This window comes from Nonomuraea sp. PA05, assembly GCF_008086045.1.
Taxonomy (GTDB): Bacteria; Actinomycetota; Actinomycetes; order Streptosporangiales; family Streptosporangiaceae; genus Nonomuraea; species Nonomuraea monospora.
This window is the reverse complement of sequence record NZ_VSEY01000076.1, coordinates 1-40,484: the sequence shown is the minus strand read 5'-3', so window position 1 is coordinate 40,484 and position 40,484 is coordinate 1. Positions and strand designations below refer to the sequence as shown.

The following is a 40,484-nucleotide window of genomic DNA, read 5'->3' as shown; positions in this document are numbered from 1 at the left end:
ACCGCGAGGCTGCTCGCAGCGGAACTGCGAAGCGCCGCGCGGAAGTCCCATCGACTCGCGTGAGGGCGCGGCTCATCCCTCCGCGGGCAGATCACCACTGCGGCCACGGTTACTCGGTCCGCATCGCCGCATCTTCAAGGTCAGGTGTGCGGCTTGCGCGGCGTCCGGCACGCGGCCTTCTCGGGCGAGGACCGGGACCCGGAGTGCCCGTGGGCGTGGCCGGCGGGGCCGCCTGGGCGCATCACGCAGAGCTACATCGGGGCTGGTGATGCGAACCCGGGCGGCGGGCCGTTATCGTGGCAGTGGCGCAATTCCAGGTGCGGCGGTGACAGCCCGCCGGTTCCTCCCCGGGAGGAACGATCCGGTGCGATCCCGGAGCCACGCGGTGACACCCCGCCCCTTCTCGGACCCCGATGACGGTCCCTGACGCCACCGGCCGCGACGGACGCGGCCGACGCCGGCATGAAGGGGATGGACGTGTTCACCGGAAGAATTCACGAGATCGGCGAGGTCGAGACCGTCGGCGCGAACGGCCTGGGCATCCGGGCGGCCAAGAGCGCGGGGCGGGTGGCGCCCGGCGGCTCGGTGAACGTGGCCGGGGTCTGCGTGACCGCCGAGCGGGTCGAGGACGATCTCATCAGCGTCTCGATCAGCGACGAGACGCGCCGCAGGACGACGTTCGACGAGATGACGGCTCCCGGGCGGCGGGTGAACGTGGAGACGCCCCTGGCCGTGGGCGATCCGCTCGACGGGCATCTGGTGCAGGGGCACGTGGACGGGGTCGGCAAGGTCGTGCGGGTGGATGACGGGCCGGGGGTGGGGCGGCGGTTGTGGATCCGGCCGCCGGAGCGGTTCATGGCCAGGATCGCCGCCAAGGGGTCGGTCGCGGTCGACGGCGTGAGCCTGACCGTCGCCGAGATCGTCAAGGACCGGTTCTCGGTGGCGCTGATCCCGTCCACGCTGGCCGGGACGACCCTGGCCGAGCTGGCCGTGGGGGAGCGGGTCAACATCGAGTCCGACGTCGTGGGACGGCTGGCGGCGGCCGGTGCGGCGGCCGCGGGCGCGAACGTCGCCCGCGCGGTCGCGGCGCTCGGCTGGGCCGGGCACCTGTCGGGCCGTGCCGGGGTGGAGAAGGTGGTGCAGCAGCTCGCCGCCGGCGGCGCGGTCATGGTGTGGGATCCCGAGCGCGAGATCGAAGGGGACGTGATCTTCGCCGGCGCGAACCTGCGTCCGGCCGCGTTCACCTTCCTGCTCACCGAGGTGTTCGGCTACCCGTGCGTGCCGTGCGCGCCGGACGTCCTGGAGCGGCTGGAGATCGGGGCGCTGGCCGGCGCCGGCGATCGGCAGGGCACGGCCTTCCACACACCCGTGGACCTCGCTTCGAACACCGGCACCGGGGTGAGCGCCGCCGAACGGGCCGCCACCGTCCGGCAGCTCGCCGACCCCGGGGCGCGCCCTGCCGACTTCGCCTCGCCCGGCCACGTCATCCCGATCGCCGCCCGGCCGGGCCTGCTGCGGGAGAGGGCCGGGCACACCGAGTCGACCGTCGCGCTGTGCGTGGCCGCCGGGCTGGCGCCGGTGGGGGTGTGCTGCGAGGTGATGAAGCGGGACGGCACCATGGCCGGCGCGGCCGACCTGGAGGCGTCGGCGCTGCGGTGGGGGCTGCCGCTGGTCGACATCGACGATCTGCGCACGTGGTTGTGAGCGCCTAGAAATCTACAATGTAAAGGCGCTCTTCCGGGACGGAGCAATGGAAGCTCCGTCCCGGAAACAACCCCGACGACGGGGGAAGGCGTCGGGTGGCCGGAGCGGGGTGCTTACACTTGTCGAACGTGACTTCCAAGCCGCGTATCCCCAATGTCCTGGCCGGCCGCTACGCCTCGGCGGAGCTGGCGCGCCTGTGGTCGCCCGAGTACAAGATCATCGCCGAGCGGCGGTTGTGGCTGGCGGTGCTGCGGGCGCAGGCCGAGCTGGGGATCGCGGTGCCCGAAGGGGCGATCGCCGACTACGAGAAGGTGGTCGAGCAGGTCGATCTGGAGTCCATCGCGGCGCGTGAGCGCGTCACCAGGCACGACGTGAAGGCGCGCATCGAGGAGTTCAACGCGCTGGCCGGGCACGAGCAGGTGCACAAGGGCATGACCTCGCGCGACCTGACCGAGAACGTCGAGCAGCTCCAGGTGCGCGACAGCCTGCTGCTGGTACGCGACCGCGTGGTGGCGCTGCTGGCCCGGCTGGCGACGCTGGCCGAGGAGCACGAGGCCACGGTGATGGCGGGCCGCTCGCACAACGTGGCGGCGCAGGCCACGACGCTGGGCAAGCGATTCGCCACGGCGGCCGATGAGCTGCTGGTGGGTTACCGCAGGCTGGAGGAGCTGATCGGACGGTACCCGCTGCGGGGCGTCAAGGGCCCCGTTGGCACCGCGCAGGACATGCTCGACCTGCTGGGCGGCGACCGCGGCAAGCTGGCCGAGCTGGAGGGGCGGGTGGCGGCGCACCTGGGGTTCGAGCACCGCTTCACCAGCGTGGGCCAGGTGTATCCGCGTTCGCTGGACTTCGAGGTCGTCACGGCGCTGGTGCAACTGGCGGCGGCGCCGTCGTCGCTGGCCAAGACGATCCGGCTGATGGCCGGGCACGAGCTGGTGACGGAGGGGTTCAAGGAGGGGCAGGTCGGCTCCTCGGCGATGCCGCACAAGATGAACACCCGTTCCTGCGAGCGGGTGAACGGCCTGGCCGTGGTGCTGCGCGGTTACGCCTCGATGGTGGGCGAGCTGGCGGGCGACCAGTGGAACGAGGGCGACGTGTCCTGCTCGGTGGTGCGGCGGGTGGCGCTGCCGGACGCGTTCTTCGCCTTCGACGGGCTGGTGGAGACGATGCTGACGGTGCTGGAGGAGTTCGGCGCGTTCCCGGCGGTGATCGCCGCCGAGCTGGGCCGTTACCTGCCGTTCCTGGCGACGACCAAGATGCTGATGGCGGCGGTGCGGGCCGGGGTGGGCCGTGAGCAGGCGCACGAGCTGATCAAGGAGCACGCGGTGGCGGCGGCGCTGGCGATGCGTTCGCGCGGCGCGGCGAACGAGCTGCTGGACCTGCTGGCCGCCGACGAGCGGTTCCCGCTGGACCGGCCGCGGCTGGAGGCGTTGCTGGCGGACCGGGTGTCGTTCACCGGGGCGGCGGCCGACCAGGTGGAGTCGGTCTCGCAGCGGGTGGGCGAGGTCGTGGCGGCGCACCCGGAGGCGGCCGCGTACCGCCCTGGCGCGATCTTGTGATCAGGCGGCTGCGATCCCTGGAGGAGGTGCGGGCCGCATGCGGGGACGACGATCTGGTGATGTGGGCCGCGCAGGGCCTGTCGGGAGGCAGCCGGGCGTGGGCGCTGGGCGGGGCGGTCGTGGCCGGCAGCCCCGCCGTGTCGCGGCACGACCGGCTGGCCGTGTGGGGTGAGGCGTCGAGCGCGGCGTCGAGCGCGGTGGCGCTGGTGCGGCACGCGCTGCGCGAGCTGGGGGCCTCGTATCGGCCGCTGGGCGAGGTGGAGCTGATGCGGCGGGTGGCGGGCAAGGTGGACGGCGTCCGGGAGGCCGCGGAGTTCTCCTGGATGAGCCTGTCCACGCTGCCGGATGAGGATGATGGGGCCGTGGGGTGGCTGGACGGCGAGGCGGCGGCTGGTGAGGTCGCCGGGCTGCTGGCGGCTGACGCGCCCCACTCCTACGCGGTGCCCGGCGCGGCCGGGGTGAGCCGGTGGGCCGGCGTGCGGGTGGACGGGGTGCTGGCGGCGGTGGCGGCCGAGGCGTGGTCGGCGCCGACGGTGGGGCTGGTGGCGGGTGTCGCCACGCGGTCGTCGTTACGCGGCCGGGGCCTGGCCGGGCTGGTGTGCCGGTGGGTGTCGCGGGAGCTGGTGGCCGGGCGCGGGCGGGCGGCGCTGATGGTGGACGACGGCAACGGGGCCGCGATCCGGGTGTATGAGCGGATCGGGTATCGGCGCAGGCGGGTGCTGGCCGCGTACGTCACCTGAGGCCTGCCTTGCTCCCGGCGCTCAGGTGATGGAGATGCCCGGCCGAGGCCAGCGCCTGGTGGACGGGGTGGCCAGGCGAAGGCGGCGATCAGCTCGCCGTCGGCGGGTCCGCCGGCGGGGCCTGGCGTGGCCGCCCGGGGTGAGCGCCCGGTAATTGGGATGAGGTTCCGGCGGCGCTCGTGCAGAGTTGACGAGGTGATGTCCAACTTTGTACCTGGTATCGAGCTGTCGCGCGCCTTCTACGGTGAGGTGGTGGCGCCGCTGGTGTCGGGTGTTTCGCATAGTGCCGCGTTGATCGGGCCGGGGTCGGAGGTGCTGGAGTTCGACACGGCGCGTTCGACGGATCATGACTGGGGGCCGCGGGTGCTGCTGTTCGTGGCCGCGGAGCGGGTGGCCGAGGTGGAGGCGAAGGTGGCGGCGGGGCTGCCGGAGCGGTTCGGCGGGTTTCCGACGGTGTTCCCCTATCACGAGCGGGTGCGCCCCGGGGTGACGGTGGCGGATCTGGGGGAGTGGCTGGTCGGGCGGCTCGGCTTCGACCCGCGCGAGGGGGTGTCGTTGCTGGACTGGCTGTCGGCGCCGTGGCAGCGGCTGGCGGAGGTGACCGGCGGGGAGGTGTTCTTCGACGGTCTGGGGGAGCGGGGGCTGGAGGCGGCCAGGGCGGCGTTGCGCTGGTATCCGCAGGACGTGTGGCGCTACGTGCTGGCGTGTCAGTGGCAGCGGATCTGCCAGGAGGAGCCGTTCGTCGGCCGGTGCGGTGAGGTGGGTGACGAGCTGGGCTCGGCCGTGCTGGGGGCGCGGCTGGCGCGGGAGGTGATGCGGCTGGCGCTGCTGCTGCGGCGGCGCTATCCGCCGTACGGCAAATGGCTGGGCAGCGCGCTGGCGCGGCTGCCGGGGTCGGCGGAGCTGGGGGAGTCGCTGGGCGCGGCGGTGGCGGCGCGGTCGTGGCGGGAACGGCAGGAGGGCCTGTCGGCGGCGTACGGGCGGGTGGCGGCGCTGCAGAACCGGGTGGCGCTGGCGGAGCGGCTGGATGAGGGGGTGCGGGGGTTCTTCGACCGGCCGTTCCAGGTGATCGGGGCGGGGCGGTTCGTGGAGGCGCTGATGGCGTCGGTGTCGGATCCGGTGGTGAGGGGGCTGCCGGTGACGGGGTGTGTGGATCAGCTCTCGGACTCGGTGGATCTGCTGGTGGCGCCGGGCCGGGCGCGGGCGGTGACGGCTGCGGCGCTGGGTCTCACCGCTTGATGATCTACATTGTAAAGGCCCTGGGTGTGTGCAACACCCGGGGCCTTTCTCTTTCAAACCTCTCAGGCGAGGAGAGAGGCGGCGAGGTCTTCCACGCGGATGCGCCAGGCGTCGGCGGTGGCGGGATCGCCGGTGCAGGTGACGACGAGGCGCGGGCCCTGCCCGGTGCCCTCGGCCAGTTCCCAGCGGACGTGGCCGGCGGGAGTGTCGTACTCCAGGAGTTTGGCGCTTTCGGCGCGGGTGACCGGCCCTGCTTGCAGGCCGGGGACGGTGAACGGGGCGGGCGGTGGTGTGCCGGGGGTGGCGCCGGGGCCGTCGAGGCGTTGCCAGACGTCTTCTGCGGGCCGGGTGAGCTGGCGTTCGACGCGGACGGTGTCGCCGTCGGCGGTGGTGGAGTGCAGGCCGAGGATGGCGATGTAGTCCTCGTGCAGGCGGGCGTGGTAGGCGGGGCCGGCGTCTTCTGGCAGGTGGGAGGGGCGGCCGTCGAGGTGGGCGTGCAGGGCCTGGAGGCAGGTGTGCCAGCCGGAGGCGAAGCTGGCGGCGCCGTGGCGGTCGGTGAAGGTGTGGGTGAAGGTGAGCAGGGTGCCGTCGCCGTCGGGGGTCAGGTGCCAGCGCAGGTGGTCTTCGCCCCAGGTGTGGGCGTAGGTGTGGGGTGGGTTGTGTTCGGTGATGCGGCCGTCGGGGCCGAGGCCGTAGCTGATGCGGTCGCCGTGGATGGTGACGTCGGCGGGGAACCAGGCGGCGAGGTGTTCGGGGCGGGTGATGGCGCGCCAGACCTTGTCGGGTGGGTGGGGGAGGCGGCGCTGGAGGGTGAGGGTGGTGCGGCCGTCGGGGTGGAGGGTGAGGGTCTCGTTCATGGGGTGGGGTCGTCTTCCATGGTGTCGAGGTGGTGTTCGAGGTTGTCGAGTGCGGTGTTCCAGAGCCGGCGGTAGGGGGTGAGCCAGGCGTCGATCTCGGCGAGGGGGGCGGGGCGGAGTTCGTACCAGCGGCGTTGGGCGTCTTTTCGGACGGTGACGAGGCCGGCTTGGCGCAGGATGCGCAGGTGTTTGCTGGTGCCGGGCTGGGTGAGGCCGAGGTGGTGGGTGAGTTCGCTGACCTGGTGGGGGCGTTGGAGGAGGAGGTCGAGGATGTGGCGTCGTGCTGGTTCGGCGAGGACGTCGAAGGGCATGGCGTGAATATACCGGGCTGGTTATATGCCTGCAAGGTTATGTACGTAGGGTCAGGTGGTGTGGCGGCGGGCGTTGGCGTGGATGGCGTGCCGGAAGTAGACGGCCAGGCCGGGGACGCGCTCGTCGAAGGTGGCGGCGAAGCGGGGGTCTTGGACGTAGATGTCGCCGAGGCAGCGGTGCAGGTCGTGGGGGCAGTCGTAGAACCAGCGGTTGATGTGGCCGCGGTGCCGTTCGGCGATGTCCATGGCGTCGGCGCCGTCGGCGGGCAGCCCTGCCTTGAAGGCGGCGATGAGGTCGTCGTTGACGGTGTCGGCTTCGGCTCGCAGTCGCAGCCAGTCGGCTTTGGTGTAGGAGGCGACGCGGGCACGGCTCTGGGCGTAGGCGTCGGTGTGGCCCCAGCGGCGTTCGACCTCGGCGTCGTGGTCTTCTGGGCGGAAGTCGCCGAAGATTTCGAAGCGTTCTTCGGGGGTGAGGTTGATGCCGCTGGAGCGGGCGTTGATGGCGCGTTCGACGGCGGCGATGACCTCTTGCAGGCGGCCGGCCTTGCGGGTGAGCAGCTCGTGCTGGCGGCGCAGGTGGGTGACGTCGTCGGTGTGGGGTTCGTCGAGGATGACGGTGATCTCGTCGAGGGGGAAGCCGAGCTCGCGGTAGAGCAGGATCTGCTGCAGGCGGGCGAGGTCGTCGTCGGTGTAGCGGCGGTAGCCGCCGCTGGTGCGCTCGCCGGGGGTGAGCAGGCCGATCTCGTCGTAGTGGTGCAGGGTGCGCACGGTGATGCCGGCGAGTCTGGCGACTTGTCCCACGGAGAAGCTCATGGTGTCCAGCTTGCAGGGTGACGTGGGGTGAGGGTCAAGCCGGGCTGGACTCTCCCGCTGTGGGAGGGGCCATGCTGGTGGGCGTGGATGAGGAGTTGCTGCCGATCGGGCAGTTCGCCCGGCTGGGGCGGTTGAGTGTGAAGCAGTTGCGGCACTACGACGAGCTGGGCCTGTTGCGGCCGGCGTTCGTGGACGGGGAGACGGGTTACCGGTATTACCGGGCGTCGCAGGCGCGGGTGGCGTTGTCGATCGGGTTGTTGCGGTCGCTGGACGTGCCGCTGGCGGTGGTGGGTGAGGTGTTGTCGGGGGCGCCGGAGGATGCGGGGCGGTCGCTGGCGGGGGTGCGGGACGCGCTGGAGGCGGAGCTGGCGCGGCGGCGGCGGACGCTGGCGGCGCTGGAGCGGGTGATGGCGGAGGGGTTGCCGTCGGCGCGGGTGCGGCGGGTGTCGGAGCCCGCGTTGCGGGTGGCGGTGGTGCGGGAGCGGGCGGCGGGGCCGGAGGACATCGGGCGGGCGACGTCGGCGGCGGTGGCGCGGCTGCTGCCGGGCGGTGGCGCGGGTGGTGGCGCGGGTGCTGTGGCCGGTGGCGGGCCGGTCCGGCTGGTGGGGCTGTTCCCGGTGGATCTGGGAGAGGTGGTGGAGGTGTCGGTGGCGCTGGTCCTGGAGGAGGGCCGGCGGGCCGCCGAGGGGGTGGAGGTGCGGGTGTTGCCTGGCGGGGTGTTCGCGTCGGCGACGCATGTGGGGCCGTACGACCAGATCTCGCTGACGGCGCACGCGGTGCTGGCGTGGTGTGCGGAGCGGCGGCATGTGGTGCGGGGGCCGCTGCGTGAGGTGTACGTGTCGGATCCGGCCGTGACGTCGCCGGAGGAGTTGGTGACGCATGTGAGGGTGTGTGTGGAGGAGGAGTCGTGGTGAAGCTGGTGTTCACGGGGCGCGGACGCGTCTGAGCGTGGACGGCGGTGGCCGGAAGGGAGGCGTCCTCCGTGTGGGGCGCCGCCTTCGTCGTGTGCGGGTCAAGGCGCGCCATGCGCAGGTCAAAACTTGCTGTGGCTTCGTGACCAGGGCGCCCCCGTGGGGCGGCCGGGACATAGCCTGGGGGGCGACGACCCGGGAGCGTGGTCATGGTGACCTCGCGGCCCGCGTCGCCTTGGAACCCATGACAGCGGTGACGATCTGTGCTCCCCGGGGCCGCCGGAGCGGTGTGGCGGGGGCGATGAGCGCTCTGGGGCGCCGGCCCGAGGGGGCCGGGGTCGGACGCTTGCTGGGCGGCTTGTGCCGGGGGGAAGGTGCAGGCGTCTGCTGGGGCGGGTCGCTCCGGTGCGGGGTGCCGCGGGCTTCGAGCGAGTGGAGTTGCGCCTCATGTTAGGACGTGGAACGGCCGTGGCGGTGCTCGCTGGGCGGCGGCGCGCCGGTGGCGGGCGCGGGGTTCGCCGCATTGGAGGTCGTGATCGTGGCCGGCCCGGTGGTCTGGTGCGGGGCGATGCGCGGCGGCCTTCCTCGGGGCGGGGCGTCCTGCCGGTGCGAGGCGCCGGTGTCCGGGGTGGGCGCGGGGTCCGTCCGGGATGCGGGTTATTAGCGGGGTCGGGGCGTCCGGCATCGCGCCGCGCGGTGGCGGTGATGTCGTCAGGCCCGCGGCGGTGGCGCGGGCGCGGCGGCGGGACGGCCGTGGCAGCGGCCCGCCAGGCGTGGTGCGGGCCGCGGAGCGAGGCGGTCTGGCGGGATCACGGGTTATTACCCGGCCCCTGCGGGGGTTGCGCGGGTGTCAGGCCCGCGCCGGTGTTGATGGCGAGCGCGGCTTTCAGATGGGCGCCGGTGACCGATCCCGGCGCGTCGGGAAGATGTTGCGGCGGCCCTTCGAACAGGATGCGGCCGCCGTGTTTTCCGCCGCCCGGCCCGAGGTCGATCACCCAGTCGGCGTGTTTGACGACGTCGAGGTGGTGTTCGATGACGATGACGGTGTTGCCGCCGTCGACGAGCCGGTCCAGGAGCGTCAGGAGTGTGCCGACGTCGGACAGGTGCAGGCCGGTGGTGGGTTCGTCCAGGACGTGGACGGCGCCGGTGCGTGACAGTTCGCCGGCGAGTTTCATGCGTTGCAGTTCCCCGCCGGACAGGCTGCTGGTGGGCTGGCCGAGGGTGAGGTAGCCGAGGCCGACGTCGATCAGGGTGCGGATGGTGGCGGCCACGGCGGGTTCGGTGAAGAAGGCGGTGGCTTGTTCGGCGGTGAGGGCGAGCACGTCGGCGATGGTCAGGCCGCGCAGCCGGTGGGTGAGTGCTTGTGGCCGGTAGCGGGTGCCGCCGCACATCTCGCACACGGAGGTGACGGGGTCCATGAACGCGAGGTCGGTGTGGATGAGGCCGCGGCCTTCGCAGCGGGGGCAGGCGCCGTCGGAGTTGTGGCTGAACAGGGCGGCGGGTACGCCGCAGGTGCGGGCGAACAGGCGGCGGATGGGGTCCAGGACGCCGAGGTAGGAGGCGGGGCTGGAGCGGGCCGAGGTGCCGGGCGGGTCCTGGGCGGCGATGAGGACGCCGGGGTGCTGGGCGGGCAGGATGTGGGTGAACAGGGTGGACTTGCCGGATCCGGCGACGCCGGTGACGCAGGTGAGCACGCCGGTGGGGATGGTGGTGCCGACGTCGTGCAGGTTGTGCAGGGTGGCGGGGGCGATGGTGAGTCGTCCGGCGGGGCGGCGTGGCCGGGTGTTGAGGGGGGTGCGGCGGCGCAGGGCCTGGCCGGTGCGGGTGGCGGCGGTGGTGAGTTGTTCGAAGCTGCCGGTGAAGACGATCTCGCCGCCGTGTTCGCCGGCGCCGGGGCCGAGGTCGATGATGTGGTCGGCGACGGCGATGACGTCGGGGTCGTGTTCGACGACGAGGACGGTGTTGCCTTTGTCGCGCAGGGCCAGCAGGAGCCGGTTGAGGCGGCCGACGTCGCTGGGGTGCAGGCCGGCGCTGGGTTCGTCGAACACGTAGGTCATGCCGGTGAGGGCGGAGCCGAGGTGGCGGACGGTCTTGAGGCGTTGTGCCTCGCCGCCGGAGACGGTGGAGGTCTCGCGGTTGAGGGTGAGGTAGCCGAGGCCGATGTCGTCGAGGCGGCGTAGTGCTGTGACGGCGGTGTCGGCGACGGGGTTGGCGAGGTCTGCCAGGACGGTGATGAGGTCGGTGATCTCCATGGCGGCGTGGTCGGCGATGGAGTGGGGGCCGATTCTGGTGGCCAGGGCGGCGGTGTTGAGCCGGGCGCCGTGGCATTGGGGGCAGACGCCTTCGGTGATGAGGTCGTGGACGGCGGCGCGGGTGCGTGCGGACAGGGTGGAGGTGTCGCGTTTGAGGTAGAGGCGGGTGAAGCGGTCGGCGACGCCTTCGTAGGCGACCTTGTTGAGTGTGCCGTTCTTGCCGTGGACGTCGACGGTGAAGCCGCTGCCGTGCAGGAGGAGGTGGCGTTCGGCGGGGGTGTAGTCGCGTACGGGTTTGGCGGGGTCGAAGGTGCCGGAGCGGGCGTAGATCTGCCACTGCCAGGTGCCGACGCCGAAGAGGGGGAAGCGGATGGCGCCGTCGTCGAGGCTGCGTTCGTCGTCGATGAGGGCGGCGGTGTCGAGGCGGACGGCGCGGCCGAGGCCGTCGCAGCCGGGGCACATGCCGGTGGGGTCGTTGAAGGAGTAGGCGAAGGAGTAGCCGGCGCTGGGGGTTCCGTAGCGGGAGAACAGGACGCGCAGGATCGGCATGATGTCGGTCATGGTGCCGACGGTGGAGCGGGCGTTGCCGCCGACGGGTCTCTGGTGGACGACGATGGCGGCGCCGAGGTTGTCGATGGTTTCGACGTCGGGTTTGTCGTAGGAGGGGAGCCGGTTGCGGATGAAGGCGGTGTAGGTCTCGTTGAGCTGGCGCTGGGATTCGGCGGCGACGGTGTCGAAGACGATGGAGGACTTGCCGGATCCGGATACGCCGGTGAAGACGACGAGGCGGTTCTTGGGGATGCGCAGGGAGATGTTCTTGAGGTTGTTGACGCGCGCGCCGGTGATCACGATGCTGTCGTCCATCCCGCCACGCTACCGTATGGTGTACGGCAGGGTGTACGGTTCATGGCCGGGTATACGGCCTGTCGGTAAGGATGGCCCCACCAGCCGCCATCTGAGATGTCGCCGCAAGCGGGCACCGGCCGGACTGCGCGGGAGGCGATGATCGTGCCGGCGAGGCATTGGCTGAATTTCAGGACAGGAAGGTGCCCACTCGCTTGACCGTGCGGATCACGGGCGCGGTCTCCAGCTCGCGCACACCGTGGAGCGGGGCCACTCGCTCGGTGAGGTAGCGGTAGAGGTCGCGCGTGTCACGGCAGGTCACACCGGCCATGAGGTTCGTGGGGCCGGTGGTGGCCGCCACCACGTCGGCCTCGGGGTGGGCGGCCATGGCTTCGCCGACCGAGGCCAGGGCCGACGGCTCGACCTTCATCCACAACCAGGCCTCGGCGTGGTAGCCCAGGGCCTGCGAGGAGATTTCGACGTCGAACCTGAGCGTGTCGCTGGATCGCAGTTCGCCGAGGCGGCGTCGCACGGTGGTGTGCGACCATCCGCTGGCCGCTGCCAGCTCGCCGTACCCGGCCCGCCCGTCTTGGGCCAGCACGCGCGCCATGGCGTGGTCCTGCGCGCTCAGCGACACCTCTTTCCCGTACGGCAGCATGGGCTGGATCCGCTCGGCCTGCTCGTCGGTGAGCACCGCGACCCGGCTGCGCCATCCGGCGAACATGTGCAGGGTCGCGTGCGCGGACATGGCCACGATGCGCGGGGTCCGCGGCAGTTTCTTCAGCAGCAGTTCGTCGGCGTCCTGGTCGCCGCCCGCCTGGACGCCGCAGGCGATCTCGGTGCCGCCGGACAGCAGGCGGACCCAGACGGCGTCGTCGCGCCGGGCGATGGCCTCGGCCACCTGACCTGCCGCATCCGGCGTGCACACGAGGCGCACCGACCAAGAGGTGCGGCCGAAGCGCTGGCCGTCGAGCCAGCCGGCCACCCGCAGGACGCCGTGCGCGCGCAGCTTCCGGTAGCGGCGGGCGACGGTGTGCTCGGAGACGTCGAGTGCGTCGGCGATCGTGCGGAAGGAAGCGCGGCCGTCGATCTGGAGTGCGTGCACGAGAGCATGGTCCATCGCGTCCAACACGCTAGGTTTCGCCATGCTTCAGCATTGCACGCTACTTATCGCCAGAACGTGGCACTTGAGGTGCTTGGTCGTCGAGGCGACGGGATCTTTGACGCATGAGCACTTACCTGGTTTTCGGCGCGACCGGCAACGTGGGCAGAAGGGTGGCCGAGCGGCTGGCCTGGAGCGGCGCCGCCGTACGAGCCATGAGCCGCAACCCTGAGGCCGCGAAGCTGCCCCAAGGCGTCGAGGTGATCACTCCGGACCTGGACGCGCCCGGCGCCCTCGACGACGTCGACGCCGCGTTCCTCATGTGGCCCTTCCACTCGGCTGAACCCGCCCGCCCCATCGTCGGCGCGCTCAAGCGCCGCGTCCGCCGCGTCGTCTTCATGACCGGTGGCGGTGCACTGCCTGGAGTCGCGCCCGAGGAGCAGCCCAACCCGGTCGCCCGCTGGCACGCCACCGTCGAGCGGCTGATCGAGCAGTCCGGCATGGAGTGGACGGTGCTGAGCCCCAGCACCTTCATGGCCAACACCCTGTGGTGGAGCGCGCAGATCAGGGCGGGCGACTACGTCCGCGGGGCCTTCGGCTCGCTGGCGACGACGCCGATCCACGAGGACGACATCGCGGCGGTAGCCGTACACGCGCTGACCGAACCCGGGCACGAAGGACACCGCTACACCCTCACCGGGCCTGAGGTGCTGACCCAGGCCGAGCAGGTGCGGCTGATCGGCGAGGCCGTCGGCCGCCCGCTGCACTGGCAGGAGCTGACGCTGGAGCAGGAGCGTGCCCGGCTGCTGGCCGATCCCGACTTCCCCGGCGACTTCGTCGACGAACTACTCGACGGCTACACCAAGATGGCCGCCGCCCCGCGTCCGGAGGTCACCTCCACGGTGCCCGACATCACGGGCGCACCCGCCACAACGCTGTCGGCGTGGGCCGCCGAGCACGCCGACGACTTCAGCGGCGGCCGGCGATGAAGGTGATCGTCGTCGGGGCCGGCGTCGGCGGGCCGGCCCTGGCCAACGGGCTGCGCGGGGCCGGGATCGACGTGGCCGTCTACGAGCGCGACCAGTCGCCGCTCATCCGCCGCTCATCCGCCGCCGGGGCTACCGCCTGCACCTCAGCGACGCCACCCACGTCATGAGCCCAGCGGCCGGGGCAGGGACCAACCTCGCCCTGCGCGACGCGACGGCGCTCAGCGCGGTACTCGCCCACGCCGGCCCACTCATCCCGGCGCTGCGCTCCTACGAGCAGGAATCGACGACGCCCTCATCCAGCCCTACTCCGGCCACGCCAGCCGCACCTCGCTGGAGATCTACTCCAAGATCGCGCTCGGCCCAGGAACCCGACGACAGCGTCATCGACCAGTTCCCCGTGTAAACAACCTCTCACGCCCCCAGCCACCTGTGGGAATGCCACAGATGGCGGCTGGTGGGGCCAGCCTCGCCAACAGACCTATACAGTGGTGTCATGGTGCGACCCCCGCTGACCCCCGAGGAGCGGCTCCGCGGCGAGCAGCTCGGCCAGGTGCTGCGCCAGGCACGCGGCGAGCGCAGCATCGTCGACGTGGCCGCGGCGGCCGGCATGTCCGCCGAGACCCTGCGCAAGATCGAGACCGGGCGGATCGCGACGCCGGCGTTCTTCACGATCGCGGCCCTGGCCGACGTGCTGGGCATCTCCCTCGACCGGCTCGCCGTCCGCTCCACGCCCGCGCCCATCCCGTAGCGGGCTTCAGCCCGTCTCGGAGGGCCGGGCCGGCAGCGGTCACACCAGCGCCAGCTGGGCCGCCTTCGGCTCGCCCCGCACCGCCTGCGGCGCCCCGCACTCCATCCCGTACACCTGGCACAACTGCGCGATCTGCCCCGTGATCCGCCCCTCGTACGCCTCCGGCGGCAGCCCCGCCCGGTCGTACAGCTCCTCGTACCGCTCCACGAGGTGGGGATGCGCCTGCCGCAGCCACTCCACGTACCATTCGCGCGTCCCCGGCGGCAGGCGCAGCACCATGGGCTCCACCCGCCGCACCCCCGCCGCGGCGATGCGCCGTACGGTGGCGCCGAGCTGGTCGGCGGCGTCGCTGAGCAGCGGCAGCACCGGAGCCATCAGCACCCGGCAGTCCACGCCCGCCTCCACCAGCGCCGAGACCAGCTCCAGCCGGGCCTGCGCCGACGGGGCGCCCGGCTCGACCGCGCGCCGGATCCGCTCGTCGACGAACGCGATGGAGATCGCCACCCGCGCCCCGGCCCGCGCCAGCAGCCGCGCGTCGCGCAGCACGAGCGGGCCCTTGGTGTAGACGGTGAACGGGGTGCCCGCGGCGGTCAGGGCGGCGATCACGTGCGGCATCAGCCGGTAGGTGTCCTCGGCCGGCTGATAGCAGTCGCCGGACAGGCCCACCGCGAGCTCGCTGCCGTCCCAGCGGGCCAGCTCAGCGCGCAGCCGCTCGGCGACGTTCGGGCGGACGACGACGCGGGTGTCGAAGTCACGCCCCATGTCCAGGCCGAGCCGCCGGTGCGCGGCACGGGCGCCGCAGCCGCGGCAGGCATGGGCGCAGCCACGGTAGGGGGAGACGGCCCACTGCTGGGCGATGCCCGCGGCCTGCGGCACCCGTTCGATCACGGTGCGAGCCTGCAGCTCGTAGAAGCCGTCGCGCAGCACCGCGCGCCGCTCGATCAGTGGGCGATCGTCGGCGGCGTCGACCAGCGGTAGCGCGTCCCAAGCCACACCCTCCAGTGGAACACGTATTCGACTGGGTTTTCAAGCGGTTCCGCGCAACCCGCCGGGACCCCGCCGTCCGGCGGGGGAGAGGCACCCCTAAAATCAGGACACCCGTACCACTTTCTCGCACCCCCGGAGACCACCACCCATGGCCTGGATCCTGCTCGCCCTCGCCATCGCCAGCGAAGTGCTCGCCACCACCGCGCTCAAACTCAGCAACGGCTTCTCCCACCTCGGCTGGAGCATCGTCGTCGCCGCCGGCTACATCACCTCCTTCGCCCTGCTCGCCCGCGTCCTGAAACTCCAGCTCGACATGGGCACCGCCTACGCCGTCTGGTCCGGAGCCGGAACCGCCGCCATCGCCCTCATCGGCGCAGCGTTCATGGGGGAGACCCTCACCGCCCTCAAGATCGGCGGTATCCTGCTCATCATCGGCGGCGTCGTCCTCCTCAACCTCGCAGGTGGCCATTGAACCCACACCTGAGCAACCACAACAGCACCCCCGCGCAGCAGCCCGCCCAGCAGCCCAGCCAGGAGCGCAGCCGACGCCGGCGCACCACCCTGCTCAACGCCGCCGTCGGCCTCCTGGCCGACGGCGGCTTCGGCGCCGTCACCCACCGCGCCGTCGCCCAGCGCGCCCACCTGCCGCTGGCCGCCACCACCTACTACTTCGCCTCCCGCGACCAGCTCCTGGCAGAAGCGTTCGCCCAGCTCGTGGAGACCGAACTGGCCACCACCCGCGACTGGATCACCCGCCACGGCCTGACCGCACTCACCGACCAGGTCGCCACCGCCGACCGCACCCGCCAGCTCGGCCTGTGGGAGCTGTACGTCCACGCCGGCCGCGACCCCGTCCTGCAGCACATCGCCCGCCGCTGGACCGACGGCTGCGTCCGCCTCGTCGCCGACACCCTCGGCCTGCCCGAGACCGACCCCCGCGTCCGGCTCCTCTACACCACCGTCTCCACCCTGTGGCTCGAGCACGTCGTCGAACAACGCCCCCTCGACGAGGCCCGCGCCCTGCTCACCCTCGCCCTGACCCACGCCACCGGAGAAACAGGAAGGACCCCATGACCGGCCACATCCACCACCTCGCCCTGCGCACCGACTGGGAGGACGCGCGCAAAGCGGGGGAGTACCGCGTCTCCACCCTCGGCCGCACCCTCGAACAGGAGGGCTTCATCCACTGCAGCCGCGACCAGGCCCAGCTCGACGGCGTCCACACCGCCTACTACAGCCACCTGTCCGAACCGCTGCTCGTCCTCGACATCGACCCCGCAGGCCTCGACATCCGCGTCGAGAACGGCTTCCCCCACCTGTACGGGCCACTACCCGTCACCGCGGTCACCGCCACCCGCCCCTACACCCGCTGACGAGTATGGACACCCGACAGGCCGCACAGCGCTTCGCCGACACCTGGCAGCACGGCTGGACCCACCACGACGCCGCCGCCATCACCGCCCTCTACCGCGACGACGCCGTCCACACCAGCATGCCCTTCCGCCCGCCGCACCGCGGCAGGCAGGCCATCGCCGACTACATCACCTGGTCCTTCACCGGCGAGAGCGACCCCGACGTCACCTTCGGCCCGCCCCTCGTCGACGGCGACCAGGCCGTCATCGAGTTCCGCGTCCGCGCCTACGACAACGGACGCCCCATCACCCTGGCAGGCTGCGTCCTCGCCCAGTTCGACACCGACGGCCTCGCCGTACGGACCCGCGACTACTGGCACACCACCGACGGCCACCACCAGGCAGACCGCTAACGCACCACCCGCAGCGCCGCACGCCCGCCCTGCGCAGGGCCCGGCACCGGAGCAGGGGAGGGGAGCCCCTGCGGACGCGCCATCTGCTGCGTCTGCTGCTGCGCTTGCCTCTGGGCCTGCTGCTGCTCCATCTCGGCGCGCCGCTCGGCGCACCCGCCCGCACAGTACCCGTTCGTCACGATCAGCCGCCCCCGCAACGCGGTGTACGACTCCTTACCGGAAGCGGGCAGAACCCCCTGACACACCGGGCATAACACCGACTCGTTCCCCACGTGCTGCTCCTCTCGCGGCGCGAATAGCAGGAGCTCCACCCTAAAACCAGTCGTCCCGCCAACGACAGGGAATCAACGAAAAGTCAACTTACCCGTCAGCGGCCCCGCGAGCCGCGCCACCAGAGCCGATGACACCGCGTAACCCCCGCTCAGCCGCCCTCCCGCACCCCACGAGCACCCCGCGCAACCCCCGCCCCAGCCGCCAAAAAATCTTCACCCACAGGGGAGCCCCGATCACCGCTACTTGACATAATGTTCATTATCGAGCAACCGTGGAAGGGGCCGCATAAACCACCCACACCCGGGAAGACGCCCCAACATGCCCCCACTGGAGATCGCCACACCCAGCGTCATCGCCCTCACCGCCGTCGTCACCGCCGCCGCCATCTGGCTCATCATCCTGGCCGCCCGACTCACCAGAAACCCACGCAACCGGCCCGGCGTCAGCGTCGACCTCGTCGACCAGGCCCGCGAACTCAAAGCACTCGGCCAGATACAAGAAGCCGTCTTCCTCGTCCGCGGCGAAACCGGCATGAGCCAGCGCGCCGCAGCACGCTTCGTCAACCGGTTATAACGCCCGGTCATAACGCACCGCATGGACCCCGCCCCCCACGGGAACACCACCCCTGGCCCCACACCCACCCGACGGCCCAGGGAGACACCCGTGCCCATGACCCTCACCCAGGCAGGCCACGCCCTGGCCACCCCCGCCACCTACACCGACGAACACCACCTCCACACCGCCCTGTCCCTCCTGCGCCACCACGAACCCGTCCACCACGTCGACAGACCCGGCTACACCCCCTTCTGGGCCCTGACCCGCCACCACGACATCCTCACCGTCGAACGCGACCACACCCTCTGGCTCAACGCCCCCCGCCCCGTCCTGCGCACCGCCGCCCTCGACCACGCCCTGCACACCCGCCGCAACCAAGGCAAAGCCCTCACCAGCATCGTCCACCTCGACGAACCCCACCACCGCCCCCTGCGCGCCGTCGCCGCCGACCACTTCCGCCCCGCCGCCATGCGCACCCTGCACACCCGCATCCGCCACCTGGCCCGCCGCCACGTCGACCTCATGGCCGAACACGGCACCACCTGCGACTTCGCCCGGGACATCGCCGCCGGCTACCCCCTGCACGTCATCCTCGCCCTCCTCGGCCTGCCCGAATCCGACTTCCCCCGCATGCTGCAGCTCACCCAGCAGCTCTTCGGCCACGACGACCAGGACACCGGACGCGGCACCGGCACCCCCCGCGACCACACCGGCGTCCTGGAAGACCTCTTCGCCTACTTCCACCACCTCACCGCCTCCCGCCGCGCCCACCCCACTGGCGACCTCGCCTCCCGCATCGCAGGCGCCCGCATCGACGGCGAACTCCTCGACGAGGGCACCGCCGCCTCCTACTACATCCTCATCGCCACCGCCGGCCACGACACCACCAGCTCCACCATCGCCGGCGGCCTCGAAGCCCTCATCCGCCACCCCGCACAGCTCCAGCGGCTGCGCGACGACCCCGCCCTGCTGCCGGCGGCCGTCGAGGAGATGATCCGCTGGGTCAGCCCCGTCAAGTCGTTCATGCGCACCGCCGCCGCCGACACCAGCGTGCGCGGCGTCCCGATCGGCAAGGGCGAGTCGGTGCTGCTGTCCTACCCGTCGGCCAACCGCGACGAGGACGTGTTCGGGCAGCCGTTCGCCTTCGACGCCGGGCGGGAGCCGAACCGGCATCTGGCGTTCGGGTTCGGGGTGCACTTCTGCCTGGGCGCGGCCCTGGCGCGGATGCAGGCGGCGGCGTTGTTCGAGGAGCTGCTGCCCCGGCTGGCGCGGGTGGAGCTGGACGGTGAGCCGGCGTGGACGGCGACGACGTTCGTGGGCGGGTTGAAGCGGCTGCCGATCCGCTACTCCCTCACGTGACCGGCTCTTGACGGTAAATATGCCTAACCGAACAGAAGGTGGATTCTGTCTGGTATAGGCAATAACGTCACTTTACCTCCTTGGAGTCCGGTTCTGCGGGAGCGATCACGTGGCGGGACGGCGGGTTTGGATCACCGTTGCGGCGGGTTGTGCCAAGGGGCCGTCGCGCACTCCTGTCCTGGCCGTGACCTGCGGACGGGCGGTGCGGGGCGATGCTGGGGGTGTCGGCGAAATGGTGGTGCGTGGTGGCGCGGCGTTCCGGTCAGCCGGGGCCCGGGTCATCGCACGGGGGTCCGGGTTGCCTCCCTCGCCCGGGCCCCTCTCCCCCGCCCCCTGACAGGATCTTTTCGGGCAAAGCGGGTCAATTGGGGCTGGTCAGAGCGGTTTTTTGCGGCGAATGGTCACCAAGAGTGGAAGTTTCGTGTCAGCATCGTGGGATGTATGGGTCTTATGGGACTTCCGTAAATGGCTGTGACGCGTGGGTGTGCCCGTTGCCCGGCCGGTAGTCCCCCGCCCTGCCCGTCCCCCTTGTCGTGCTGAAAGAAGTACCGCGTTGCGTATCCTGCTGCTCTGCTCCTCCTTCAACGGTCTGACCCAGCGCGCGTGGCTGGAGCTGCGCCGCGCCGGTCACGAGGTTTCGGTCGAGCTGGCCCTGTCGGCGGAGGTCATGGTGGAGGCGGCCGAGCTGGCCAAGCCGGACCTCGTCATCTGCCCGTTCCTGAAGGAGCGGGTGCCGTCGGCGTTGTGGCGGGCCTACCGCACCGTGATCGTCCACCCGGGGCCGCCCGGCGACCGGGGGCCCTCGTCGCTGGACTGGGCGATCGCCGACGGTGAGGCGGAGTGGGGGGTGACGGCGCTGCAGGCGGTCGAGGAGATGGACGCGGGCCCGATCTGGGGGTTCCGGACGTTCGCGATGCCGCCGGAGGCTCCGCGTAAGTCGGCGCTGTACAACGGGCCGGTGGCGCAGGCGGCGGCGGAGCTGGTGGTGGAGGTGGCGGCGAAGGCGGGTGACGCGTCGTTCGTGCCGGCGCCGCTGGACTACCGGGCGCCGGAGGTGCGGGGGCGGTTGCGGCGGGCGATGCGGCACGCTGACCGGGAGTTCTCGTGGTCGGAGCCGACGGAGGACATTCTGCGGCGGGTGCGGGCGGCTGACGGGGCTCCGGGCGGGCGGGTGTCGTTGTGTGATCTGCCGGTGCGGGTGTTCGACGTGTATCGGGGTCCGGAGCCTGGGGAGCTGGCGGACCTGTCGGAGCTGGCAGGGGTGCCGGGGCAGGTGGTGGCGCGGCGTGAGGGTGCGGTGCTGGTGAGCAGCGGGGACGGGTCGGTGTGGGTGGGTCATCTGCGGCTGGAGCAGGAGGGGGCGGTGAAGCTGCCGGCGGCGATGGTGCTGGGTGATCTGGTGGCGGACGTGCCGCAGCGGTCGGGGTACAGCGAGATCACCTATGACCGCAGTGAGGGGGTGGGGGTGGTGAGTTTCGACTTCTACAACGGGGCGATGTCGACGGAGCAGTGCCGGCGGCTGGCCTCGGCGTTGCGGTACGCGGTGGCGCAGGACACGCGGGTGCTGGTGGTGCGGGGTGGTGAGGTGTTCTCCAACGGCATTCATCTGAACGTGATCGAGGCGGCGCGGCATGCGGAGCTGGAGGCGTGGATGAACATCAACGCGATGAACGCGGTGTGCCGGGAGATCGTGGACTGCACGGGTCAGCTGGTGGTGACGTCGATCGGGGGGAACGCGGGTGCGGGCGGGGTGATGATGGGGCTGGGCGCCGATCGGGTGATCGTGCGGGATTCGGTGGTGCTGAATCCGCATTACCGGACGATGGGGTTGTTCGGCAGTGAGTACTGGACGTATGTGCTGGCGCGCCGGGTGGGTGCGGAGCATGCGCGGCGGCTGACGCAGGAGGCGTTGCCGTTGGGGGCGGCCGAGGCGGTGGAGTGCGGGCTGGCGGACAAGGCGTTGCCGGGGTCGCGGCTGGATTTCGAGCGGCGGGTGCTGGAGTACGCGGAGCGGCTGGCGGCGGATCCGGGTTACGATCGGTTGCTGGCGGGCAGGCGGCAGGTTCGTGAGGTCGATGAGCGGCGTAAGCCGCTGGATGCTTACCGGGCCGAGGAGCTTGCGGAGATGAGCCGGGACATGTTCGACGACCGCAGCGGGTTCCGTCTGGCGCGGCGGGAGTTCGTGCGGAAGGTGAAGGCGGCTTCGACGCCGGAGCGTTTGGCGCGGCATCGGGAGTTGTCCGGCGCGTCGGCGGCCTCTGGCGCTGCTGCATCTCATATGTGAGATATGGTTGCGTGTTGTGGCAGATGATTATCTTGTGCGGATCGGCCGGCTGATCCGGGATGCGCGCCAGCATCGTGGATGGACACAGCTGCAGCTGGCCGACGCGCTGGCGACGAGTCAGAGCGCGGTCAACCGCATCGAGCGCGGTAACCAGAACATCAGTCTTGAGATGATCGCGCGGATCGGTGAGGCGCTCGACAGTGAGATCGTCTCGCTCGGTTACGCGGGGCCGATGCATCTGCGGGTGGTGGGCGGTCGCCGGCTTTCGGGCAGCATCGACGTCAAGACGTCGAAGAACGCGTGTGTGGCGCTGCTGTGCGCGTCGCTGCTGAACTCGGGGCGCACCATCTTGCGGAAGGTGGCGCGGATCGAGGAGGTGTACCGGATCCTGGAGGTGCTGGCCTCCATCGGGGTGCGGGCGCGGTGGATCAACGAGGGCAGCGATCTGGAGATCGTGCCGCCGTCCCGGCTGGAGCTGGAGGCGATGGACACCGAGGCGGCGCGCAGGACCAGGAGCGTGATCATGTTCCTGGGTCCGCTGATGCACCGCACGGAGCAGTTCCAGATCCCGTACGCGGGCGGCTGTGACCTGGGTACCCGTACGGTGCAGCCGCACATGTCGGCGCTGCGGCACTTCGGGCTGGACATCACGGCGACGGGCGGGTTCTATCACGCGCGGGTGGACCGGGCGGTGTCTCCGTCGCGGCCGATCGTGCTGACCGAGCGGGGCGACACGGTCACGGAGAACGCGTTGCTGGCGGCGGCGCGGCACGACGGGGTGACGGTGATCCGCAACGCCTCGTCCAACTACATGGTGCAGGACCTGTGCTTCTTCCTGGAGCAGCTCGGGGTGCGGGTGGAGGGCATCGGGACGACGACGCTGACCGTGCACGGGCTGGCGCAGATCGAGCGGGACGTCGACTACTCCCCTTCCGAGGATCCGGTGGAGGCGATGAGCCTGCTGGCGGCGGCGGTGGTGACGTCGTCGGAGCTGACGATCTGCAGGGTTCCGGTGGAGTTCCTGGAGATCGAGCTGGCGGTGCTGGAGGAGATGGGGCTGGATCACGACCGGGGGCGGGAGTATCCGGCGGCGAACGGGCGAACGCGGCTGGTGGATCTGACGGTGCGGCCGTCGAAGCTGGTCTCCCCCATCGACAAGATCCATCCGATGCCGTTCCCGGGGCTGAACATCGACAACGTGCCGTTCTTCGCGGCGATCGCGGCTTCGGCGCAGGGGTCGACGCTGATCCATGACTGGGTGTACGACAACCGGGCGATCTATCTGACGGAGCTGACGCGGCTGGGGGCGTCGGTGAAGCTGCTGGATCCGCATCGGGTGCTGGTGGAGGGGCCGACGCGGTGGCGCAGCGCGGAGATGATGTGCCCGCCGGCGTTGCGGCCGGCGGTGGTGGTGCTGCTGGCGATGATGGCGGCCGAGGGGACGTCGGTGCTGCGTAACGTTTACGTGATCAACCGGGGGTATGAGGATCTGGCTGAGCGGTTGAACGCGTTGGGGGCGCGCATCGAGACCTTCCGCGACATCTGACCGCCGGGCCGGCCGGGGCTTCCGGCCGGGGCTTGGTCTTCCGGCCGGGGTTTCCGGCCGGAGGTTTCTGACCGGGGCTTCCGGCCGGTCGGGCTTCGGCCGGGCAAGTGCTTCGCCGGTCGGGTTTTTGTCGGTGCGGGCCGCTACCGTCGTTCCAGGACCGTTGCGTGCGGTTGTCGTTGCATGCGGTGAGGAAGGGGCGGCGGGTGCGGCCTGCGGAGCTGGACCGGGTGACGGTGGCGGAGGCGGCGGACCGGTATGTGGAGCTGGTGCGGGCCAAGACCCTGACGGGCGCGTTGTCGCCGGCGACGGCGGAGGTGTACGCGCGGGACGTGGCCACGCTCGTGGAGCTGGCCGGCGAGCAGGTGGTGCTCGACGATCTCTCCGGCGCGGACGTGGACGCGATCCTGCTGGCCTTCGCCCGCAAACCGGACGGCCGCTCCTCCCCCACCGGCTCCTCCCCCGGCAGGGATGGCCGCGACGGCCGGGACGCCGGGGAGCGGGCGGGCCAGTCGCCGTCGTCGCAGGCGCGTTTCCGCCGCTCCATCTCGGCGTTGTTCAAGCACGCGGCGCTGGCGGGCTGGGTGCAGCTCAACCCGATGACGGCCTCCACGGTGACGGCGCGGGAACGGGGCGGGCTGCGGGCCGAGCGGCGGGCGCTGACCCGTGAGCAGGCCCAGGGGCTGATCGGGGCGGCCCAGACGCTCCCGGAGACTGCGGCGCCGTCCGGTAAGCGGCGCGATCAGCGTACGGAGGCGCGGGACGCGGTGATCGTGCTGCTGCTGGCGACGGTGGGGCCGCGGGTCTCGGAGCTGGTGCGGGCGAACGTCGAGGACTTCTTCACCAACGACGGCGTGCGTTACTGGCGGATCTTCGGCAAGGGCGGCCGTACGCGGGACGTGCCGTTGCCGGATGACGTGGCGCGGGTGCTGCAGGCCTACCTGGAGCGGGGCCGGCCGGAGATGGCCGGCGCGGCGGGCGAGAAGGCGCTGCTGCTGTCGTGGCGGGGGCGTCGGCTGGCGCGGGGGGACGTGCAGGCGGTGATCGACCGGGTGCAGCGGGCGGTGGATCCGGATCAGCGGCGGTCGGTGACGCCGCACGGGCTGCGGCACACGACGGCGACGCATCTGCTGGCGGACGCGGTGGACATGGACGCGGTGCGGCGGGTGCTGGGGCACAGCGATCTGTCGACGCTGGGCCGGTATCGGGATGAGCTGCCGGGTGAGCTGGAGGTGGCGATGCGGTCGCATCCGCTGCTGCGCGGCCGCCCCTGAGCGCGTCGCGCCGCATCCGCACCCCTACGATGCCGGGGCGGGCCGCCTTGGCGCGGCCGTCCCAGGACCTTCCACGCCGGCGCGCCGCCCTGGAGCAGGCGCACCGCCGCCACGATGTACGCCCGCCGCCACAGTGCGTGCGCCGCCACAGTGCGTGCGCCGCCACAGTGCGTGCGCCGCCACAGTGCGTGCGCCTGCCCGCCACGATGTGCGCGCCTCCCTCACACCCGGCGGCACCGCACGACAACACTGCACGACAATGCCAACGCGGCCCGGCACGACATCGCCAGCCGCGCGACCGGCACCTCACCCCACCCGCGACCCTCCCGCCGGGCTGCTCACCCGTCCGCCGGTCACCCGCGCCGGTCACCCGCGCCGGTCACCCGTCCTCGGGCAGCGGCTCACCCGTCTCCAGCAACGTCTTCAGGCTCGCCACCACGTTCGGCCAGCCGTGGCTGACCATCTCCGCCAGCGCCGACCCGTGCTCGAACCCGTCGTGCACCACGGTGAGTTTCACGACCTGCCCGTTCTCCTCGATCGTGAAGGTGACCTTCGAGCGGGCCTCGGCCGCCAGCCGCGCGAGCGTCTCCTCGTCCCAGCCGAAGCGCTTGGCGAGCTCCGGGGTGATGGCGTGCCAGGTGTAGGAGAGCCGGGTGTAGGGCTCGGCCTCCAGCACGACCTGTTCGGGGTCGCTGATCAGCACGCCGTGGTTGTCCCAGGTCATCGGTGAGCCGGCGGACCAGTCGGTGGTGAACTCGGTGGCCCAGTAGCGGCGGGTGAAGGCGGGCTCGGTGAGCGCCTGCCAGAGCTTTTGCGGGGTGGTGCGGATGTAGGTGGTGTAGACGAAGGTGGGCGCGTCCATGGGGGTCTCCTCCAAGGCGAGTTTCAGGTCGGCGAGGGCTTGGACTCTGGCCTGGTCGTAGCGGCTGATCCAGCGGTGGGCGATCTCGTGCACGGGTGCGGCGTTGAGGTAGTGCAGCTTCTCCCGGCCTCGCCGTACGGTGGTGACGAGCCCGGCCTCCTCCAGCACGGCGAGGTGCTTGCTGACGGACTGCCTGGTCATGTCGAGGCCGGCGCACAGCTCGCGCAGCGTCTGCCCGTTGCGGGTGTTGAGCGAGTCCAGTAGTGCGCGCCGGCTCGGGTCGGCCAGTGCCTTGAACACTTCGTCCATGCCCGCCCTCATGCCCGGTTGCCTGCCTGTCGATATGCAGCCTTTTGGCTGCCTTTAACTTAGGTAACCGGCTGGTTGCCTGTCAAGCCGCCGAGGATCTCCCTGATCCGGGCCAGGAAACTGACGGAGGAACCGCACCCAGAAGTAGCGCGAATCCACGATCTGGACGCAGTGATCCACGACGGGCGAAAGCCGGTAGATTCACAGCCGGCGGGGAGGATGCATGGTCAGCCAGTTCGGTCTGCTCCTGCGGCGCTTCCGGCAAGAGGCCAGGTTGACGCTCGAGGAGCTGTCCGCCGCGTCAGGTGTGAGCGCGCGAGCGATCAGCGACATGGAACGGGGAGCGAGCCGCGGCCCGCAACGGCGTACGGTGCAAGCCCTGGTCGAAGCCCTCGAACTCGACGACGGCCAGCGGACGGCGTTGACCGGCGCCGCGAAGGCGGGCCGGCCGAGGCCGACGGGTCCCATACCGGGTTCGTGTGAGCTGCCGCGCGCCGTGGGCGACTTCACGGGGCGCGCGGCGCAACTGCGCCTGTTGCGCCGGCTGGCCGGGCAGGCCGGCACCCCGGCGGCGACCGTGGCCACCATCTCCGGCACCGGCGGGATCGGCAAGTCCGCTCTGGCCGTGCACGCCGCCGGGCATCTGGCGGATCTGTTCCCCGACGGCCGTTACTTCCTCGACCTGCGCGGCATGGACGCCGCGCCGCTGCATCCGGCGATGGCGCTGTCGCGCCTGCTCAAGGCGCTCGGCGTCCCGGAGAAAGGGATCCCGGGCGATGAGGAGGAGCGCGCGGGACACTACCGCGCGCTGATGCGCAAGCGGCGTTGCCTGATCGTCCTGGACAACGTCGCGCACGAGAGCCAGGTGCGCCCGCTGCTGCCGCCGGACGGCGCCGCGATGATCATCGTCACCAGCCGCCGTACTCTCGCCGGGCTGGAGGGCGTGAGGCAGATCCCGCTGGCTCCGCTGTCCGGGGAGGAGACGGTGGACCTGCTGCGCGCGATCGTGGGCGAGGAGCGCACCGGGCCGGATCCGGCCGGGTTGACCCGGCTGGCCAGGCTCTCCGGCAACCTGCCGCTGGCCGTGCGCATCGTCGGCAACCGGCTGCAGAGCCGGCCGGGATGGACCCCCAGTCAGCTGGCCGGGCGTCTGGACGACGAGGAACGACGCTTGGAGGCGCTGGCGGCCGGAGACCTGGCCGTCGCCGCCGCTTTCGCGCTGTCCTACCAGCAGCTGTCCGCTACGGCACGCCTGGTCTTCCGGCGGCTGGCGCTCGCCGCCGCGCCGGACTTCGGGGTACCGCTGAGCGCGGTCCTCGGCGAGTTGGAGCCGGAGGAGGCCGAGGACGCGCTGGAGGAACTGGTCGAGCTGGGCCTGCTGCAGTCGCCGTACGTCGCCCGCTACCGCTTCCACGACCTGGTAACGACCAGCGAGACCGAGACCGTGGCCCGCGTGATCAGGCAGCTGGCCGAACTGCCCGAGCGCTGAGCGGGCAACGTGCCCTCTCATGTGCCGCTCCGGACGAGAGTGGATCAGAACGGAGCGGCCTTGCTGCTGGGACCTTCTCCAGAGGCGTCCGTCAGGGGTTCCTCGGTCGCTGCGCCTGCTCCAGAGGCGAGTCACGGCCGTCCATGAACGCCTGGCAGAGCCGGTCGCGTAAGGCCGGGGTCGCGGCGAGCACGGCCCGGCTGTGGCCGCCGCGATCCTGGCCGCCTCCGCCGAGCGCCCGTGATCGCCTCCAGCGGAGGGGCCGGGCCGGTCCGCTCCCCCGGCCATCGCGACCACCTCTCCGACGAAGGACCTCTCTCGCCGAGAAGCATCCACAAGCGGTCACGTCCGCATCCCGCCGCACATTCTCCGTTCCGGCTGATCAAGGGCGCCCGGCTGGACTCTCCCACACTGGGAGACCCCATTCTGGGGGCATGGACGAGGAGCTGCTATCGCGCGGGTGCTGTCCGGTACGGCCGGTGCCCTGGAGGGAGTGCACGAGCGGCTGGAAGCCGAGCCGGCCAAGCGCCGATCAACGCTGGCCGCCCTGGAGCGCGTCATGGCGGAGGGCCTGCCGTCCGTTCACGTCACGGTGGTCACAGAACCGGCGCGGCGCGTGGCGGTGTCCACCGCGACGGGCGGCAGGCCCGTCGGACGTCGGCCGGGCCACCTTGGCCGCCATCGCCAGGCGGCCGTTCGCCAGCGCCACCCACGTCGGCCCCTGCGACCAGATCGGGCTGACCGCGTACGCGCTGCTGTCCTGGTGCGCCGAGCGGCACCCTCCCGTCCGCGGCCCGATCCGCGAGGTGTACGTGTCCGACCCGGCGACCACCCCGCCCGATCGGCTGATCACCCACCTGATGATTCCTCCGGAGGAACAATGACACCGCAATTGGTCCACTGCGACCCCGTCACCTGCCTCAACGTCACCGGCATGGGCGAGCCCGGCGGCACCGAGCACGTCTCGGCCATCGGCGCCTTGTACGCCGTGGCCTCCGTCATGGGCGGCCCGGCCGGCCCGCTGGAGGGCCGTTGGTGGGTGGAGGACAACTTTCGGCCGCCGCTGGAGGTGCCGCGCGATCAGTGGCGCTGGCATCTGCTGCTGCCGCTGCCCGACGTTCCCGAGCCGGGAGCGGTCGAAGCGGCGCGTGAGCAGGCACGCGCATCCGGCACAGCCGTCGACCGCGTCCAGGTTGTCACCTTCACCGAGGGCGAGTGCGTGGAGTTGCTCCACGAGGGGCCCTACAGCGAAGAGAAGGCGTCGCTCGACGTGATGGAGACGTTCATGGCCGAGCACGGTCTGGTGCGCAACGGGCTGCACCACGAGATCTACCTGACCGATTTCACCGATCCTGAGACCAAGACGCTGCTCAGGCAGCCGGTGGCACGCTCCGCCGGGTGATCAGCCCGCCGCCGTCGCCGAGAGCGGGGTGGGCCGCTCGGGTTGTCGCCACCAGACGCTCACCTCGCCCTGGAGAGTTGCTTTCATCCAAGATCATTCATGGGGGTCGAAAACACCCTCTCACGATGAGCCTGCCGTCCACCGGCCCGAGGCTCGATTCCAGCAAGCCGGGTGCGTCGCGATCGGAGGGGCATGCGGCAAAAATCAGGCCAGCAGATGGGAGGGAGGTGTGACGGTCAGCGCCCGGTTCCGAGGTGGCGGGCGACGGTGGAGGACGGGGTGTGCAGGATGGCGTCGAACGCGTCCAGGACCGGGGTGTGCAGGAAGGTGCTCTGCAGCCGGATGCGGTCGGGGGCGGCGGCGGTGGGGGCCTGGCGAAGACCGGCGAGGCTGAGGCCGAGGCCGGCTGCGGCGAAGGCGGCCTCGGCGCTGCCGGGCTCGGGCGGCGCCAGCGGCGTGTCGACGGTGGTGAAGCCGAAGCGGGCCTGTTCGTCGCGGATCATCTCGGCGGTGTGCCCGCCGGTGCTGGTCAGGCCGAGGGCGAAGTAGTAGGGGCCGAGCACGGCACGCAGGTGCTGGCCCATCGGCAGGCCGGTGAGGCGGCCGTCGAAGGAGATGGGCGCCGTCTGGATGTGGGCGTTGTGGGCGACCAGGACGATCCGGGTGCCCGGTCGTGAGCGTTCCAGGTGCCACAGGAGCGATCGGGCCATGTAGAGGTCGCGGGCCGAGGTGTCAGCGGTCAGCCCGTCGCCGGCGTACAGGCCGGCCATGGCGCGGAAGCCGTAGTCGGCCTGGCAGGCGCCTTCCAGGCGGTGCAGGGTGACGTCGTAGCCGTGGCGGCCGCCGCGTGCGACGTACAGGGGTTCGACGGCGCGGAAGCGGATGAGCAGGCGTGTCAGGGTGGCGGTGAGGATGTCCTGGTCGGTGGCGGGCAGGCGGGCCCATGCGGGGGCGGCCGAGGATGCGGAGGCGCCGGCGAAGCGGGCGGCGATCCGCGTCGCCGTCTCGGCGGCCGGGAGCGTTTCGGGGTCGATCTTGCTGAGGTAGTCGGCGACCGGGGTCAGGGCGGGCAGGAGGGAGCCGCCGGCCGCCGGGACGTCGAGGCCGGCGAACCGCACCGGCTGCGAGGCCCCGGTGTTGCGGGCGTTGTGGTGGCGGATCCAGCGCAGGGGCTCCTCCAGGCCGATGGGGACGGCGGTGGCCAGGTGGGTGCTCAGATCGTCGTCGGTGCCGTCGCCCTGGGCCCAGGCGTCCAGGGGGAAGGCCTCGCTGAAGCCGTACTCGAAGGCCAGGACGGTGAAGCCGCAGCGTTCGGCCAGGAAGCGCAGGATGCGGGCGCGCAGGCGGGTGAACTCCTCGATGAAGTGGGAGTGCTCGCCGATCGCGACGACGCGGGCGTTGCCGATGAGGTCGCGCAGCGGTTCGAGGTCGTCGAGCGGGGCGTCGGGGTCGAGGTGGGTGAGGGGGACGGCGTGGTCGCGCAGCCAGGTGGTGAACGGTGGCGCGTCGCGGCCGGTGGTGAGGGTGGGGGCGGGCATGAGGGTTCTCCGGCTTCCATTATCGGTACGGCACGTGCCGTGTCGATGAGAGACTATGACTTTGCCGGGTAACGATGTCAAGTACGGCACGTGCCGTACCGATAAGGTGTCGTTCATGAGCGACACACCCCGCCGGCGCGGCGCCGACCGTACCGAGGCCATCATGCGGACCACGCTGGAGCTGGGCCAGGAGATCGGCTACGCCCGGCTGAGCATCGAAGCGGTCGCCGCCCGCGCCGGCGCCGGCAAGCACACCATCTACCGGCGGTGGCCGTCCAAGGGCGCGCTGCTGCTGGACTCGCTGCTGTCGCTGAACGAGACGAGCCTGGACTACCCCGACACCGGGGACGTCGCCGCCGACCTGCGCGTGCAGATTCACGCGGCCGTCGATCTGCTGGCCGCTCCGCCCTTCGGGCCGCTGTTCCAGGCGCTGATCGGCGAAGCTCAGTACGAGCCGCAGGTCGCCGCCGCGCTCAACGAGCGGTTCATCGTGCCGCAGGCGGACAAGACCGTCGCCCGGTTGAAGGCGGCCCGCGACCAGGGCCAGTTGTCGCCGCGCTTCGATCTGGAGCTGGCGATGGCGATCCTGTCGGGTCCGCTGTACTTCCAGCTGCTGATCACGCAGCAGCCGCTCACTCACGAGTACGTGGACAGGATCCTCGACGCGCTGTTCGCCGGCATGGCGCCCAGGCCGCAGTAGACGGTCGGCCGCCAGGTGCGCGCTGAGCCGGGAAAGGCGGCGCACGGCCGGCGCCTCATGAGCCGTGTGGCCGGCGGCGCGTCGCGCGGTAGCGGGCACCATCATCGGCCGCGGAAATCCGTTTGTGCATCACCACAGGCCGCTGTCAGGATGAGGGCCCATGCGTCACCCTCTTGACACGCTGGACTGGCCGATTCCCACCGAGCGGCTGCTGTTGCGCCGGGCTGTCCCCGGCGACCTGGACGCGACCTGGGCCTTCCGGAAGCTGCCGGAGACTCGCGAATGGCTCACGGCCGCCACAGGGACCTACGACGACTACCGTGAGCGTTTCCTGCGCGAGGAACGGCTCGTCGACCTGCTCATCGTCGAGCTGGACGGCCGGGTGATCGGGGACCTGATGCTGAAGATCCAGGATGGCTGGGCTCAGGAAGAGGTCGCTGACCAGGCGAAAGGCGTCCAAGGAGAGCTCGGGTGGACGCTCGATCCCTCCTACGGCGGCAAGGGCTATGCCACCGAAGCGGTACGCGCCCTCATCGGCATCTCCTTCAAGAGTCTTGGGCTGCGCCGCCTGCACGCGGACTGCTTCTACGACAACGAAGCCTCGTGGCGGCTGATGGAGCGGGTCGGGATGCGCCGCGAACAGCACACGGTGCGAGACTCGCTCCACCACACCAAGGGATGGCTCGACGGTCTCTCATACGCGCTCCTGGCCGAGGAGTGGCCCGCTCACGAGTGATGACGGCGGAGACGCCACATCGATCGCCACCGTGACATACGGCCGGCCGGGCGGCCCCTCGATGAGCGGCTCCGCACCCGCCGGCCGCAGCGCCCGCGCCTTGTCTCGCCGTCACCGACGCCACTGGATCCAGCTGACCGATCCGGCGCTCCAGCGGTTGCCGCATGGCACCGCCGACCCCCGGATCCGGCAGCCTTCTTGCGGAACGCCGGCACCGCTGCATCCGCGCAAGACGTCCGATCACCTCGGTCAGGCGGGCAGCACCGACCGCTCCTCCGGCGCAGCCGTCAGCACGCCCCGCTCAGACCCTCAACCCTTCTGCCCGGCAGGGATGACCCGGCCGACGAGGTCCTCGAAGAAGGCCCTGGAACACCAGAGGAAGTCAGGGGCGGCGGGTGGCCCGGACGACGACGTCGTGCAGGGGCTCGGTGCGGCCCGCGGGTGTGCGGTGGCGCTCCTCGGCGGTGACGATCTCCCATCGCGCGCCGGGCAGGCGGCCGGTGATGGCGGCGGGGGTGACCGACGCCTCGGGGGGCGGATGGTGCCCGTGACCGGCAGACCCGGCGGGCGGATGATGGCCGTGACCGGCAGACCCGGCCGGCGGATGATGGCCGTGACCGGCAGACCCGGAGTGGCCCACGATGAGCAGGGTGCCGCCCGGCGCCACCCAGCCCGCGATGCGCTCGTAGAAGTCGAGCTGCGGCATCGCCGGGTGCGCGTAGTGCGTCATGACCAGGTCGAACGGCTCATCGGGGCGCCAGGTGGTCAGGTCCGCCTCCACCCAGCGCACCCGTCCGGGCGGCTGGATCGCCGCCGACTGCTCGGCGGCGAGCGCGAGGGCGCGGGCCGACAGGTCGGCCGCGGTGACCTGCCAGCCGCGCCCGGCCAGCCAGATCGCCTCCGCGCCGCCGCCGCACCCGGCGTCCAGGGCCGTCCCCGGACGCAGCTCGCCCAGTTCGGACACCAGGTACGGGTTCGGCGGGTGAGCGCCCATGGCGGCGTGCCAGTGCTGCTCCCAGTAGTCCTTGTCGAAGGCGTGCGTCATGAGTGCTCCTCGTCCGGGGATGGTGGCTTCTCATGGTGGTGACGAACGAGCGGATGAGCAAACGCTGTTGCCGAATGGCAAAATGGCCGCATGGACGACACGATCGGCCGCACGCTCGACGCCGTCGGGCCGCGGCTCAAGCGCCTGCGGCTGCACCGGGACGTGACGCTGGCCGACCTCGCGGCGCAGACCGGCATCTCCGCCAGCACCCTGTCACGGCTGGAGGCGGGTCTGCGGCGGCCCACGCTGGAACAGCTGCTGCCGCTCGCCCGCGCCCACGGGGTGACACTGGACGAGCTCGTCGACGCGCCGCCGACCGGCGACCCCCGCGTCCACCTGCGCCCCATCGCCCGCGGCGACGGCATGGTCGTGCTGCCGCTGACGCGCAGGCCCGGCGGGATCCAGGCCTACAAGTTCGTCCTGCCCGCCGGGCGTGACGACGCCGAGCCCGACCTGCGCACCCACGAGGGCTACGACTGGGTGTACGTGCTCAACGGGACGCTGCGGCTCGTCCTCGGCGAGCACGACCTGATCCTCACCCCGGGGGAGGCGGCCGAGTTCGACACGCGCACCCCGCACTGGTTCGGCGCCACCGGCGCCGGGCCGGTGGAGTTCCTGAGCCTCATCGGCAAGCAGGGCGAGCGCGCCCACGTCCGGGTATCACCGGCGGCACGCTGACCACGAGCGAAGTGCAAGCGGAGTGCAAGCGCCGCATCCGATGATCTCGCCGAGAAGATCGCCGCGTCCCGCGCGGGGCCGGCGACGCGTAGATCAGGAACGACATGACAGGCAAAGCTCGCTCCCGTGCGGACGACACCCCAGGCGTCCTCATCCTCGACCCGGACCTGCCCGAGGCGCACCGCCGGGCGATGGCCGCCCGCCCCGCCCTCCTGCCCCCGCCGCCCCGGCCCGCGTGGGGCGGACGGACCGGCGGTGACGTGCTGGCGGCGCTGGCGGTGTCGGCGCCGGCCGCCTTCCTGCCCCTCGTCGTGGCGCTGGCCCGCCGTGGCCGCCACCCGGTGCTCGTCGGCGCGGCGGCGCTGCTGCAGGCGGCGCTGCTGGGCGTGTGGATCGGGTACGGGTTCGCGGCGTTCTTCCTGTCCTGCCTGGCCGTGCAGGCGATCGCGGCTGTGGCGCTGCTGGCCCTGGCGGGCGAGTCGCCGGTGGCCGCCTACGGCCGCCGGCACGACGGCCGGTACGTGCACGCCCGCATGCTGGAGCCGGTGGACGCCGCGCTGCTGGAGCGCACCGCGCAGGCGACCGGGATCGTGCTCGGCTCGCCGCTCGACGCGGACGGGCTGCTCGACGGCGTCGCCAACCGCGTCACCCTGCCCCGCCAGGCGTGGGAGATCGCCGAGACGCTGACCGAGCTGACCCGGCTGCGCCGCGAGCAGGACGCGGCCCGGACAGGGCACGTCACCGAACGCATCTGCGCTGTGCTGTCCTCCCAGCAGGAGGCGCTGACGGTCGCCACCCGGGCGCTGGCCCGCCGCGTCTCGGCTCTGGAGGAGTACGCGCGGCGCACCGAGGAGGCGCAGGCCGTCTACGCCGAGTGGCGGACCTTGCAGGACCTGGCCGAGGACGGTGACGCCTACCGGGAGCTGCTGTCCAGGACGGTGCGCGACCCGCTGGCCGCCGACGAGGTCGGCCTGCTGTCCGAACGTGCGATCCAGCTGCGGGAGGCGCTGCGCGACAGCGTGGAGCAAGCCCGTCAGGCCGGTCTCGACCTGCTGTCCAAGGAGGGCTGAGCCATGCCCGCGACCTCTGAGCGCATGCGCGGCCTGCTGGCGCCGTTCCCCGGGTGGGTCCGCCTGCTGGGCGCCGCCGCGCTCGTCGCCGAACTCGTCGTCGGCCTCAACCTGGCCACCGGGACGGGCGGCACCGTCACGGCCGCTGCGCCCGTCCCGGCGCCCACGCCGCCCACCCCGGTGACGCCCGCACCCGCCCCCACCACACCGACACCCACACCCACACCGACACCGACGCCCTCGAGCGGCCTTGTCGTCACCAGGATCGGGGAAGGCACGGTCGTCACGCTGCCGCGCTGGCCGGGCAGGGGCTCCAGGAGCATCGGCAGGGTGACCGACCCCAGGACGGGCCTGTCGTTCGCCGAGCTGGGCTCGCCCTGGCGGCGCAGCCGTCCCATCGGCGACGGCCCGATCAAGGACGGCCGCTACAACCTGCGCCAGACGTTCGCGACCGAGACCTACGGGCCGGACGGCGACCGTCAGTGGTGGGCGGACCTGGACTCCCAGCACCTGTGGTCCGACCTCGACGCCGGCGACAGCCTCTACGACGCCGCCCGCGCGATGCTCGACCACAAGCAGGAGGGCTCGTTCCCGGCCGGTACGACGGGCCGCGACCTCGCCTCCCAGCCCGTCGGCCACGGCTGGCTGCTGGCCAGGATGATGCGGATGCCGCCGAGCCCGGACGGGCGCGAGGCCAGGCAGGAGCTGTCCGTCGCGATCGCCGTGGACACCGGCCGCAAGCGCCCGGCCGTCCTGTGGATCACCATCCCCGACACCCACCGGCGGCTGTGGCCCGACGTGCACACCGTGGTGAAGTCGCTCAAGGTGACCTGAGAGCGGGCATGAGCGCGACGATCGTGTCCAGGTCGACGTGCTGGGACCACAGGCACGCCGGGTTTCCTCCTACAGGCGGCGCTGCAGGAGCATGCCCGGCCACTCCCCCACGGTGAACGGCGCGACGCGGGTGAACCCGCAGCTCTCGTAGTAGCCGACGAGCCGCCCGTCGTGCCCGGCGTAACAGTCGACTCGCAGCAGGCCGGCGCCTCGCCGGCGTGCTTCGGCGGCGGCCCAGTCGAGCAGCGCGCGGCCGACGCCGTGACCGGCGTGGCGGCGGTCGATGACCAGGGCCTGCACGTACAGCTCGGGCTCGGCGGCGGGGGTGACGTAGTCGTGGGCGGCGCCGACGGAGACGCAGCCGGCCGGACGGCCGTCGTGCTCGGCGATGCGCATGCCGCCGCCGTCCAGCCAGGAGGTGACCTGCCCGGTGCGTTTGGCGTCGCCGGTGAAGGGGCGGGTGCCCCACTGGCCGGTGCGGCCCTGGGCGGTGAGCCAGGCGACGGCGGAGTCGAACATGGACAGGACCGCGGGCACGTCGGCGGCGGTCGCCGTGCGGATCGTCGTGGGCGGGTGCGTGGGCGGGTGCGCGGGCGGGTGCGTCACGACTTGCTGCTCTTGCTCAGGGCGCTGCCCTTCTTCCACTGCGAGAACGACATCTGCCAGTAGCCCCAGCCGTTGTTCCACTCCAGCTCGCGGTCGGTGCCGGTGATGTCGACGACGTCGCCGCGCTGCATGTTGTCGTAGAACCAGCGGGCCTGGTCGGGGCGGGCGTTGACGCAGCCGTGGCTGACGTTGCGCACGCCCTGGGCCCAGACGTTGTCCTTGGCGTGGACGTACTCGCCGGAGTTGGAGATCCGCACGGCGTGGTTGATCATCACGTCGTAGTAGCCGGGGTCGCCCTTCTTGCGGCCGGGGCTGATCATGCGGACGGGGTTGCCGCGTTCCATGGTGAGGTGGACGCCGGAGGTGGTGGTGTATTCGCGGGTGGTGGCCATGCCGGCGCTGATGCGCATGGTCTGTACGCGTTTGCCGTCCTTGTAGACGTACATCATCTTCTTGCGCGTGTCGACCTTGCTGATCTGCTTGGCGCCGATCTCGAGGTCGGCGGTGTAGTCCTTGACCCCGTACAGGCCCTTGCCGCCCTTGATGCCGGTGATGTTGGCGTTGAAGGTGACCTTCTGGTGGGCGGGCCAGTACTTGGCGGTGCGGTAGATGACGACGGTGTCGTTGATCCACCGCCAGGCGCCGTCCACGGGTTTCTCCGCCTCGATCTCCAGGGCGCGTTCGATGGTCGCCTTGCTGGTGACGGGCTGGTTGAAGGTGACGATGATGGGGGCGCCGACGCCGAGCGTCTCGCCCTTGGCGTTGGGGGTGACGTCGGCGACCTGCAGCGCGCGTTCGGGCTTGGCGGTGGTGAACGTGCTGGTGGCGGTGGTGACGCCGGCGGTGGCCGAGACGTTGTAGCTGGTGGACGGCTTCAGCGCGGTCTTGGAGATCCAGCGGGTCTTGTCGGCGTTGTACTTGCCCTCGAGTTGTTCGCCGCCGGCTTCGACGGTGACGTTGTCGAGCGGGGCGCCGGCGGCGGCCACGACGACCTTCTTCTCGGGGCTGACCTTCGCGGCGCCCTCAGCGGGGGTGATCTTGACGGTGGGGGCCTGGGGTGTGGCGCTGGTGGTCGCCTGGGAGGTGTCCGGTGGTTGCGCGGTGGGGCCGCCGGAGCATGAAGCCGTCAGGACGGCCGCCGCCAGCAGCGCGAGTGCGGTGGCGGGTCTCCTGCGAGCCGGCGCAACGTTCACCTTCGTCCTCTCCCCATGGCACCACCATGGCACCCTAAAAACCTTAATGCTCCTGCATGTAAGACGCGGAATCCTTTGGGAGAGTTCGATCACATTTCAATTACTTATCCGGGACTTGTGTGACGCCTGGTCAGCGGCGGGTCAGGCGGTGCGTCAGGCCGGTGTGGCGGCGGCCCGCCCCCTTCGTCCGCACGGCCTGGGCCAGCGCGCGGCGTGAGCCGACGATGACGACGAGTTTCTTGGCCCGGGTGATCGCGGTGTAGAGCAGGTTGCGCTGCAGCATCATCCAGGCGCTGGTGGCCAGCGGGATGACCACGGCCGGGTACTCGCTGCCCTGGGAGCGGTGGATGGACACCGCGTAGGCGTGGGCGAGCTCGTCGAGCTCGTCGAAGGCGTAGTCGACCGCTTCGTCCTCGTCGGTCAGGACGGTGAGCTTGTGCTCGTCGGGACGGATGTCGGTGACGATGCCGACGGTGCCGTTGAACACCCCGGCCGCGCCCTTGTCGTAGTTGTTGCGCAGCTGGGTGACCTTGTCGCCGACGCGGAAGACCCGGCCGCCGTAGCGGCGCTCCGGCATGCCCTCGCGGGCGGGGGTCAGGGCCTCCTGCAGCGCGATGTTGAGGGCGCCCGCGCCGGCCGCGCCGCGGTGCATGGGCGCCAGGACCTGCACGTCGCGGCGCGGGTCGAGGCGGAAGCGGCGCGGGATGCGGCGGGCGACGACGTCCACGGTCAGCTCGGCGATCTCCTCCGGCTCCTCGCAGGGGAACAGGAAGAAGTCCTTCATGCCCTCCAGGACGGGGTGGCGGCCGGTGTTGACGCGGTGGGCGTTGACGACGACGCCCGACTCCTGCGCCTGGCGGAAGATCTGCGTCAGGCGCACGCGCGGGACGTCGTCGGCGGCCAGCAGGTCCTTGAGCACCTCGCCGGCGCCGACGGACGGCAGCTGGTCGACGTCGCCCACGAACAGAAGGTGCGCGCCGGGCGCGACGGCCTTGACGAGCTTGTTGGCCAGCAGCAGGTCCAGCATGGACGCCTCGTCCACCACGACCAGGTCGGCGTCCAGGGGGTTGTCGCGGTCGAACGTCGCCTCGCCGCCCGGGCGCAGCTGCAGCAGCCGGTGCACGGTGGTGGCCTCGTGGCCGGTCAGCTCGGCCAGCCGCTTGGCGGCCCGGCCGGTGGGGGCGGCCAGGATGACCTTGGCCCGTTTGGCGCGGGCCAGCAGCACGATGGAGCGTACGGTGAAGCTCTTGCCGCAGCCGGGCCCGCCGGTCAGCACGGCGAGCTTCTCCGTCAGCGCCAGGCGGACCGCCTGGCGCTGCTCGGTGGCCAGTTCGGCGCCGGTCTGGCCGTGCAGCCAGGTCTCGGCGCGTTCCCAGTCGACGTCGGCGAAGGCCTTGAGCCGGTCGTGGCCGTTGTGCAGCAGGCCGAGCAGGCCGGCCGCCAGGGCGGCCTCGGCGCGGTGGAAGGGCGGCAGGTAGACGGCGGGCACGTCGTTGTCGCCGGCCGGGACGTTCTCGCGCACGACGCCCTCGTCGGCGACGAGCTCCTCCAGGCAGGTGGCGATGAGCGCGGACGGCACGTCGAGGATCTTGACGGCGTCGGCGACGAGGTTGGGGGCGGGCAGGTAGCAGTGGCCGTCGTCGGCGGCTTGCGACAGGGTGTAGCGCAGGCCGGCCTTGACGCGTTCGGGGCTGTCGTGCGGGATGCCGACGGCCTGGGCGATGGTGTCGGCGGTCTTGAAGCCGATGCCCCACACGTCGTCGGCCAGCTTGTACGGCTGGCTCTGGACGACCGCGACGGAGGTGTCGCCGTACTGCTTGAAGATGCGCACCGCGATGGAGGTGGACACGCCGACCCCCTGAAGAAAGATCATCACCTCTTTGATGATCTTCTGTTCCTCCCAGGCGGCGGCGATCATCTTCGTCCGCTTGGGGCCCAGCCCCGGCACCTCCACCAGGCGTTCGGGCTGCTGCTCGATGACCTCCAGGGTGCCGGTGCCGAAGTGGTCGACGATGCGCTCGGCCATCTTGGGGCCGATGCCCTTGATCAGGCCGGAGCCGAGGTAGCGGCGGATGCCCTGCACGGTGGCGGGCAGCACGGTGCTGTAGTCCCACACCTCGAACTGGCGGCCGTAGCGTGGATGGGAGGTCCAGCGGCCGCGCAGCCGCAGCGACTCGCCGACCTGCGCGCCGAGCAGGGGGCCGACGACGGTCAGCAGGTCGGCGCCGGAGCGTTCGGTGGCGACGCGGGCGATGGTGTAGCCGGTCTCCTCGTTGGCGTAGGTGATGCGTTCAAGTACCGCGCACAATTCGGTAGCGATGTTTTCGGCGCCCGCGCCTGTCCCTCCCACGCCGACGAGATTAGAGCAGATCTTCATCGCCGCGACACCCTGCCCGAGCCGCTGACCCAGCGATCTATCATCACCATGTGACCCCAGCGGGATGGCCGATCCTGTACGGCTGCGGCGCTAGAGCGGATCGCCGGCGGCCGCTTGCTTGAGAAGTCGGCGTGCAGCGAGGTCGTTGACGATGTCCTGTAGAGGTGTCCGAATGCACATGAAGTGACTTAAAGTGACTTCGTGAGCGCAAAAAGTGACAATGGTGTGGCGGCGCCAGCTCTACCCGAACCTCCCGCGTCAGGTGGAGTGTGGGTCTTCCGATAAGCCTGGGGCGACTTCGGCGTCCCGGTTTCGGAGGGAGACGAAAAGAGCAGCCTGGCCACCCTTGTGACCTGCCCGCTGGGCACGCAGACCGTTACCTGGTCCCCCGGGCTCACCTTCGTCTCCCAGCCGACCAGCCTGCACATCGAGGGCACCCTGGCCACGTGCGCCTCCACCGCCAGCCCCGCCCTCAACAACGCCACCTTCGTCATCAACGGCAGCGGCACCGGCAGCTGCCTGGCCTCCAGCTTCCCCAACGCCACCATGGTGGTCGACTGGAACGACGGGCCCGGCAGCGTCATCACCTACGACCTGACGGTCAACATCAAGCCCGCCGGAGAGACCGTGTTCGTCGCGGTGGGCGAGGTCGACAGCGGTCAGTTCGCCGGCGGCGACGTCGTCCGCAGCACCGCCGAGGTGACCCTGGATCTCACCGCATGCCTCACCACCGGCCTCACCAGCTCGTCCGGACCTACCTCACTCACCATCGCAGGCTGACGGCCCATGCCGGCAACGCACGAAGGAACGCCATGAGACCTCGGTCCATCGCCGCTGTCGCCCTGCTCGTCGCCGGTCTGCTCGCCCCGGTCGCCGCGGCCCCGTCCGCGCACGCCGGCGTCGTGGATGTCGCCTGTCCTACGGGGACGCAGTACAGCACCTATGACCCGGGCCTGACCTACACCGCCCGGACGACGACGTTTGTCGCTCAGGGTTCGCTCGCCCCGTGTGTCTCTCTCCGCCATCCGCAGATCGTGGGTGCCACCTTCACCGCGGAGGGCACGGGCACGGCCAGTTGCACCGCCGCCTCGTTCGCGGACAGGAGTGTCTACACCTGGAACACCGGACAGCAGAGCGTGGTGGAGGGCACCCTGGCCATCAACCTCAAGCCCAACGGCCAGACGGTCCTGGTACGCACCGGCACCGTGGTCGACGGGCTGTTCGAGGGGGCCACCGTCGTCCAGACCAAGGTCCTTCCCGCCCTGGACCTGCTGGCCTGTCTCACTCCGCAGGGCCTGACGTCCGACAGCGGAGTCCTGAGCCTCACCGTCACTCTCTAGCCTCACCGATCCGCGGCGGTCTGGCCGAGGCCACTGATGGCTGGCCTCACCGCCCCGAGTGGCGGATCAGCGCACGCCGACTCGCCCCTGCCTGACCGCCACTCTCGACCCCGACAACGCCTTCGCCGGCTACCAAGCCCGCCGCAGCGGCACCCTGAGCCGCCTCGCCAGGCGGCCCGGGTCCCGGGTGGGGG

General features: G+C 71.4%; 42 protein-coding genes. 29 read left to right on the top strand and 13 right to left on the bottom strand.

All coding sequences use genetic code 11. The annotated features are described in order from the left end of the window. Positions 1-477 precede the first annotated feature (477 nt). The 4 genes from FXF51_RS58020 to FXF51_RS58005 all read left to right on the top strand — a co-directional run bounded on the left by FXF51_RS58020 (position 478) and on the right by FXF51_RS58005 (position 5,242). The gene (locus FXF51_RS58020) at positions 478-1,704 is read left to right on the top strand and encodes a riboflavin synthase (protein WP_148443437.1); all 1,227 of its coding nucleotides are present in this window, start codon (positions 478-480) and stop codon (positions 1,702-1,704) included. 128 nt (positions 1,705-1,832) lie between these two features. After that, entirely contained in the window at positions 1,833-3,263 is a 1,431-nt protein-coding gene (gene purB / locus FXF51_RS58015; RefSeq protein WP_148443436.1) for an adenylosuccinate lyase, read from the top strand. Beyond that, a complete protein-coding gene (locus FXF51_RS58010; protein WP_148443435.1) occupies positions 3,260-4,003 on the top strand; it encodes a GNAT family N-acetyltransferase in 744 nt (247 codons plus the stop codon). Before purB ends, FXF51_RS58010 begins: the two co-directional genes overlap by 4 nt. 198 nt (positions 4,004-4,201) lie before the next feature. Then, positions 4,202-5,242 carry a DUF4037 domain-containing protein gene (locus FXF51_RS58005; protein WP_148443434.1) on the top strand — a complete coding sequence of 347 codons (1,041 nt, stop codon included), beginning with the start codon at positions 4,202-4,204 and terminating at the stop codon, positions 5,240-5,242. 62 nt (positions 5,243-5,304) lie between these two features. On the opposite strand, the gene FXF51_RS58000 is transcribed toward FXF51_RS58005, so the two are convergent. From FXF51_RS58000 to FXF51_RS57990, 3 genes are read right to left on the bottom strand one after another with little or no spacing between them, the layout of a single operon-like run. Continuing rightward, positions 5,305-6,099 (bottom strand): SRPBCC domain-containing protein, encoded by a 795-nt coding sequence (locus FXF51_RS58000; RefSeq protein ID WP_148443433.1) that lies wholly within the window; start codon positions 6,097-6,099, stop codon positions 5,305-5,307. After that, entirely contained in the window at positions 6,096-6,410 is a 315-nt protein-coding gene (locus FXF51_RS57995; protein WP_148443432.1) for an ArsR/SmtB family transcription factor, read from the bottom strand. The genes FXF51_RS58000 and FXF51_RS57995 overlap by 4 nt, the downstream gene beginning before the upstream one ends. A 51-nt stretch (positions 6,411-6,461) precedes the next feature. Then, the gene (locus tag FXF51_RS57990) at positions 6,462-7,223 is read right to left on the bottom strand and encodes a MerR family transcriptional regulator (protein ID WP_148443431.1); all 762 of its coding nucleotides are present in this window, start codon (positions 7,221-7,223) and stop codon (positions 6,462-6,464) included. Positions 7,224-7,294: 71 nt separating this feature from the next. Here FXF51_RS57990 and FXF51_RS57985 point away from each other — a divergent pair, with 71 nt between their 5' ends. Together FXF51_RS57985 and FXF51_RS57980 are read left to right on the top strand one after the other, a co-directional pair. Next, entirely contained in the window at positions 7,295-8,137 is an 843-nt protein-coding gene (locus FXF51_RS57985) for a MerR family transcriptional regulator (RefSeq protein WP_148443430.1), read from the top strand. A gap of 454 nt (positions 8,138-8,591) precedes the next feature. Further along, entirely contained in the window at positions 8,592-8,798 is a 207-nt protein-coding gene (locus FXF51_RS57980) for a hypothetical protein (RefSeq protein ID WP_148443429.1), read from the top strand. A 145-nt stretch (positions 8,799-8,943) separates the two neighbouring features. Here the strand turns inward: FXF51_RS57980 and FXF51_RS57975 are convergent, their stop codons facing one another. Further along, positions 8,944-11,250 carry an excinuclease ABC subunit UvrA gene (locus FXF51_RS57975; protein WP_148443428.1) on the bottom strand — a complete coding sequence of 769 codons (2,307 nt, stop codon included), beginning with the start codon at positions 11,248-11,250 and terminating at the stop codon, positions 8,944-8,946. Between the two features lie 169 nt (positions 11,251-11,419). Continuing rightward, on the bottom strand, positions 11,420-12,349 hold the full coding sequence (locus FXF51_RS57970) for an Lrp/AsnC family transcriptional regulator (RefSeq protein WP_262380597.1): 930 nt from the start codon (positions 12,347-12,349) through the stop codon (positions 11,420-11,422). A 107-nt stretch (positions 12,350-12,456) separates the two neighbouring features. On the opposite strand from FXF51_RS57970, the gene FXF51_RS57965 reads away from it, so the two are divergent. The 4 genes from FXF51_RS57965 (at position 12,457) to FXF51_RS57955 (ending at position 14,068) form a co-directional block, all read left to right on the top strand. Next, positions 12,457-13,320 carry an SDR family oxidoreductase gene (locus FXF51_RS57965; protein WP_148443426.1) on the top strand — a complete coding sequence of 288 codons (864 nt, stop codon included), beginning with the start codon at positions 12,457-12,459 and terminating at the stop codon, positions 13,318-13,320. Further along, entirely contained in the window at positions 13,317-13,487 is a 171-nt protein-coding gene (locus FXF51_RS61630; protein ID WP_187415165.1) for a hypothetical protein, read from the top strand. Before FXF51_RS57965 ends, FXF51_RS61630 begins: the two co-directional genes overlap by 4 nt. Continuing rightward, positions 13,484-13,723, top strand: a complete 240-nt coding sequence (locus FXF51_RS64015; RefSeq protein WP_148443425.1) for a hypothetical protein — start codon at positions 13,484-13,486, stop codon at positions 13,721-13,723. The genes FXF51_RS61630 and FXF51_RS64015 overlap by 4 nt, the downstream gene beginning before the upstream one ends. A gap of 90 nt (positions 13,724-13,813) precedes the next feature. Then, on the top strand, positions 13,814-14,068 hold the full coding sequence (locus tag FXF51_RS57955) for a helix-turn-helix domain-containing protein (protein WP_148443424.1): 255 nt from the start codon (positions 13,814-13,816) through the stop codon (positions 14,066-14,068). Between the two features lie 39 nt (positions 14,069-14,107). Here the strand turns inward: FXF51_RS57955 and FXF51_RS57950 are convergent, their stop codons facing one another. After that, positions 14,108-15,061 (bottom strand): radical SAM protein, encoded by a 954-nt coding sequence (locus FXF51_RS57950; RefSeq protein ID WP_262380596.1) that lies wholly within the window; start codon positions 15,059-15,061, stop codon positions 14,108-14,110. A 142-nt stretch (positions 15,062-15,203) separates the two neighbouring features. Here FXF51_RS57950 and FXF51_RS57945 point away from each other — a divergent pair, with 142 nt between their 5' ends. Genes FXF51_RS57945 through FXF51_RS57930 form a run of 4 tightly spaced genes read left to right on the top strand, consistent with a single transcriptional unit; the run spans position 15,204 to position 16,820 of the window. Beyond that, a complete protein-coding gene (locus FXF51_RS57945) occupies positions 15,204-15,527 on the top strand; it encodes a DMT family transporter (RefSeq protein WP_148443423.1) in 324 nt (107 codons plus the stop codon). Then, complete coding sequence (locus FXF51_RS57940; RefSeq protein WP_222871966.1) at positions 15,524-16,129, top strand: TetR/AcrR family transcriptional regulator; 606 nt, start codon at positions 15,524-15,526, stop codon at positions 16,127-16,129. Before FXF51_RS57945 ends, FXF51_RS57940 begins: the two co-directional genes overlap by 4 nt. Continuing rightward, positions 16,126-16,428 (top strand): DUF952 domain-containing protein, encoded by a 303-nt coding sequence (locus tag FXF51_RS57935; RefSeq protein ID WP_148443422.1) that lies wholly within the window; start codon positions 16,126-16,128, stop codon positions 16,426-16,428. Before FXF51_RS57940 ends, FXF51_RS57935 begins: the two co-directional genes overlap by 4 nt. A gap of 5 nt (positions 16,429-16,433) precedes the next feature. Then, positions 16,434-16,820 carry a nuclear transport factor 2 family protein gene (locus tag FXF51_RS57930; protein WP_148443421.1) on the top strand — a complete coding sequence of 129 codons (387 nt, stop codon included), beginning with the start codon at positions 16,434-16,436 and terminating at the stop codon, positions 16,818-16,820. Here FXF51_RS57930 and FXF51_RS57925 read toward each other — a convergent pair. Further along, positions 16,817-17,092, bottom strand: a complete 276-nt coding sequence (locus FXF51_RS57925; RefSeq protein ID WP_148443420.1) for a hypothetical protein — start codon at positions 17,090-17,092, stop codon at positions 16,817-16,819. The genes FXF51_RS57930 and FXF51_RS57925 overlap by 4 nt on opposite strands. Before the next feature lie 319 nt (positions 17,093-17,411). Between FXF51_RS57925 and FXF51_RS57920 the strand changes: the two genes are divergently transcribed. From FXF51_RS57920 to FXF51_RS57900, 5 genes are all read left to right on the top strand, one after another. Continuing rightward, positions 17,412-17,666, top strand: coding sequence for a hypothetical protein (locus FXF51_RS57920; RefSeq protein WP_148443419.1), 255 nt, complete (start codon positions 17,412-17,414; stop codon positions 17,664-17,666). A 96-nt stretch (positions 17,667-17,762) separates the two neighbouring features. Then, on the top strand, positions 17,763-19,007 hold the full coding sequence (locus FXF51_RS57915) for a cytochrome P450 (protein ID WP_148443439.1): 1,245 nt from the start codon (positions 17,763-17,765) through the stop codon (positions 19,005-19,007). A gap of 553 nt (positions 19,008-19,560) precedes the next feature. Continuing rightward, positions 19,561-21,291, top strand: coding sequence for an enoyl-CoA hydratase-related protein (locus tag FXF51_RS57910; RefSeq protein ID WP_148443418.1), 1,731 nt, complete (start codon positions 19,561-19,563; stop codon positions 21,289-21,291). Positions 21,292-21,307: 16 nt separating this feature from the next. Further along, complete coding sequence (locus tag FXF51_RS57905) at positions 21,308-22,837, top strand: helix-turn-helix domain-containing protein (protein ID WP_148443417.1); 1,530 nt, start codon at positions 21,308-21,310, stop codon at positions 22,835-22,837. A gap of 206 nt (positions 22,838-23,043) precedes the next feature. Next, positions 23,044-24,111, top strand: coding sequence for a tyrosine-type recombinase/integrase (locus tag FXF51_RS57900; RefSeq protein ID WP_148443416.1), 1,068 nt, complete (start codon positions 23,044-23,046; stop codon positions 24,109-24,111). A 379-nt stretch (positions 24,112-24,490) separates the two neighbouring features. On the opposite strand, the gene FXF51_RS57895 is transcribed toward FXF51_RS57900, so the two are convergent. Next, positions 24,491-25,282: an ArsR/SmtB family transcription factor gene (locus tag FXF51_RS57895; RefSeq protein WP_148443415.1), complete on the bottom strand. Its 792-nt coding sequence runs from the start codon at positions 25,280-25,282 to the stop codon at positions 24,491-24,493. A gap of 223 nt (positions 25,283-25,505) precedes the next feature. On the opposite strand from FXF51_RS57895, the gene FXF51_RS57890 reads away from it, so the two are divergent. From FXF51_RS57890 to FXF51_RS57880, 3 genes are all read left to right on the top strand, one after another. Beyond that, complete coding sequence (locus FXF51_RS57890) at positions 25,506-26,771, top strand: helix-turn-helix domain-containing protein (RefSeq protein ID WP_148443414.1); 1,266 nt, start codon at positions 25,506-25,508, stop codon at positions 26,769-26,771. Positions 26,772-27,442: 671 nt separating this feature from the next. Next, positions 27,443-27,655: a GyrI-like domain-containing protein gene (locus FXF51_RS63365; RefSeq protein ID WP_262380594.1), complete on the top strand. Its 213-nt coding sequence runs from the start codon at positions 27,443-27,445 to the stop codon at positions 27,653-27,655. Then, positions 27,652-28,173, top strand: a complete 522-nt coding sequence (locus tag FXF51_RS57880; protein ID WP_148443413.1) for a GyrI-like domain-containing protein — start codon at positions 27,652-27,654, stop codon at positions 28,171-28,173. The genes FXF51_RS63365 and FXF51_RS57880 overlap by 4 nt, the downstream gene beginning before the upstream one ends. 236 nt (positions 28,174-28,409) lie before the next feature. Here FXF51_RS57880 and FXF51_RS57875 read toward each other — a convergent pair whose 3' ends face one another. After that, positions 28,410-29,711, bottom strand: a complete 1,302-nt coding sequence (locus tag FXF51_RS57875) for an erythromycin esterase family protein (RefSeq protein WP_148443412.1) — start codon at positions 29,709-29,711, stop codon at positions 28,410-28,412. A 115-nt stretch (positions 29,712-29,826) separates the two neighbouring features. Here FXF51_RS57875 and FXF51_RS57870 point away from each other — a divergent pair, with 115 nt between their 5' ends. Then, positions 29,827-30,411 (top strand): TetR/AcrR family transcriptional regulator, encoded by a 585-nt coding sequence (locus FXF51_RS57870; protein WP_148443411.1) that lies wholly within the window; start codon positions 29,827-29,829, stop codon positions 30,409-30,411. A gap of 160 nt (positions 30,412-30,571) precedes the next feature. After that, positions 30,572-31,147, top strand: a complete 576-nt coding sequence (locus FXF51_RS57865) for a GNAT family N-acetyltransferase (protein ID WP_148443410.1) — start codon at positions 30,572-30,574, stop codon at positions 31,145-31,147. A gap of 382 nt (positions 31,148-31,529) precedes the next feature. On the opposite strand, the gene FXF51_RS57860 is transcribed toward FXF51_RS57865, so the two are convergent. After that, entirely contained in the window at positions 31,530-32,192 is a 663-nt protein-coding gene (locus FXF51_RS57860; protein WP_148443409.1) for a class I SAM-dependent methyltransferase, read from the bottom strand. A 90-nt stretch (positions 32,193-32,282) separates the two neighbouring features. On the opposite strand from FXF51_RS57860, the gene FXF51_RS57855 reads away from it, so the two are divergent. The 3 genes from FXF51_RS57855 (at position 32,283) to FXF51_RS57845 (ending at position 34,774) form a co-directional block, all read left to right on the top strand. Continuing rightward, on the top strand, positions 32,283-32,870 hold the full coding sequence (locus tag FXF51_RS57855) for a helix-turn-helix domain-containing protein (RefSeq protein ID WP_148443408.1): 588 nt from the start codon (positions 32,283-32,285) through the stop codon (positions 32,868-32,870). 104 nt (positions 32,871-32,974) lie between these two features. Beyond that, complete coding sequence (locus FXF51_RS57850) at positions 32,975-33,940, top strand: hypothetical protein (protein WP_148443407.1); 966 nt, start codon at positions 32,975-32,977, stop codon at positions 33,938-33,940. Between the two features lie 3 nt (positions 33,941-33,943). After that, positions 33,944-34,774, top strand: coding sequence for a hypothetical protein (locus tag FXF51_RS57845; RefSeq protein ID WP_148443406.1), 831 nt, complete (start codon positions 33,944-33,946; stop codon positions 34,772-34,774). 69 nt (positions 34,775-34,843) lie between these two features. Here FXF51_RS57845 and FXF51_RS57840 read toward each other — a convergent pair whose 3' ends face one another. The 3 genes from FXF51_RS57840 to FXF51_RS57830 form a co-directional block, all read right to left on the bottom strand. Next, complete coding sequence (locus tag FXF51_RS57840; protein ID WP_262380592.1) at positions 34,844-35,380, bottom strand: GNAT family N-acetyltransferase; 537 nt, start codon at positions 35,378-35,380, stop codon at positions 34,844-34,846. After that, positions 35,377-36,573 carry an Ig-like domain-containing protein gene (locus tag FXF51_RS57835; protein ID WP_148443405.1) on the bottom strand — a complete coding sequence of 399 codons (1,197 nt, stop codon included), beginning with the start codon at positions 36,571-36,573 and terminating at the stop codon, positions 35,377-35,379. Before FXF51_RS57835 ends, FXF51_RS57840 begins: the two co-directional genes overlap by 4 nt. Before the next feature lie 130 nt (positions 36,574-36,703). Next, positions 36,704-38,950 carry an ATP-dependent RecD-like DNA helicase gene (locus FXF51_RS57830; RefSeq protein ID WP_411268442.1) on the bottom strand — a complete coding sequence of 749 codons (2,247 nt, stop codon included), beginning with the start codon at positions 38,948-38,950 and terminating at the stop codon, positions 36,704-36,706. Between the two features lie 348 nt (positions 38,951-39,298). Here FXF51_RS57830 and FXF51_RS57825 point away from each other — a divergent pair, with 348 nt between their 5' ends. Both FXF51_RS57825 and FXF51_RS57820 read left to right on the top strand, forming a co-directional pair. Then, entirely contained in the window at positions 39,299-39,730 is a 432-nt protein-coding gene (locus FXF51_RS57825; protein WP_148443403.1) for a hypothetical protein, read from the top strand. Positions 39,731-39,762: 32 nt separating this feature from the next. Next, positions 39,763-40,290: a hypothetical protein gene (locus tag FXF51_RS57820; RefSeq protein ID WP_148443402.1), complete on the top strand. Its 528-nt coding sequence runs from the start codon at positions 39,763-39,765 to the stop codon at positions 40,288-40,290. Positions 40,291-40,484: the final 194 nt, after the last annotated feature.

Bases quoted from the DNA above. Each gene is read 5' to 3' on its own strand.
- FXF51_RS58005 (WP_148443434.1), top strand. From the start codon at position 4,202: ATGTCCAACTTTGTACCTGGTATCGAGCTGTCGCGCGCCTTCTACGGT.
- FXF51_RS58000 (WP_148443433.1), bottom strand. From the start codon at position 6,099: ATGAACGAGACCCTCACCCTCCACCCCGACGGCCGCACCACCCTCACC.
- FXF51_RS57995 (WP_148443432.1), bottom strand. From the start codon at position 6,410: ATGCCCTTCGACGTCCTCGCCGAACCAGCACGACGCCACATCCTCGAC.
- FXF51_RS57990 (WP_148443431.1), bottom strand. From the start codon at position 7,223: ATGAGCTTCTCCGTGGGACAAGTCGCCAGACTCGCCGGCATCACCGTG.
- FXF51_RS57985 (WP_148443430.1), top strand. From the start codon at position 7,295: ATGCTGGTGGGCGTGGATGAGGAGTTGCTGCCGATCGGGCAGTTCGCC.
- FXF51_RS57975 (WP_148443428.1), bottom strand. From the start codon at position 11,250: ATGGACGACAGCATCGTGATCACCGGCGCGCGCGTCAACAACCTCAAG.
- FXF51_RS57970 (WP_262380597.1), bottom strand. From the start codon at position 12,349: ATGGACCATGCTCTCGTGCACGCACTCCAGATCGACGGCCGCGCTTCC.
- FXF51_RS57965 (WP_148443426.1), top strand. From the start codon at position 12,457: ATGAGCACTTACCTGGTTTTCGGCGCGACCGGCAACGTGGGCAGAAGG.
- FXF51_RS61630 (WP_187415165.1), top strand. From the start codon at position 13,317: ATGAAGGTGATCGTCGTCGGGGCCGGCGTCGGCGGGCCGGCCCTGGCC.
- FXF51_RS64015 (WP_148443425.1), top strand. From the start codon at position 13,484: ATGAGCCCAGCGGCCGGGGCAGGGACCAACCTCGCCCTGCGCGACGCG.
- FXF51_RS57955 (WP_148443424.1), top strand. From the start codon at position 13,814: ATGGTGCGACCCCCGCTGACCCCCGAGGAGCGGCTCCGCGGCGAGCAG.
- FXF51_RS57945 (WP_148443423.1), top strand. From the start codon at position 15,204: ATGGCCTGGATCCTGCTCGCCCTCGCCATCGCCAGCGAAGTGCTCGCC.
- FXF51_RS57935 (WP_148443422.1), top strand. From the start codon at position 16,126: ATGACCGGCCACATCCACCACCTCGCCCTGCGCACCGACTGGGAGGAC.
- FXF51_RS57930 (WP_148443421.1), top strand. From the start codon at position 16,434: ATGGACACCCGACAGGCCGCACAGCGCTTCGCCGACACCTGGCAGCAC.
- FXF51_RS57920 (WP_148443419.1), top strand. From the start codon at position 17,412: ATGCCCCCACTGGAGATCGCCACACCCAGCGTCATCGCCCTCACCGCC.
- FXF51_RS57915 (WP_148443439.1), top strand. From the start codon at position 17,763: ATGACCCTCACCCAGGCAGGCCACGCCCTGGCCACCCCCGCCACCTAC.
- FXF51_RS57895 (WP_148443415.1), bottom strand. From the start codon at position 25,282: ATGGACGAAGTGTTCAAGGCACTGGCCGACCCGAGCCGGCGCGCACTA.
- FXF51_RS57890 (WP_148443414.1), top strand. From the start codon at position 25,506: ATGGTCAGCCAGTTCGGTCTGCTCCTGCGGCGCTTCCGGCAAGAGGCC.
- FXF51_RS57880 (WP_148443413.1), top strand. From the start codon at position 27,652: ATGACACCGCAATTGGTCCACTGCGACCCCGTCACCTGCCTCAACGTC.
- FXF51_RS57875 (WP_148443412.1), bottom strand. From the start codon at position 29,711: ATGCCCGCCCCCACCCTCACCACCGGCCGCGACGCGCCACCGTTCACC.
- FXF51_RS57870 (WP_148443411.1), top strand. From the start codon at position 29,827: ATGAGCGACACACCCCGCCGGCGCGGCGCCGACCGTACCGAGGCCATC.
- FXF51_RS57865 (WP_148443410.1), top strand. From the start codon at position 30,572: ATGCGTCACCCTCTTGACACGCTGGACTGGCCGATTCCCACCGAGCGG.
- FXF51_RS57860 (WP_148443409.1), bottom strand. From the start codon at position 32,192: ATGACGCACGCCTTCGACAAGGACTACTGGGAGCAGCACTGGCACGCC.
- FXF51_RS57855 (WP_148443408.1), top strand. From the start codon at position 32,283: ATGGACGACACGATCGGCCGCACGCTCGACGCCGTCGGGCCGCGGCTC.
- FXF51_RS57850 (WP_148443407.1), top strand. From the start codon at position 32,975: ATGACAGGCAAAGCTCGCTCCCGTGCGGACGACACCCCAGGCGTCCTC.
- FXF51_RS57845 (WP_148443406.1), top strand. From the start codon at position 33,944: ATGCCCGCGACCTCTGAGCGCATGCGCGGCCTGCTGGCGCCGTTCCCC.
- FXF51_RS57830 (WP_411268442.1), bottom strand. From the start codon at position 38,950: ATGAAGATCTGCTCTAATCTCGTCGGCGTGGGAGGGACAGGCGCGGGC.
- FXF51_RS57820 (WP_148443402.1), top strand. From the start codon at position 39,763: ATGAGACCTCGGTCCATCGCCGCTGTCGCCCTGCTCGTCGCCGGTCTG.